Source organism: Rhodanobacter sp. PCA2 (assembly GCF_013620825.1).
Taxonomy (GTDB): domain Bacteria; phylum Pseudomonadota; class Gammaproteobacteria; order Xanthomonadales; family Rhodanobacteraceae; genus Rhodanobacter_A.
Genome location: NZ_NJIC01000009.1, coordinates 56,308 through 111,656, shown reverse-complemented (window position 1 = coordinate 111,656; position 55,349 = coordinate 56,308). Strand labels below are relative to the sequence as shown.

Below are 55,349 nucleotides of genomic sequence, written 5' to 3'. Positions count from 1 at the left end.
CCAATGCGTTCACCGGCACCGACACGGTCCCGTCGCCGGTCGCGGCAGCGCCGCCGGCAAACGCCAGCTTCACCGCCATGCCCGGATACAGGCCGGCGACGCCGGCAGGCAGCTCAAGCCGCACCGCCACGGTGTGGGTGGCCGGGTCCGCCACCGGGAACACGGTGAGCCGCGAGGCCGCGATGCGCTTGCCGTCGTCCGCCAGCACCTCGGCGCGGCCCGCGCGGCGCAGCGCCTCGGCCACCGCCTGCGGCAAGCGGGCCTCCACGCGCAACTGCGCCAGCGAGGCGATCGCGATGAGCTGCTGCGGGAACGGCGGTCCGGCCACCGCCTCGCCCACCTGCACGTAGCGCTTCGTCACCACGCCGTCGAACGGCGCGCGCACCACGGTGTAATCCTGCTGCGCGCCCGCGCTGCGCCACTGCTGCTGCGCCGCGTCCAGCTGCGCCTTCGCGGAATTGCGCTGGGCCAGCGCCTGCTCGTACGCCGCCCGCGAGACGTAGCCCTGCGGATAGATGGCCGCGTAACGCTTGTAGTTCGCCTCGGCCTCCACCCAGGCGGCCTTGGCCGCCGCGATCTGCGCCTGCGCCGCGCGCGCGGCGGACTGCTGTTCCACGTCGCTGAAGCGCACCAGCACCTCGCCCCGCTTCACCGTGTCGCCCACGTCGTGCGGCAGCGCCAGCACCCGGGCGTTCGTCTGCGCGGCAAGCACCGCGGCATCGACCGCCTCCACGATGCCGTCCCAGTGCTGCTGGCCGGAGCCGGCGCCGGCGGCGACAGTCAGCGTGGCCAGCGACGGCGCGCCATGGCTGGCCGCGGGCACGGCCGGCTTGCCGCCGCAGGCGACCAGCGCGACGGCGAGCGCAGCGGAAAAGACGGGCGGCAGGAACGGTTTCACGAGGCGGCTCCGGGCACGGGCGGTCAGGAACGGCGCTGGAACGCGCAGCCCGGCTGCAGGCCGAACCGGGCGAGGATGCGCGCCAGCGGGCAGAAGCCGGTGAAGGACGACTGCAGCAGGTTGGCGCCCACGAACACGGTCAGCCACAGCCAGTTCGGGGAGACGAAATGCGCCAGCGCCACGCTGGCGAGGATCACGGTGCCGGCGAAAGCCAGGACGATGCGGTCGATGTTCACGTTATTGCTCCGGGTAGACGAAATCGGGGGATGCGGCGATCTGCCGCTACTGCTTCAGCGAGCCGATACGCAGCAGCTTCAGCATGGCGCGCTCGTAGATCGGGTGGGTGTTGCCGGTGCGCACCTTGCGCAGGTGATAGCGTTCGAACGCCAGCTTGGCCACGTGCACCCATTTGCCGATGCGCGCCCAGGTCACGTTGCGCGGCGGGATCTGCGGCAGCGCCACGAACGCGGCGCCGGTGTCGCCCATGTCGGCCAGGCACACGGCGTTCCAGGTGGCGCGGGCCTGGGCCGGCTTGCCGGCCAGCTCGTCGCGCAGGTTGCTGGCAATCGCGCCGACCATGGATTCGATCATGAAGCCGGTCTTCGGCGCGCCGGTGGGCACCGGGGTGACTTCGACCGGCGGGATCGCCACGCAGACGCCCGCCGAGAAGATGTTGCGGTAGGCGGGGTTGCGCTGGTGCTCGTCGATCAGGATGAAGCCGCGCGGGTTGGTGAGCCCCTCGATGCCGCGCACCGCGGCGATCCCGGCGAACGCCGGCAGCAGCATCGCGAACGCGTGCGGCAGTTCGCGCGACTGCACCAGCGCGCCCCGCTCGTCCAACTCGTCCAGCTTCACGTTGCCGGCCTCGACCGCCGTGACGCGGGCGTTGGTGACCCAGCGGATGTCGCGCTCGCGCAGCGCCGATTCCATCAATCCCCTGGAATCGCCCACCCCGCCCAGGCCCATGTGGCCCACGTAGGGCTCGGGCGTGACGTAGGTGATCGGCACGCGGTCGCGCAGCTTGCGGCGGCGCAGGTCGGCGTCGACGATCATCGCGAACTCGTAGGCCGGGCCGAAGCAGCTCGCGCCGGGCGCGGCGCCGATCAGCACCGGACCCGGCCGCTCCAGCAGCGCCTGGTAGGCCTGCCAGGTTTTCTCGGCATGCGCGCCGGTGCAGATCGAATGCGTGTGGCCGCCTTCCGGCCCCAGGCCCGGCACGTCGTCGAAGGCCAGCCGCGGACCGGTGGTGATCACCAGGTAGTCGTAGTCCAGCACCTGGCCGTCGGCGAGGTGCAGGCGGTTCTCCGCCGGCAGCACGCGCTGCGCCGGGACCGGAATGAAGCGGATGCCGTGGCGGCGCATCGGCGCCTCCACCTCCACCCGGATCGCCTCCGGCTTGCGCCAGCCCACCGCGACCCAGGGATTGGAAGGCGTGAACTGGAAATACGGGCCGTCGCCGACCAGCGTCACCGTATGCGCCGCCCCCAGCGCCGCCTTGATCTCGTACGCGGCCGCCGTACCGCCCAGCCCGGCCCCCAGAATGACGATGTTTGCCATGATGCTTCCCCCCATTTGCCGATTGCGGGATCGATGGCCGCGCCTGCGGGACGCTCCGATGCAGGCCGGTCGCCAGTACTCAACATATATCTAAATTAGATTTAGCTTAATTAGATGGTTGTGCTAAAGTCAAGCGCGCAAACAGCCGCACCGTTTCCCCCGGAGTTCCCATGCCGACATCCGCCACACACGACTTCACCGCGATGCGCGAACGCGCCGAGGAAGCGTCGCGGCTGCTGAAGGCGCTCGGCAATCCGCAGCGCCTGCGCGTGCTGTGCCTGCTGGTGGGCCAGGAAATGTCGGTGGGCCAGATCAACGACCAGTTGCCGGACCTCAGCCAGTCGGCGCTGTCGCAGCACCTCGCCAAGCTGCGCGACGAAGGCCTGGTGCGCACCCGGCGCGAATCGCAGACGATCTGGTACGCGCTGGAACACGGCCCGACCGAGCAGATCATCGCCACCCTCTACGGCATCTACTGCGCCCCGGACCAGGCGTCGCTGTGCACGCCCGCGCCGCGCAAGCGCGGCGGCAAACGCAAATAGCGCACACGGCGGACATGCGTCGTGCCGGAAGACTTGACGTTTATATAAGCATTTACTAATTTAAAGACCGGATCGACCGCGGTACCTCGCCATGAATGCCTACCTGCCCCACCAGTGCTGCCCGGAAAACCGCCTGTTCTGCGGCGGACAGCCCGACGAGGCCCAGCTCGCGGACTTCGCCGCGGCCCATCCGGGCGGCTGCGTGATCAACCTGCGACCCGCCTCGGAAACCGGCGACTGGGACGAGGCGGCCGTGGCGAAGCGCCTGGGCCTCGCCTATGCGAGCGTCCCGGTGGCCGGCCCGCAGGACCTGACGCAGGCGAACGCCGCAGCGTTCGCCCGCGCGCTCGAAGCCCACCGCGGCAGTCCGATGCTGATCCACTGCGCGACCGGCCAGCGCGTGGGCGCGCTGCTGGCGCTGAAAGCCGCCTGGGTCGACGGCTGCGGCACCGCGGACGCGCTGGTCGCCGGCAGATCGGGCGGCCTGACCGCGCTGGAGCCGCAGGTGCTGGACCTGTTGTCGCGGCGCTGAGCGCCGCCGGGCCCGCACCGGACGCTTCGGCTAGAATGCGGGTTTCGGCGGCCGCTCGCGACCGCCACCTGCCCGTCATCGAACCGGAGGAAGTGTATCCATGGCCATCAAGGTCGGCATCAACGGCTTCGGCCGCATCGGTCGCAACGTGCTGCGCGCAGCGGTGCAGAACTTCGGCAAGGACATCCAGATCGTGGCGATCAACGATCTGCTGGAACCGGATTACCTCGCCTACATGCTGCGCTACGACTCGGTGCACGGTCGTTTCAAGGGCGAGGTGTCGGTCGAGAACGGGCATCTGGTGGTCAATGGCCACACGATCCGCCTGACCCAGGAGCGCGACCCCGCCAACCTGAAGTGGAACGAAGTCGACGCCGACGTGGTGATCGAGTCCACCGGCCTGTTCCTCACCAAGGAAACGGCGCAGAAGCACATCGACGCCGGCGCGAAGAAGGTGATCATGTCGGCCCCGTCCAAGGACGACACGCCGATGTTCGTCTACGGCGTCAACGACAAGAGCTACAAGGGCGAGGCGATCATCTCCAACGCCAGCTGCACCACCAACTGCCTGGCGCCGGTCGCGAAGGTGCTGAACGACAAGTGGGGCATCAAGCGCGGCCTGATGACCACCGTGCACGCCGCCACCGCCACCCAGAAGACCGTGGACGGCCCCAGCAACAAGGACTGGCGCGGCGGCCGCGGCATCCTCGAGAACATCATCCCCTCCTCCACCGGCGCGGCGAAGGCCGTGGGCGTGGTGATCCCCGAGCTCAACAAGAAGCTCACCGGCATGAGCTTCCGCGTGCCGACCTCGGACGTATCCGTGGTCGACCTCACCTGCGAGCTGGAGAAGCCCGCCAGCTACGCCGAGATCTGCGCGGAGATGAAGGCGCAGAGCCAGGGCGCGCTGAAGGGCGTGCTGGGCTACACCGAGGACAAGGTCGTCGCCACCGACTTCCGCGGCGAAACCTGCACCTCGGTGTTCGACGCCGAAGCCGGCATCGCGCTGGACAGCACCTTCGTGAAGCTGGTGAGCTGGTACGACAACGAGTGGGGCTACAGCAACAAGTGCCTGGAAATGGTGCGCGTGGTGGCGAAGTAAGGCCTGAGACTTCCGCGGTCGTCCCGGCCGCGGGGAAGATGAAAACAAGAACCCGCGCCGGTCGCCCGGCGCGGGTTTTTCGTTTCATGCGGATGGCGCTTCAGGCCGCGCGGCCAGCGGCATCCGCGCGCATGCCCAGCCAGGCCTTGACCGCCGCGATCGCCAGCGGGACCGAGCCGAAGACGATGAACACCAGATCGCCCGGCAAGCGCAGCCATTCGATCAGGCGCGAACGCGGCATGGCCATGTAGTCCATGCTGCGCGCGTGCCAGTAGCCGTGCTCGAGCACGTCCTGGATCTGCAGCAGGCCACTGGGGAACAGGCTCATCGCGATCATCAGCACCAGTCCTCCGTTGGTGCCCCAGAACGCGATCCGGATGTATTTCTCGATCCCGGGCCAGCGCTGTTCGCTGGCGGTCTGGCGCAGCACGAACACCATCAGCGCGATCGCCAGCATGCCGAACACGCCCATCATCGCGGCATGGCCGTGATTCGGCGTGAGCTGGGTGCCGACCTCGAAGTAGCTGACGATGGGCAGGTTGATGAGGAAGCCGAACATGCCGGCGCCGACGAAGTTCCAGAAGCCCACCGCCATCAGGAAGTAGAACGTCCACTTGTGCGGTACCCGGCGCGTCATGCCGTCCTGCGCCACCTCGCCGCGCGTGGTGCGCACGAAGTCCCACGCGTCCAGCGTGAGCAGCGTGAGCGGCACCACTTCCAGCGCCGAGAACAGCGCCGACATCGCCATGTTGAACTGCACGTGGCCGACGAAGTACCAGTGGTGGCCGGTGCCGATCAGGCCGCCGAGGAAGTACAGGATCGCATCGAGATAGATCACCCGCATCGCGGTGTTGTGGTGGGTCAGGCCGACCTGCACGAAGGTCAGCGCCACCACCGTGGTCGCGAAGAACTCGAAGAAGCCCTCCACCCACAGATGGATGATCCAGAACCGCCAGGTTTCCACCACGGTGAGGTTGGTGTGGCCGTCGAAGAACAGCGCCGGGACATAGAACACGGGGATCGCCAGCGCGGCCAGCAGGAACATCCGGCCGATCGGCTTCACGTCCTGGTTGGCGATCGTGGCCGGCCGCGCGACCCAGTACAGCACGGCAAACCACACCAGCAGGCCCACGATCAGCAGGTACTGCCAGATTCGACCCAGTTCCAGGTATTCCCAGCCCTGGTTGCCCAGCCAGAACCACCAGTCACCGAGCAGGTTCGACATGCCGGCCCACTCGCCGAGCAGGCTTCCGGCGATCACCGCGATGAACGCGGCGAACAGCAGATGCGCCCACACCGCCATGCCGCGCGGTTCGTCACTGCGCAGCGAGCGGCCGAGGAACAGCGCAGCGGCCACGTAAGCGGTGGCGATCCACATGATGGCGCTCTGCAGGTGCCAGGTGCGCATCAGGTTGCTGGGGAAAATGTCCTCCAGTGCGAAGCCGTAGAAGCTACCCGGATCAGCGCGGTAGTGCGCCGTGGCCCCGCCCACCAGGGTCTGGAACAGGAACAGCAGCGCAACCACCACGAAGAACTTCACCAGCGCGCGCTGCCCCGGACTCGCCTGGCCCGGCACGATGGCCGGCGTGAGGCGATGGCCGCGCGATATCCAGCCCATATACTCGAACTTGCCGAACACCAACAGCACCGCCGCGATGCCACCCAGCAGTGCCAGCAGGCTCAGCGCGCTCCACAGGAAGGCGCCCGGAATCGGCACGTTGCCGACCAGCGGGTCGTACGGAAAGTTGTTGGTGTAGGAGTAGTCGAAGCCGGGCCGGTTCGCCACCGACGCCCACGCTGCCCACCCGACGAAAGCCGTGAATTGGCGCAACTCGCCCGGATCGGTGATGAGGTTGGGCTTGAGTCCGCCATTGCCGGCCGGATGCCTGAAGTAGTCGGTCCAGTGCGCGATCTGCGCCTGCCAGGCCGCCGCCTCGGCGGCAGTGAGCGTCAGCGTGTTGTTCTTCGCATCGAAGCGATTCGTCTTCAGCGACACCGCGGTCTCGGCCTGCACCGCGGCCAACTGGCCGGCGTCCAGTGCGGCCAGCGGCTTGCCATGGCGGTCCCGGGCGAGTGCCTCGGACACGTCCACGCCGAGCCGATGAAGCGCCTCGGCCGCATAGTCCGGTCCGAGATAGGCGCCATGGCCCCAGACCGAACCGTTGTCCATCAGCCCGTACTTGAGGAAGACCGCCTGGCCACCGCGAATGTCGTCGCCGGTAAAAAGGCCCTGGCCTTGCGCATCGACCACGCGATCCGGAATCGGTGGCGCCTTGGCGTAGCCGAGCACGGTGATGGCGATCAGTACAGCCATGCCGAACAGCATCACGATCAGGATCGAGCGGACCCACCACGGCGACAACGCCGCATGCTCATCGGTGGACGGAAGTGCAGCGTCGTTCATCGGCGTTCTCCCCTGGGTGGACGGCACGCGGCCGACCTGCGGAAAACGAGCCTGCGGACAGTCACCCGCAAGCCCGGGCTTCTGGCACGAACAACTGGCGGCGTCCCCTCGCCGGGCCGCATGGCGGCAACCATAGCGGCTTCGCGGTGGCGGCGAAACCCATTCGGCGCTCACGAAAAATGGTTCTCGCACGGCACTTCACCAGTGCATCGAGACTTCACTGATGCATGCATTGCAGGCGGCTTTGCGCTGCCGCAGATCAGGCCGTCGATCGACTTGCGCGGGCCGCCCCGAAACCCACCACCCCGCGCCTCGTCAACGCTTGAGCAATGGCAGTTTGTCGGGCACGCCGTTCCATTCCGCCGCGTCTTCCATTGCGGGAATCTTGTTCGCCAGCACCGGCCATTCGCGCGCCAGTTCGGCGTTGAGCGCGAGGAAGCCCTCCTGCCCGGCGGGCACGTCCAGCTCGGGGAAGATCGCGTCCACCGGACACTCGTCCACGCACAGCGTGCAGTCGATGCATTCGTCGGGATCGATCACCAGGAAATTGGGCCCTGCGTGGAAACAATCTACCGGGCACACCTCGACGCAATCCGTGTGCTTGCAATTGATGCAGTTCTCGGTAACAACATGCGTCATGGGGATACGGTTCCGCCGGACGTTGAGCGCTGCCCGCCATCGTCGTGCGCTCGCGCCGCCACGGCCATGACCTGGATCAGGGGGCCGTAACCAGGGGCATATTGCCGCATCCACCTGATCTGGATCATCGCGGACGCACGCGCGCCCGCGAAAATGCACCCTCCAAAACCGGGGACGCCCATGCCCAACACCGAGTTCTACAACGACAAGGTCGTCCGCCAGTTCCTGCTTGCCGCCGCCGTCTGGGGCATCATCGGCATGTCCGTGGGCGTGTACATCGCGGCCGAACTGATGTGGCCCGCGCTGAATTTCGACCTGCCCTGGATCACCTTCAGCCGGCTGCGTCCCGACCACACCTTTGGCGTGATCTTTGCGTTCGGCGGCTCGGCGCTGATGGGCACCTGCTACTACGTGGTGCAGCGTACCGGCCACGCGCGGCTGGCGTTCGGCAAGCTGGCCGGCTTCACGTTCTGGGGCTGGCAGATCATCTGCGTGCTGGCGATGGTGTCGATGCCGCTGGGCCTCACCACGAGCAAGGAATACGCCGAGCCGGAATGGTGGGTCGCGCTGTTCACCGCGGTGGTGTGGGTGTGCTTCGGCGTGGTGTTCTTCGGCTCGGTGGCGCGCCGGCGCATCAAGCACATCTACGTGGCGAACTGGTACTACGGCGCGTTCATCATCGCGGTGGGCCTGCTGCACGTGGTCAACCACCTGTCGCTGCCGGTGTCCTGGACCAAGTCCTACCCGATCTACTCCGGCACGGTCGACGCGATGGTGCAGTGGTGGTACGGCCACAACGCGGTGGCGTTCTTCCTCACCGCCGGCTTCCTCGGGATGATGTACTACTTCGTGCCGCGCCAGGCGCAGCAGCCGCTGTGGAGCTACCGCTTTTCCATCGTCAATTTCTGGGCGCTGATCTCGGTCTACATGTGGGCCGGCTCGCACCACCTGATGTACACCGCGCTGCCCGACTGGGTGCAGTCGGTGGGCATGGCGTTCTCGCTGGTGCTGCTGATGCCGAGCTGGGGTTCGGCAGCGAACGGCCTGCTCACCTTCAACGGCTCCTGGCACAAGCTGAAGACCGACCCGGCGGTGAAGTTCATGGTGATGTCGCTGGTGTTCTACGCCGCCGCCACGTTCGAAGGCTCGATGATGGCGGTGAAGACGGTGAATTCGCTGTCGCACTACACCGACTGGACGATCGCCCACGTGCATTCCGGCTCGCTGGGCTGGGTCGCGATGATCACCATCGGTTCGCTGTACGCGATGGCGCCGCGCGCGCTGGGCCGCCCGGCGATGCATTCGGTGCGCGGCATGAACCTGCATTTCTGGCTGCACATGCTGGGCACGCTGTTCTACGTGGGCGCGATGTGGACCGCCGGCGTCACCGAGGGCGAGATGTGGCGCGCCACGCTGCCCGACGGCTCGCTGAAGTACGGCTTCCTCGACAGCCTGATCGCGATCAAGCCCATGTACCTGATCCGCTGGCTGGGCGGCGTGCTGATCCTCACCGGCATGTGGGTGATGGCGTGGAACCTGTGGCACACCGCCGCCGACGCCCGCGCCCGCATCATCAAGCCCATCCCGGTGCCGATCCCGGATCCGGAACAGCACCAGATCCCGGCGCCGTTGGCCGCGCACTGATGCGCTCGTCCGTGATCGCCGCTACGACCGGGCTCCCGCCAAGGGAAGGTCGTTCGCTCCAGCCAGTCCAACCGCGGCCATCCATGGCCGCACTCCTCAGGTAGAGCTCACACCATGGCCTATAGACATTTCGAAGCCATCGAGAAGCACGCCGGCCTGCTCGGCATCGGCATCGCGATCATGGTCTCGCTGGGCGGACTCGCCGAGATCACCCCGCTGTTCGTGGAAGCGCATTCGCTCAAGGCGCCGGCGAACGTGCACCCGTACGACCCGCTGCGACTGGCTGGCAAGGACATCTACGTGCGCGAGGGCTGCTACCTCTGCCACTCGCAGATGATCCGCGCGCTGCGCTTCGAGACCCAGCGCTACGGCCACTACTCCACCGCGGAGGAGTCGGTCTACGACCGGCCGTTCCAGTGGGGCTCCAAGCGCACCGGCCCGGACCTCGCCCGCGTGGGCGGCAAGTATTCCGACGACTGGCAGCGCATGCACCTGATGAACCCGCGCAGCGTGGTGCCGCAATCCAACATGCCCGGCTATCCGTGGCTGGCGAAGGCCGGCATCGACGGCGCCGACATCCAGGCGCGCATGCGCGTGCTGCGCAAGCTGGGCGACCCCTACAGCGACGCCGAGATCGCCGCCGCGCCCGAGGCCGTCAAGGGCAAGACCGAGCTGGACGCGCTGATCGCCTACCTGCAGGGCCTGGGCATCGACAACGAGCCCGACAACAAGCCGGTCGCCGCGCCGGCCAGCGACGGGGGTGCGCCATGAGTCCGTTCTGGGGCCACCTCGCCGGCGTGATGATCGTGCTGATGATGCTGAGCTTCATCGGCATCTGGTTCTGGGCCTGGCGCAGATACCACAAGCCGACGTTCGACCGGATGGCGCAATTGCCGATGCAGGACGAGGATCTCCCCGTCGACGCCGCTGTGCAGGAGAAAGTGCGATGAGCAACGGCTGGTCGTTGTGGGTGATGTTCCTGGTGGTGCTGAACCTCGGCATCACGTTCTTCCTGTTCCTCTGGGGGCCTCTGGCGAAGATCCCCACGCAGCCCGACGGCACCAGCGGCCACGTATGGGCGCACGGCGTGCTGCGCGAAGGCGTGCGGCGGCTGCCGCTGTGGTGGATCCTGTTTTCCGGCGCCATGTTCGTGTCCGCCTTCGTCTACCTCGTGCTGTACCCCGGCTTCGGCAACCACAAGGGCACGCTGGGCTGGACCTCGCACGGCCAGCTCGCGCAGCAGCAGGCCGACAACGACGCGAAACTGGAGCCGCTGATGCAGCGCTTCGAGCTGTACACGCCCGAGCAGCTGGCCAGCGACCCGGCCGCGCAGCAGGTCGGCAAGGTGCTGTTCGAGGACGACTGCGCGGCCTGCCACCAGCGCAGCGGCAAGGGCAACGTGCAGCTGGGCGCGCCCAACCTCACCGACCAGGACTGGCTGTACGGCGGCAGCGGCAAGGACATCGCCACCTCGATCCACGACGGCCGCAACGGCGTGATGCCGCCGTGGAGCAGCCTGGGCGAACAGAACGTGAAGAACCTCGCCCAGTACGTGCTGAGCCTGTCCGGCTCGCCGCACGACGCGAAGATGGCGGCGGCGGCCGAGCCCATGTTCAAGACCACCTGCGCGGCCTGCCACGGCCCCGACGGCAAGGGCAACCCGGCGCTGGGCGCACCCAACCTCACCGACCATATCTGGCTGCACGGCGGCACGCTGGCCGACATCGAGACCTCGATCCGCGATGGCCGGCAAGGCCACATGCCGAACTGGGACAAGCGCCTCAGCGAGCAGCAGATCCACGTGCTGGCGGCCTATGTCTACCACCTGTCGCATCCCGATGCCGTCGCCGCGGACTGAACCGCCGCACAGCGAAGCCGGCGGACACTGGTACCAGCAACCCATCCTGTGGCTGGGCGTCGTGGTGTTCGTCGCCTCGATGGCCGGCTGCGCGTGGATCATCGTGGCCGGCGCGCGCAGCGCCGACATCCCGCTGGAAACCTCGCACACCGTGTTCGGCGTACCCGCCACCGCGCGCAGCAGCCACGCCCCCGCCCGGCCGCGATGAACGCACACGCCGCCTGGGGCCATCCGCTGCTGCTCGCCCAGGTGCTGCGGCCGCGCCGCGACGGCCGCAGCGAGGTGGCGCTGCGCGTGGACGCGCTGGGCGAACCGCGCCGCGCGCTCGCGCTGGAACAGGCGATACGCGCGCTGCCCGGCGTGCAACGCGTCGCCATTCTTCCCGCCGCCCGCCGCCTGCGCGTGGTGTGGGATCCGCAGCGGCTCACGCTGGACGCGCTGGTGGAGCGCTGCGCCGCGCTGCGCTGCCCGGCCCAGCCGCTGCCCCACGACGATGCCGACGGCGCCCGCGCCGCCGAACTGCACGATGCTCTGAAGCGCCTGCTGGTCGCCGGCATGTGCATGATGCAGGTGATGGCGTACGCCCTGGTGATCTACATCGGCGCGGTCGACTTCGTGGACTTCACCACCCGCGGCCTGTTCCGCTGGCTGGGCTTCCTCACCACCATCCCGCTGGTCGCCTATTCCGCGCGGCCGTTCTTCACCGGCGCCGCGCAGGAACTGCGCGAACGCCGGCTGGGCATCCACCTGCCGGTGGCGCTGGCGGTGGCGCTGGTGTTCCTCGCCAGCGCGTACAACACGCTGCGCGGCAGCGGCGAGGTCTATTTCGATTCGGTGAGCATGTTCGTGTTCCTGCTGCTGGTCGCGCGCTACGTGGAACTGCGCGCGCGCCACCGCGGCAACGCGCAGGGCGACGCCGCGATCGACGCCGCGCCGCTGCTGGCCCAGCGCCGCGGCGCCGACGGCATGCTGGAAACCGTGCCCGCGCTGGCCTTGCGCAGCGGCGATCGCGTGCACGTCGCCGAGGGCGACACGGTGCCCGCGGACGGCGTGCTGGAATCGGCCTCGGCGCGCCTGGACGAAGCCTTGCTCACCGGCGAGTCGCGCCCGGTGCTGCGCCGCTGCGGCGATGCGCTGGTGGCGGGCAGCGTGCTGCTGGACGGCCCCATCGCACTGCGCGTGGAACGCAGCGGCACGGACACCACGCTGGCGCGCATCGGCGCGCTGGCCGCACGCGCGCGTGCGGCGCGCAACTTCGCCACGGCCAGCGACCGCGACATCGCCCGCTTCGTGGCCCGCGTGCTGCTGCTCACCGCGCTCACCACGGCCGGCTGGCTGCTGGTCGATCCCGCGCGCGCGTTCGACGCCGCGCTCGCGGTGCTGGTGGTGGCCTGCCCGTGCGCGTTCGCGCTCACCGCACCGGCCGCGTTCACCCGCGCGCTGACCACGCTGGCGCGCCACGGCGTGCTGGTCACCGACGGCGCCGCGCTGGACCGGCTTGCGCGCGTCGACACCGCGTTGTTCGACAAGACCGGCACCCTGGGCGTGCCGCGGCTGGAGCCCGCCGGCGTCGAACCGCTGCGCGGCGCATCCCGCGAGGAAGCGCTGGCGCTGGCCGCCGCGCTGGCCCGCGAAAGCTCGCATCCGCTGGCACGGGCGCTGGCCGACGCCGCCAGCCGATCCGGCCCGTTGCCGCACGCCGATCACGTGGAAGCCGTGGCCGGCGCCGGCCTGCGCGGCACGCTGGCCGGGCGCGAGCTGCGCCTGGGTCGCGCCGACTTCGCGCTGGGCCATGCGCTGGCCCCCGATCGCCAGCGCGATGCCTTGCTGCTGGCCGACGCGGAGGGCGCCATCGCCGCCTTCCGCGTGACCGAGCGGCCGCGCCACGACGCACAGGCCACGCTGGACGCGCTGCGCACCGAAGGCGTTGCCCCGTGCATCGCCAGCGGCGATGCGCCCGAGCGCGTGGCCGCGCTGGCGAACATGCTGGGCATCAGCGACTGGCGCGCCAGGCAGAGCCCGGACGACAAGCTGGCCCGGCTGCACGAGCTGCACGCCCTGGGCCATCGCGTGCTGGCGGTGGGCGACGGCAGCAACGACGCACCCGTCCTCGCCGCGGCCGACGTCTCCGCCGCGCTGGGCGGCGGCACCGGCCTCGCCCAGGCGCAGGCGGACCTGCTGTTGCTGGACGACCGGCTCGGCGGCCTCGCCCGCGCCCGCAGCGTGGCGAACGAGGTGCGGCAGATCGTGGCGCAGGGCCGGCGCTGGTCGCTGGTCTACAATCTGTGTGCGGTGCCGTTCGCCGCGTTCGGTTTCGTGCCGCCGTGGCTGGCCGGCATCGGCATGTCGCTCAGTTCGCTGGCGGTGGTGCTGAACGCGCTGCGCGCCGGCCGCGACGATCACGGCGCGCCGCGCCAGGAGCTGCACGCATGAACATCCTGCTGGTGCTGATCCCCGTCACCGCGCTGGTGGTGATCGTGGGCGTGGCGCTGTTCTTCTGGGCCGTGAACCACCAGCAGTTCGACGACCTCGACACGCCCCGCATCCTGCCATTGCTGGACGAACCATCGCCCGGGACGGCAGCCGCCCCACCCGAACACCGCACAGACACGCCATGAGCACGCTGGACGAAACCCGCATCGCCACCCTGGTCGACCGCTTCTACGACAAGGTGCAGGCCGACCCCGCGATCGGTCCCATCTTCAACGCGGCCGTGCACGACTGGCCCGAACACAAGCGCCTGCTCACCTCGTTCTGGTGCTCGGTGGCGCTGCGCGCGGCCAGCTACCGCGGCAACCCGATGGCCGTGCACCGTGGCCAGCCCGCGATCCGCGCCGAGCATTTCGTGCGCTGGCTGCAGCTGTGGCGCGAGACCACGCTGGAAATGCTGGACGCGGACGACGCCGCCACCATGCTGGACTACGCCGAACGCATCGGCCGCAGCCTGCGCATGGGCATGGGCCTGCCCGACCGGCTGGACGTCCGCCCGTTCGGCATCCCGGTGGTGGGCGTGGGCAAGGCCTGAAGCCACGCAGCCGGCCCCGCCCGCTGGCGGCCATCGAAGCAGGCCTCACGCGGCAGGCGGCGATTCCGCGACGGCGGCCGGAGCGCGCAGCAGCGGCGCGAGCAGCAGCGCGGCAACGGTTCCGGCCAGCTGCGCCAGCATGAATCCCGGCACGTCGCCCGGCCGGATGCCGGCGAACGTGCGGGTCAGCGCGCGGGCCAGCGTGACCGCCGGATTCGCGAACGCGGTGCTGGCGGTGAACCAGTACGCGGCGAAGATGTAGCTGGCGACCAGCGCGGGCATCGCCGCGGGCCGGGTGCGCGCGCCAAGCAGTATCGTGAGCAGCAGGCCTGCGGTAGCCACGCCTTCGCTCAGCCATTGCGCGGCGCCCGTGCGCGCGTGCGCACCCGGTTGCAGCAGCGGTTGGCCGAACATCGCATGCGCCAACACCACCCCGGCCATCGCGCCGGCGCATTGCGCAATGACGTAGCCGATGGCTTCACGCGTGCCCAACGCGCCATGCACGCGCAGCGCCAGCGTCACCGCGGGATTGAAGTGCGCACCGGAGACCGGGCCGAGCACCGCAATCAGCACGTACAGGATGCCGGCGGTCGCCGCCGCATTCGCCAGCAAGGCGATGCCTGCGTTGCCGCCCGACATCGCCATGCCCATGATGCCGGAACCCACCACGGCGGCGAGCAACACGCCCGTGCCGAGGAATTCGGCGGCGAGTCTCCGCAGTAGCGTCATCCCAGTTCCGCCAGCAGGCGCTGCACGCGCATGGAGATCTCGTCGCGCACCGCGCGATAACCCGCGTCGTCCAGATGCTTCGGATCGGGCAGGTTCCAGTCCTCGCGTCGCATCGCCGGCACCCAGGGGCAGCTGTCGCCGCAACCCATGGTGACGACGGCATCGAACTCGCCCCGGATCTCGTCCAGCGATTTCGACGCATGCGTGCCCAGGTCGTAGCCCAGCTCGGCCATGAAGCGCATGGCCCTGGGATTGATCCGGCCCGCCGGCGCCGAGCCGGCGCTCAGCGCCTCGACCGTCGCGCCGCCATGCATGCGCGCGAACGCCTCGGCCATCTGGCTGCGGTTCGCGTTTTCCACGCAGACGAACAGGATGCGCTTCATCGGACACGACTCTCGGCATCAGGCACGCCGGCTGGAACCCGCCGCCGGACCACACGAAAGCCGGTGTTGCCGACGGAACCGGCCACATCCGCGTGTGCGTGTGCGTGGGATCGGCTCATCGCCTGGCTACGGTCTTGCGCGGCTTGCAAGCCGGCACCGGGCCGCAATCGGCGTCGCCGGCGCAGCAGTTTTCGGTGAGGTAGGCCAGCAGTGCGTTCATCTGCATGTAGTTGGCGCGAACGCGAATCGTCCGGCCCTCGCGCTGGTCCTCGACCAGTTCGGCAGCACGCAGCACATTGAGATGCGCGCTCAGCGTGGCGGGCGCGAGATCGAGGTATTCGCGCAATTCGCCGACCGACAAGCCCTCGCCCCCTGCCTGCACCAGCCGGCGAAAAGCGGCGAGGCGGGAATCGTGGCTGAGCGCGGCGAGCGCGGAGAGAGCAGCAGGCGTATCCACAATTCCATATTTCCGGAAATATGGAATTGTGTCAAGCCCAATAGCCGGAATGCAGGTGCCGGATCAGCCCAGCGCCTTCAGCGCCGCGTCGTAATCCGGCTCGTGCGTGATCTCGTCCACCAGCTCGGCGTGGATCACCTTGTCGTGCGTATCCAGCACCACCACCGCGCGGGCCGCCACGCCGGCCAGCGGGCCGTCGGCGATCGCCACGCCGTAGTCACGCAGGAACTCGCGTCCGCGCATCAGCGACAGCATCTGCACGTTCGTGATGCCTTCGGCGCCGCAGAAACGGCCCTGCGCGAACGGCAGGTCGGCCGAGATGCACAGCACCACGGTGTTGTCGAGCTTCGCCGCCAGTTCGTTGAAGCGGCGCACCGAGGCGGCGCACACGCCGGTGTCCACGCTGGGGAAGATGTTCAGCACCTTGCGCTTGCCGGAGTGGTCGGCCAGCGCGACCTCGGACAAGTCGCCACCGACCAGGCGGAACGCCGGCGCCAGCGCACCGACCGCCGGGAAGGCGCCGTCGACGCGTACCGGCTGGCCCTTGAAATGGACTGTGGACATGACGCACCTCGTGTGGGGGACAGGGCCTACAAGTAGAACATGGTCTTGGCCAGAAAAACGATGGCCGCCATCAGCGCCAGCACGATGCGGTGCGTGTAACGGAAGCGGCAGGCATTCATGCGCCCGTGCGCGCCTGTCCACACGGCGTTGACGAATACGCCCAGCACGCCGAACGCCAGCACCACCTTGGCCAGCAGGAACCAGCCGAAGCGCGTCTCGCCGATGCAGCGGATGCCCTCGCAGCGCAGGTCGAACAGCAGGCCGCCGCTGACGAACAGCAGCAGCACCACGAACGGCATGTAGCGGCGCACCCGCGCCATCACCGCGGTCTCGATCTGCTGCATCGTCGTGACGTCGAAGCGCTTGTGCAGCGCCTCCAGCACGAACACCTCGAACGCGGCTGCGCCCACGAACACGATCGCGCAGGCCAGGTGCACCAGCACGATCCACGGATAATACGGCGCGATCAGGTCCCGCACGACATCCTCCTCAACCCGGCCGCCCGTCCGTGCGCGGCGTCAGGTAGATCCACGCCGAACGCAGCACCCACGGCAGGAACGCGAGCAGCCAGCCCGCGCCGGCGATCACCAGCCACAGGTAGCGGTCGCCGCCCAGTTCGGCGCGGATGCGCACGAACGCCACCAGCTGCAGCAGCGCGAAACACAGCCACGGCACCGGATGCATCTGCAGCGGGCGGCCGGAATGGCCATGGGTGACGCGCGTCACCATCGCCACCAGCATCGAGCCGAAGAAGCCGATCGCCAGCGCGTGCAGCGGCGCCAGTCCCAGCACGTGCTCGCCGCGCAGGGCGAACGCGAGGTCCTGCACCGAGTACAGCACGAACGCCAGCGGCAGCCACGCGAACGCGATGTGCAGCACCGCCAGCAGGCCCGGGCGCAGGCAGCGCCACGGCTTCCACATCAGCCAGTGCAGCGCGAACACCGCGGCCAGCGGCAGGTCGCACGCCCACAGCCACTGCGGCAGCGCGGCCCAGTCCAGCAGGACGTGCGCCAGCAGCAGCGCCCACACCACCGGCAGGCTCCACACCGGCCGCCACATCACATAACCGGCCACCATGTTCTTGCTGAAGAACGGCAGCATGCGATGGCACACGGTGAAGTACACCGGCAACAGGAACCCGAACGTGCCCAGCTTCACCGACAGCCAGCCCAGCGCCGCCGGCAGCGCGGGATCGAACAGCCACACCACGAAGGCGGCCAGCCCCAGCGTGCCCACGCCGAACGCCGCCAGGCACGACCAGCCGTGCTTGTTGCGGTCCGTCGCCTTCGCCATCACCTGGGCCAGCGTGCCCACGCCCGCCAGATAGCCCGCCAGCATCAGCACCAGCCCCAGCTTGAGCAGCGTGGGCTGGCCGAGCAACCCCAGCGTGCCCAGCACGTAACCGCCCAGCACGCCCCCGGCCACCGGCAGGTAGCGCACGGGCGGCACCGACGGCCCGTCCATCCAGCGCGGGAACGTGGTCATCAGGAAGCCGAACATGAACAGCGGGAACAGGCCGTACTGGATCAGCACCGCATGCCCCCATACCGGCGGCACCGTGGGCTGCGGCCAGCGCGCCCAGCCGAAGCGCAGCGAGGCCAGCTCCAGCGTCCACCAGGTCATGGTCAGCAATACCGCCACGGTGCCGGCAAGGAACAGCGGCCGGTGCGGCGCCGCGGCCAGCAGCGCGGCGGGGTCGCTGGCGACGGCGGGAGAAGTGGAGGTGTCCATGGGCGGCCAAGAGTTGATCGCGCCCATGGTGTCAGCTCGCCGCCGGGGCGGCCCTGACATAGATCAGGCCTGCGTCGCGGTCAATCCGGCAGCAGGCTGGCGCCCATGTCGCGCAATTCGGATTCCCGCAGCAGCACCAGTTCGCGGCCTTCCAGCGCGATCAGCCCCTGGCTGCGGAAGCGCCCCAGCACCCGGCTCACCGTCTCCGCGGCCAGCCGCAGGTAGTTCGCGATGTCGCCGCGCGACATGCTGAGGTGGAAGCGCGTGGCCGGCAGGCCGCGTGCCGCGTAGCGGTTGGACAGGTCGATCAGGAACGCCGCCATGCGCTCGTCCGCGCTGTGGTCGCCGGCCAGCAGCGACACCGCGCCCAGCTCCTTGCTGATCATCCGGAACAGGTGCTGCTGCACCGCCGGCTGGCGCGCCGCCAGCGCGCTCATCGCGGGGAACGAGAAGCGGCAGAACTGGGTGTCTTCCAGCGCCACCGCATCGCAGGGGAAGTGCTCGGGATAGATCGCGTTGAGCCCGACCACCTCGCCCGGCAGGTAGAAGCCCAGCACCTGCTCGTTGCCGTCGCGGTCGAACAGCCGCGTCTTCACCGAGCCCGCGCGCACCGCGTAGATCGCACGGAACGGGTCGCCGGTGCGGAACACGTGTTCGCCTGCGCGGAACGGTCCCACGTGCTCGACCAGGCAATGCAGCTCGAGCAACTCCGGCTTGCCGTAGCCCACCGCGCAGCAGGCATCGGAAAAGGCGCAACTGGAACAGAACCGGCTGGCATCGCCGTCGTCGGTGATCGGCCGGGGGAGCACACGCAAACGGGCTGCCGAATGGCTGGGGGTCATGACGTCTCACGCCGTTGGAGGGACGTACCGAAGGTATGCATGATACGCAGGCTGACAGATATCCGCGAGTTCCTGCGACGACGCGCCGCCACGGTCGCCTACTTGTCCACGAACGCCCGCTCGATTACGTAATCACCCTGTTCACGGGTGCGCGGCGAAGCCTGGAAACCGCGACCGTCCAGCAGTGCGCAAAGGTCGTCCAGCATCGCCGGGCTGCCGCACAGCATCACCCGGTCGGTGGCCGGATTCAACGGCGGCAGGCCGGTGGCCGCGCTCATCGCGCCGTTGGCGATCGCGTCGGGGATGCGGCCGTGGTTGCGGAACGGTTCGCGTGTCACCGTGGGGTAATAAATCAGCTTCTCGCGCACGAACTCACCCAGGTACTCGTGCTGCGGCAGCTCGTGTTGCAGGTAGTCCGCATAGGCCAGGTCGGCGATATTGCGCACGCCGTGCGCCAGCACGACCTTGTCGAAGCGCTCGTAGGTGTCCGGGTCGCGCACGATGCTCATGAACGGCGCCAGGCCCGTGCCGGTGCCAAGCAGATAGAGGTGCTTGCCGGGCTTGAGGTCGGTGAGCACCAGGGTGCCGGTGGGCTTGCTCGTCACCAGCAGCGGATCGCCGGGCTTGAGGTACTGCAGGCGCGAGGTGAGCGGACCGTTCTGCACCTTGATCGACAGGAACTCCAGGTGCTCCTCCCAGCTCGCGCTGGCGATCGAGTAGGCGCGCATCAGCGGGCGGCCGTCCACCTCCATGCCGATCATCACGAACTGCCCGCTGTCGAAGCGGAAGCCTGGATCGCGCGTGGTGCGGAAGGAAAACAGGCTGTCGTTCCAGTGCCGCACGTCGATCACGTGCTCGGTCGCCATCGCTACCATCTGTCGTCTCTGAGGCCGTTCGGGGGAGGGGCGCCGCCTACGCGGCGTAGGACTCGCATGGGCCGGCGGTGGCCGGAGAACCTGGCGAGTAACCACGCGCGGGGCCGCGTGCATAACAGTCATTTTACGCGATCCGGGCACCCCTGCCCGCCCTGCGACATCTTTGCCGCTACGACCGGACGGCGGTCGCAAACTGCTCCGTGCATGGCTTCGTGCGGGTCGCGGCGCTCGCCGCTCAAGCATCCTCGCGGGGATCGCCGGCAGGCATTCCGGGAGGGAACGCCAGGGCGGCGGGCGACCGAATGGATGCAAGCAAGGTTCACGCCCAAAAGCCCGGGTTTGCCGCACATCGCGGCCACGGACTACATCAACCACAGCGGCAGACGACAGACGGATACAGCCTTGGACTGCATCCCGGAAAGCACGCATACTCCAAGGTGTCCCACGAGCCGTTTCAAACGCGGCTCGGGACGTGACGACCAGGAGAAGGACCTCTTGCGCGTCGATGGCAGGCCCCGTCCGGGTCCTGCCAATTACCCTGGGGACGCATGATGTCGATCATGCTCGGCCAATCGAGGGCGATCCAGTCCGCACGGGCGCTGTTGCGGCGCTATGCGGGCTGCGACGTGCAGGTGCTGATCGAGGGCGAGACCGGCACCGGCAAGGAGCTGGCGGCCAGGGAAATCCACTACACCAGCGCGCGCCGCGACCGCCCATTCGTGCCGGTCAACTGCGGCGCGATCCCCGACAGCCTGATCGAGAACGAGTTGTTCGGCCACGACCGCGGCGCGTTCACCGATGCCAAGGCCGCCCAGCCCGGACTGGTCGACCACGCGCAGGGCGGCACGCTGTTCCTCGACGAGGTCGATTCGCTCTCGGACAAGGGCCAGGTGACGCTGCTGCGCTTCCTGCAGGACAACCAGTACCGGCCGGTGGGCGGCGGCGCGCCGCGGATTTCCGACGCGCGCATCATCGCCGCCACCAATGCAGGCCTGGAGCGGCAGGTGGCGGCCGGCCGCTTCCGTCGCGACCTGCACTACCGGCTCAATGCGCTGTACGTGCGCCTGCCGCCGCTGCGCGAGCGCGACGACGACGTGCTGCTGCTGGCCCGGCATTTCCTCGAAGCCGCGGCCGCGCGCGTGGGCGGCCCGGCCCGGCAGTGGGGCGACGATGCGCTGTCCGCGCTGCGCGCGTACGCGTGGCCGGGCAACGTGCGCGAGCTGGAGAACATCGTGCTGCGCGCCTACGTGGGCGGCGACGGCCCGCGGATCGGCGTGGCCGAGCTGCAGGCGGCGGAGCCCGCGTTCGCCGGCACCGAATCCGCGCCGCGCCGGCGCGCGAACGAGCCTGACCTGCGCTTCAGCGCGGCCAAGCTGCACGCGATCCGCACCTTCGAGCGCGACTACCTCACCCGCCTGATGGAGCAGGCCAGCGGCAACATCAGCGCCGCCGCGCGCCTGTCCGGCACCGAGCGCCGCCAGCTCGGCAAGCTGCTGCTGAAGCACGGCATCGAGACCAAGCAGTTCCGGCCGCGCTGAGCGGCCGCGACGCCGCGCACGGCGGGTGCGCTTTTCCCCGCTGCGCCCGCCAGGCGGGTCAACGCCGACCCGGCGACCACCACGCCCACCCGCGCAAATCCAGCTGGCGCGCCGAATCCCGCATCCATGCCGGTGGCACGCATGTTGCCTCCGGTTCCCTTGCACGTGTACGGAGGTCGTCATGGCGACGCATCAGGGGACGGACACGACGGGCAGGAGCGAGAGTGAGATCGAGCGCTCGGTGCTCGCGTATCTGGAATGTCACCCGCAGGCAGCCGACACGCTGCGGGGCATCGCCAACTGGTGGCTGCCGCGGCAGCGGGGCGCGCCCGGCTGCCGTCGCATCGGCCACGTGCTTGACCGGCTCGTCGCCGAGGGGGTCTTGCATCGCGACGAGCTGCCCGACGGCGAGGTGCTGTACGCGTTGAACCAGCCCGCGAAGCCGCCGCACTGACGGCAACCCGGCCTACACGACGGAGGAACGATCCCATGCCATCTGCGCTCACTTACCCGGGCGTCTACATCGAGGAAATCCCCAGTGGCGTACGCACCATCACCGGGGTGGCCACCTCGATCACCGCCTTCGTCGGTCGCGCCGCGCGCGGGCCGGTCGATGCCGACGCGGAAAGCCCGCTGATCATCAACAGCTACGGCGACTTCGAGCGCAACTTCGGCAGCCTCGATCCTGCCTATCCGATGGGCTACGCCGTGCGCGACTTCTACCTCAACGGCGGCGCGCAGGCGGCGATCGTGCGCCTGTACAAGACCAACGCGGGCAAGCCGGCCAAGGCCGCGATCAAGATCGCCAACCTGCCGCTGGAAGCGGCGTCGGCGGGCGGCTGGGGCAACCAGTTGCGTGCGCGCATCGACGGCAACGTCTCCGCCGAGGTCGCCGCCAGCTGCGGCCTCGCCGCCGCCGACCTGTTCAACCTCACCGTGCGCGACATGGTCGCCGGCACGCAGGAGAGCTTCCTCAACCTCAGCGTGAAGGAGAGCCCGCGCCGCGTCGACCGCGTGCTGAAGGCCAGCTCGTCGCTGGTGCGCGTGGCCGCCTCGCTGACCCTGCCGGCGACTGCGGTGCCGGCGGCGCACCTGGACCCGGACGCCGGCAAGACGGTGTGGGACCAGGACAAGTCCTCCACCGGCGTCGCCGCCGCCGACCAGGCCGCCGACAGCGCGGCGCTGGACGACACCGCCTACCTCGGCGACCCCGATGCCAAGACCGGCATCTACGCGCTGAAGAAGACCGACCTGTTCAACCTGCTGTGCATCCCGCCCGACCTGCGCGGCGGCAACACCTCGGCCACCGTGTACCAGAACGCGATGGCGCTGTGCGTCGACCGGCGCGCCCTGCTGCTGGTGGACGCGCCGGCCGAATGGAGCAGCGCCGGCGCGATCACCCAGTCGAACAACGCGGCGCTGACCGCGCTGGGATTGAACGGCACCGCGGCGCGCAACGCCGCGCTGTATTTCCCGCGGGTGATCGAGGCCGATCCCATGCGCCAGGGCCAGGCCGATACCTTCGTGCCCTGCGGCATCGTCGCCGGCGTGATGGCTCGCACCGACACCCAGCGCGGCGTGTGGAAGGCGCCGGCCGGCATCGACGCGGCGCTGTCCGGCGTGCAGGGACTGGCCGTGCCGCTCAACGACGCCGAGAACGGCATGCTCAATCCGCTGGGCGTGAACTGCCTGCGCAGCTTCCCGCTGGTCGGCCCGGTGGTATGGGGCTCGCGCACGCTGCGCGGCGCCGACCTGCTCGCCGACGAGTACAAGTACGTGCCGGTGCGCCGGCTCGCGCTGTACATCGAGGAGAGCCTGTTCCGCGGCACCCAGTGGGTGGTGTTCGAGCCGAACGACGAACCGCTGTGGGCGCAGATCCGCCTCAACGTGGGCGCATTCATGCAGGGCCTGTTCCGCCAGGGCGCGTTCCAGGGGCAGACGCCGCAGGACGCGTACTTCGTGAAGTGCGACAAGGAAACCACCACGCAGGACGACATCAACCACGGCATCGTGAACATCGTGGTCGGCTTCGCGCCGCTGAAGCCCGCCGAGTTCGTGGTCATCCAACTGCAGCAGATGGCCGGCCAGATCCAGGCCTGACCACGAGGACACCGCCATGGCCCAGTTCAGCGTCAACGCGCAGCGTTTCGATCCGTACAAGAACTTCAAGTTCCGGGTGAAGTGGGACGGCCGCTACGTGGCCGGCATCAGCAAGGTCTCCGGACTGAAGCGCACCACCGAGGTGGTGAAGCACCGCGAGGGCGGCGACCCCAGCAGCACGCGCAAGTCGCCCGGCCGCACCGAGTACGACGCGATCACCATCGAGCGCGGCGTCACCCACGACACCGAGTTCGAGAAGTGGGCGAACAAGGTGTGGAACTTCGGCGCCGGGCTGGGCGCCGAGGTCTCGCTGAAGGACTTCCGCAAGGACCTGATCCTGGAGGTCTACAACGAAGCCGGCCAGCTCGCGCTGGCGTACAAGATCTATCGCTGCTGGGTCTCGGAATACCAGGCCATGCCCGACCTGGACGCGAACGCGAACGCGGTCGCCATCCAGCACCTGAAGCTGGAAAACGAGGGCTGGGAACGCGACGCCGGCGTGCCGGAACCGGCCGAGCCCAGCTACACCGTGCCGGCGGGCTGAGCCCCGTGCGCACGCCCTCGCCCGCGCAACTGCTGCAGGTCTGGGAACGCGGCGGCGACGCGTCCGCGGCGACCCACGGCCTGCTGCTGCTGGGCAGTTGCGACGAGCGTTCCGCCGCGGCGCTGGCGGCGCTGCCGCTGGGCCGGCGCGATGCGCTGCTGCTGGAGCTGCGCGAGCGCCTGTTCGGCGAGGCAATCGACGTGGTGGTGGCCTGCCCGCAGTGCGCGGCCGCGGTGGAGGCGACGTTCCGCTGCGACGATCTGCGGCTCGCGCCATCACAGCCGGACGACCCTGCCCCCTGGCTGGAACATGCCGCGCACGGCCTGCGCGTGCGCTTCCGCCTGCCCGACAGCAGCGACCTGCTCGCGCTGGAAGGCTGCGCCGACGCCGACGCCGCGCGCGGCCTGGTGCTGGAGCGTTGCGTGATCGAGACCCGCCCGGACGACGGCACCGAAGTTCCAACCGAACTTCCGCCGGCGTTCCAGGCGACGCTGGCGCAGGCGATGGCCACGGCCGATCCGCAGGCCGACCTGCAGCTCGCGTTCCGCTGCCCGGACTGCGGCCACGCCTGGCAGCCGCTGTTCGACATCGCGCGCTTCCTCTGGCAGGAACTGCACGCCTGGGCGCTGCACATGCTGCGCGACGTGGACACGCTGGCGCAGGCCTACCACTGGACCGAGGCCGACATCCTCGCGTTGAGCCCGCGCCGCCGCCAGGCCTACCTGGAGCTGTGCGCGCCATGAGCGACTTCCTCGACCGGGTGGCGGCACGGGCAGGCGACGGCGCGACGGCGCTGGCGCCGCGGCTGCCGTCGCTGTTCGAGCCCTTGCAGCGCGCGCCGCTGATGGCGGTGGCCGAGACCACGGAAGCGGCGCCGGAACCGCGGCGCGCGAACGCGCATTCCGAAACCACGGAGCAGCGCGCCGCGCCGCCTGCACCACGCCCACGAGCTGCGGCCACGGCCGAGCCTTCGCAGGCATCGCCGTCGCTGCGCGCAGCCGACCCATCGCCGGCCGTTTCATCGACGAAGCAGCCGCAGGCAAAGCCTGCGTTCGAGAAGGCGGTCGTCGCGACACGTCAGTCCGAGCCGGCATCGGCTGCCGCACTCCGGCCGTCGCCGCGCGTGATGCCGGCGCCTCCGCCGCCGCCGTCCATTGCACCCCGTGAACTGCGCCGCGCGCCGGAGCCTTCGTTCACGGCAGCGGCAATGCCAACGACCGGCAGCCTGCTGCCGCCAGCCTCGCCGGTGTTCGCCACCCCGCCCATGGTCGCGTCCGCACGCACCGCGGCAGGCGCGGCGCGTCGTGCATCGGCAACCGCAACGTCACCTGCCGCCGCCGCGCCCGAACCCGTGGTGCACGTGAGCATAGGCCGCATCGAGGTGCGCGCCGCGCCGACGCCGACGGCGCCCGCGCGCCGTCGCGACGGCCCGCAACCGGCCAGCCTCGACGACTACCTGCGCCAGCGCGGCAAGGTCTCGCCATGAGCAACGTGCTGGCCATCGCCGCGACCACGCGCACGCTGCGCAACCTGCTGCTGGCGCGGATCCCGCTGCTGGACTCCGACCTCGGCGACCTGCAGGTGACGCTGCAGCCGCCGGACACCGCGCGCAAGGGCATCAGCACGTCGCAGCTCAACCTGTTCCTGTACCAGGTGGTCGCGAACGCCGCGTGGCGCAACCGCGACCTGCCCGGCCAGGTGCACCCGGGCGAGACCGCGCCGCCGGCGCTGGCGCTGAACCTGCACTACGTGCTCACCGCCTGGGGCCGCGGCGACAACGACATCGACGCCACCAACCACCGCGTGCTGGCGGCCGCGATGAGCACGCTGCACGACGGCGCCGTGCTGGACCGCAACGACATCCGCAGCGCGCTGGCCGGCAACGACCTGGGCGAGCAGATCGAACTCGTGCGCATCACGCGGCTGGCGCAGAGTGTGGACGAGCTGTCCAGGCTGTGGACCGCGTTGCAGACGAACTACCGCGTCTCCTCGGTGTACGAGGCGGCAGTGGTGCTGATCGACAGCCAGGCGGCGGCGCGCGCGCCGCTGCCGGTGCTGCGGCGCGGGTCGCAGGATCGCGGCGTGATCGCCACCGCCTCGGCCGCCGCCGTGCTGGACGCGCTGAGCTTCCCGCGCGGGCAGTCCGCCGTGCGGCTGGGCGAGGACCTCGTGCTCGACGGTCGCCAGCTCGGCGCCGCGGACACCACGGCGCTGTTCAGCGGCACGCAGCTGCCCGCGCCGGTGGAGCTGCCGCCGCTGCCCGGCGATGCGCCCGGCACGCTGCGCGTGCACCTGCCGGACGCCAGCGAGGACCCGGACGCCGCGTCGCGCTGGGCGCCGGGCATCTGCACCGTTGCGCTGCGCGTGCAGCCGTCCGGACTGCCGCCGCTGCTCAGCAACGAACTGCCGCTGGCGCTGGCGCCCACCATCACGCTGGGCGCGCTCGCCGCGGCGGCCGGCGACTTCACCCTGCAACTGGGCTGCATGCCGCGCATCCGCCCAGGCCAGCGCGTGCTGCTGCTGTTCGGCGACCGCGTGCTGGCGCCGGCCAGCCTCGTCAATCCGGCCGATCCCAAGCAGCCCACGGCGCTGGGCTTCCAGCTCACCGGCGTGACAGCGGGCAGCTACGTCGTGCGCCTGCGCGTGGACGGCGCGGACAGCATTCCGGTGGACTTCAGCGGCAGCGCGCCCGCGTTCGCCGCGGACCAGCAAGTGGTGGTGTCATGAACGATCAGGCAACCTGGCTGGCGGCGAACGACAGCTTCCTCGCGACGGCACTGGCCGATCTGCGCGCCCGTCTGCAACGCGCGGCGCAGCAGCACGACGCGCCCGCCGCCCCGCCGCCGCCCGTACCCACCGCGGCGGTGGCTGCGGTGGAAGCGCCGGCCGTATCGAAGTCCTCGTGGTTCGGGCGTGTGTTCGGCGGCACGCATCCCCGCGCGGCACTGACCGCGGCGGAGCTGGACGCGATCCGGCCGCCGGCGCCGCGCGCGATCGACGCCGCGCCGCCGGACGCCGCCGCCACTCCCGCCGGCACGCCGGCAGCGGACGCGAACAGCCATGCGCCCGCACTGGAGATACTCGCCGAACGCCTGGGCCTGTCGCCGTTCGAACGCGACCTGTTGCTGCTGTGCGTGGGCATGGAACTCGACACCCGCTTCCCCGCGCTGTGCGCGCAGGCCCAGCACGATCCGGCGCGGCCTTATCCCACGTTCGCGCTCGCGTTCGCCGTGCTCGACGCGCCCAACTGGGACGCGCTGTCGCCCGGGCGCCCGCTGCGCTACTGGCGCCTGCTGGAGATCCACCAGCCGGGCGCGCAGCCGCTGGTCGGCGCGGCGCTGGCCGCGGACGAGCGCGTGGTCAACTTCATCAAGGGGCTGAACTATCTCGACGACCGCCTCGTGCCGCTGCTCACCGCGCTGCCCGCGGCGGCGCTGCCCGCCTCGCAGCAGGCGCTGGCCGAACAGGTGATCGACAGCCTGCGCCATGCGCCGCCCGGCGAGGCCGTGCCGGTGACGCAACTGCTGGGCAGCGACAGCGTGAGCAAGCAGGCGATCGCGCAGACCGTCGCCGCCGCGTTCGGCGTGCAGGCCTACCGGCTGCCGGCGGAACTGCTGCCCGGCGCGGCGGGCGAACAGGAAACCCTGCTGCGGCTGTGGCAGCGCGAAAGCCGGCTGCTGCCGCTGGCGCTGTACCTCGACGCATCCGGAGTGGAGCGCACCGACGCGGCCGCGATGCTGGTCAGGCGCTTCATCGCGAACGCCGACGGCCTGCGCTTCGTGGACGCGCGCGAACCCTGGGCCGACCCGGCGATTCCCGCGCTGGGCATCGACGTGGCCAAACCCACCGCGATCGAACAGCGCACGCTGTGGCAGCGCCTGCTCGGCGACGCCGCCGGCACGCAGCCGCAACACCTGGCCGGGCATTTCGACTTCAACCTCGGCCGCATCGAGCAGATCGCGCGCGGCGCGCTGGCGGCGACGGCGCACGAACCCGCCGCACTGGCGCAGACGCTGTGGCAGAACGCGCTGGCGCACACGCGGCCGGCGCTTGACCAGCTCGCCCAGCGCATCGAGCCCAAGGCCGGCTGGGACGACCTCAAGCTGCCCGACAGCGAGAAGCAGCTGCTGCACCGGATCGCCGACCAGGTCGCCCGCCGCGGCACGGTCTACGACGACTGGGGCTTCCGCGCGCGCATGAACCGCGGCCTGTCGATCAGCGCGCTGTTCGCCGGCGAGAGCGGCACCGGCAAGACCATGGCGGCCGAGGTGCTGGCCGGCGAACTGGGCCTGTCGCTGTACCGCATCGACCTGTCGGCGGTGGTCAGCAAATACATAGGCGAGACCGAGAAGAACCTGCGCAAGCTGTTCGACGCCGCGGAGGACGGCGGCGCGATCCTGTTCTTCGACGAGGCCGACGCGCTGTTCGGCAAGCGCAGCGAGGTAAAGGACAGCCACGACCGCTACGCGAACATCGAGGTGAACTACCTGCTGCAGCGGCTGGAGTCGTTCCGCGGCCTGGCGATACTCGCCACCAACATGAAGGGCGCGCTGGACGGCGCCTTCCTGCGCCGCCTGCGCTTCGTGGTGAACTTCCCGTTCCCCGGCCCGGCCGAGCGGCGCGCGATCTGGGCCTCGGTGTTCCCGCCGCAGGCCACGGTGGGCGCGCTGGACCTCGCCCGGCTGGCGCGCTTCGCGCTCACCGGCGGCAGCATCCAGGGCATCGCGCTCAACGCCGCCTTCATGGCCGCGCAGGCCGGCGTGGAGATCGGCATGCCGGTGGTGCTGGAAGCCGTGCGCGGCGAATACCTCAAGCTGGACCGGCCGGTCAACGAAGCGGACTTCAGTCCGCCGGAAAGCGCGGGAGGCCGGTCGTGAGCATGGAACTGCATATCGAGCGGCTGGTGCTGGACGCTTCGCTGCTGCAAGGCGAACGCCCCGGCGACGTGCGCGCCGCCGTGCAGGACGAGCTGGCGCAATGGCTGCGCGCGCCCGGCGCGACGGCGGCACTGCGCCAGCTCGGGCATGTCGCGACGCTTCGGCCCACGGCGTCCGCCACGGCGCACAACGACGCCGGGCCGCTGGCCACGCGCATCGCCGCCGCGGTGGGGCGCGGTCTCGGCATGCCAGCCGCTGCAAACGTCGAGAACGCGGACACGCGCGGAGGTCGCCATGTCTGAGCGCAGCATCTCCGCCACCCGCGCCCCCGCCGCCGCGGGCAGCCATCCCGGGGGAATCCTGCAGCGCAAGTGCGCCTGCGGCAGGCACGCGCCGGGCGGCGGCGAATGCGCGCAGTGCGCGCAGGAACGCAAACGCGTGCAGCGGCTGGCGACCGGCGGCCCGGAAGCCGGCACCGCACCGGCGAGCGTGCATGGCGTGCTGGCCTCGCCCGGCCGCCCGCTCGACGCCGCCGCGCGGTCGTTCATGGAGCCGCGCTTCGCGCACGGCTCCGGCGCGGCCAGCCACGTGGGCGCGGCGCCGGTCGCCGGCGGTCCGCTGCAGGTGGGCGCGGCGAACGATCCGCTGGAACGCCAGGCGGACGACATGGCCCGGCGCGTCATGACCATGGCCGCGCCCGCGGCCGCACCGGGCCACGACTTCTCGCGCGTGCGCGTGCATACCGACGACGCGGCCGCCGCTTCCGCCCAGGAGCTTGGCGCACGCGCCTACACCGTGGGCGAGCACATCGCATTCGCGCGCGGCGAATACGCACCGGGAACCGCGGCCGGCAGGCAACTGCTGGCGCACGAGCTGACGCACACGCTGCAGCAGGCGCAGGGCGGCGTCGCCCTGCAGCGTTTCGTCCCCTGCACGCGCGCGCGCATGTCGCTGGAAGACTGCCCGCAGCGCGAGCCGGACGAGGATCGCACCACCCGCGCGCAGCCGATGATCCTGGAGTACGTGACCGCGCCCGAGGCGGGCTTCCTGGTCGCGAACTTCGACATCGGCAAGGACGTGGTGAAGGGCGGACTGACCCGCCATCCGCTGTGGCCCACCCTGGTCGGCACGGTGTCCGCGGCGAAGAGCCAGTGGGAAATCATCGGACTGTCCGACTGCCAGGGCGAGGCGCCGCTGAACACCGCGCTGCGCAAGGAACGCGCCGACGCCGTGCGCGCGGTGCTGCCGGCCGCCGCGGCGGTGAACGTGACGGGCACCTCCGGCGCGTCGCTCAACGACTGCATGACCACGAACGACAACGCCGTCGCGCGGCAATGGAACCGCGCCGCGCTGATACGGGCGGTCAGCCGCGAGTACACCTTCGAGGACGAGAAGATCGAGGGCAAGCGGCCGGTGCCGAAACCGGTCGCGCAGGACACCGCCGACTGCAACACGGACCAGAAGAAGGCCATCGCGCAAGCGCAGCCGATCGCCGTCGACATGGTGCGCGAGGCGCTGTACCGCCTGCGCGACCACACCAACGCGGACACCAAGCTGCTGCTGCGCACCTACTTCGGCGACGACGGCGAAAAGACCTTCGAGCATGTCCACGACGGCCTGCTCACCATCCTGCAGGGGCTCAAGAACATCACCGTGGAATGCGAGGCCAAGGGCACCCTGTTCTACGACCACTTCTGCGGAGGCGGTCCGGGCACCGTGACGCGCGGGTACTCGCGCAGCAAGTGGATCGGACTGCACGTGCACCTGTGCGAGGGCGGCTTCGACCAGGACGACGTGGGGCTTGCCAAGACCCTGGTGCACGAATGCAGCCACCTCTACGACGGCACGGACGACAAGGGCTATTGCTGGGAGGACGGCGGCACCAGGTGCAGCACGATGGGCGCCTCCGCCGCCTACGACAACGCGGACTCGTACGCGTATTTCGCGCACGCGGCGTGGCTCAACCAATGAAGGCCGGCACGCCCCGGGCAACGGCATTTGCAGGCGGCGCGCCCGGCCACCACAACGGCGAGGCAGAAATGTCATGAGCATCTTCGACGGCCTGTACGGCTATGAAAAACTGATGCTGGTCTGCGGCTTCGTGCTGTTCCTGTTCGCGCTGGCGGCGATCACGGTGATGATCGTGCAGCGGCGCGACTTCAAGGCGGTGATCGTGCTGTTCGTGGTCGCGATCGTGCTGATGGGGTTCCCCGGCATCCAGTCGATCAAGTTCAGCAACAACCTGGTCGAGATCGACCGGCTGCGGGCGCAACCCACCGAGCAGATCGACCCGCAGCAGCAGCAACAGTACGCACAGACGCTGGCCCAGGTGGAACAGCGCGCCACGGGCAATCCGCTGCTGCAGGCCAAGGTGGCCGACGGCTACCGCGCGATCGGCGACCTGAACAAGGGCTACCAGCTGGCGCAGGCGGTGCTGCAGAAGCAGCCGTCGCCCCAGGTGCGCGCCACGCTGGTGCCGGTGCTCACCGCGAAGTTGAACCAGGTGCAGGCCGCCACGCCGCCAACCCCGGCGCCGCCAGCCGGCTCCACCGCGCCGCATGCGGCTCCGGCCGGCGGCAGCGTGGCCGGCAGCGCCGCCCCGGCCGCCGTGAATCCCGACCGGCAGCGCCAGCTCGCCACCATCGCCGCGCAACTGCAGGCCACCGGCGTCGCGCTGCCGGCGGCATCGCATGCGGCGCTGGCGAGGGCGTACGTGACGCTGGGCCAGCCCAGGCAGGCGCAGATCAACGCCGAGCAGGCGCGCCGCATCGGTATCGGCGCAGGCAGTCACCCATGAGCGCATTCCCCGGCTCCCCGCGCATCCTCAAGGGCGGCATCGTGTTGATCGACGCGGCCAGCTCGGCGGTGCGGCGCGTGATCGCGCTGCAGTACAACCCCGACTCGCTCACCCGCTCGCTGCAGGTGCAGGCGATCAGCGCGGACGGCGGCGACCGCTCCGAGGTGCTGCGCCTGAAGGGGCCACCGGTGGAGACGCTGAAGCTGGAGGCGGAAATCGACGCCACCGACCAGCTGGAATTCCCGGAGCAGAACGGCGGCGTGGTCGCCTCGGGCATCTTCGCCCAGCTGGCGGCGCTGGAAACCATGGTCTATCCGACCAGCGGACAGTTGCGCGCGAACGACCTGCTGGCGCAGATCGGCACGCTGGAGATCGTGCCGATGGAGACGCCGCTGGCGCTGTTCGTGTGGAGCAAGTCGCGCATCCTGCCGGTGCGCGTCACCGAGTTCAGCATCACCGAGGAGGCGTTCGACACGGCGCTGAACCCCATCCGCGCCAAGGTCAGCCTGGGCTTGCGCGTGCTGTCGGTGAACGACGTGCCGGGCGGCCACAAGGCCGCCAGCCTGTTCATGAGCTACCTGCAACAGAAGGAACGCCTGGCCGGCGGCGCCGGCGGCCAGTTGTCGGCGCTGGGCCTGGCCGGCGTGCCCTGATCCGGGCGCCGGACAGCCCGCAGTCCCGTCGGCGGAACGCCGGCCATCGCGAAGGAATCGGAGACCACCATGCGTATCGAGGAAATGATCGCCGCCGTGCAGGGGGTTCTCGGCGTGACCGTGGACGGCAAGGCGGGGCCGCAGACCTGGGGCGCGATCTACGGGCGGCTGGTCGCCCGCAAGATCGACGGGGCGCAGCCGTCCGCGGCGATCTCGCCGGTGGACGAACGCAGCGAAAAGCTGATCGCCACGCTGCTGCCGGAACTGCGGCCGATGGCGCGCGCGCTGGTGCAGAAGGCGGCGGGCGCCGGCATCACCATCCGCGTGATCAGCGGGCTGCGCAGCTACGAGGAGCAGGCCGCGCTCTACGCCCAGGGGCGCACGGCGCCCGGAACGATCGTGACCAACGCCCGCGCCGGCTACTCGAACCACAACTTCGGCATCGCGTTCGACGTCGGCGTGTTCGAGGGCAACCGCTACCTGCCCGAATCGCCGAAATACAAGGCGGTCGGCGTGCTGGGCCAGGACCTGGGCCTGGAGTGGGGCGGCAACTGGAAAACCATCGTCGACCAGCCGCACTTCCAGCTGCGGCCCACATGGGCGCTGGACCTGAGCGAGTCGCAGATGCTGGCCGAGCTGCGCTCCAGAAAAGACCTGCGCAAGGCGGTGTACGCCTGACGAATCCGCAGTGACCGACCCGCGATGGAGATGTCCCGATGAGCTCGAATTTCCCGCCCACCAGCCGCTACGCGCTGACGCCCACCGCCAGCCTCGTGCGCGCCGACGGCAGCACGGTCGCCTACCTGCGCCGCCGCTTCGTGCCGGCGCCCGAAAGCTTCGCGCTGCTGCAGTGGCACCTGGTGCAGCAGGGCGAGCGGCTGGACAACATCGCCGCCCAGTACCTGGGCGACCCCGAGCAGTTCTGGCGGCTGGCCGACGCCAACCGCGCGCTGCGCCCGGACGAGCTGACCGAGACGATGGGGCGCGCGCTCGCCATCACGCTGCCGCAAGGTATCCCGGGAGTTCCCCATGCTTGAAGGCGTACACCTGACGTTGCTGGTCGGCCCGGTGGTGCCGGTGCCGGTGCCGCAGCTGGTGCTGGACGCGCTCACCAGGGTCGAGGTGAACGCGCCGGACGAAAGCGCGGGCGCGTTCACGCTGCAGTTCACGCTGAGCGTGAATTCACCGCTGCACACGCTGTTCCTGCTGTCCGGCGGCGGCGTGGTGCCGCTGCTGCGGGTGATCGTGGTGGCCACGGTGAACGGCATGCCGGAGGTGCTGATCGACGGCGTGGTGACGAACACGGAAGTGCTGCCGGGCGCGGACCAGCGCCACAGCACGCTGCAGGTCACCGGCGACGACCTCACCACGGCGATGCAGAAACTGGAGTTCTCCGGCCTGCCCGGGCAGCCCTACCCCGCGATGCCGGCCGAGGCGATCGTGGCCTTGCTGCTGGCGAAGTACGCGTTCCTCGGCATCGTGCCGCTGGTGATCCCCGGCATCGCGATCGACGTGCCCATTCCCACCAACCGCGTGCCCACCCAGCAGGGCAGCGACCTCGACTACATCCGCCTGCTGGCCAGCCGGGTCGGCTACGTGTTCTATCTCGAACCCGGCCCGCTGCCGGGGATGAGCACCGCGTACTGGGGACCGAAGATCAAGGTGGGCGTGCCGCAGCCGGCGCTGAACGCCGACATGGATGGAGCCAGCAACGTCGACGAACTCAGCTTCAGCTACAACGGCAACGCGCGGCAACTGCCGGTGGTCTACGTGCAGAACGAGCAGACCAAGGTGCCGCTGCCGCTGCCCATCCCCGACATCACTCCGCTGAACCCGCCGCTGGGCCTGCTCGATCCGCCGCCGCAGCAGTTCCGTCCGCTGCCCGAGACCGCGAAGTACACGCCGCAGCGCGCGCTGCTGCTGGGCATGGCCGAGGCGGCGAAGTCCGCCGACACCGTCACCGGCCGCGGCAGCCTGGACGTGGTGCGCTACGGCCGCGTGCTGAAGCCGCGCCAGCTGGTGGGCGTGCGCGGCGTGGGGCCGGCGTTCGACGGCCTGCACTACGTGAGCCAGGTCCGGCACACGATCAGGCGCGGCGAGTACAAGCAGAGCTTCCAGCTGTCGCGCAAGGGCCTGCTCTCCACCGTGCCGCTGGTGCCGCCATGAGCGCCGTCATGAACCGCTTCTACGGCAAGTACCGCGGCACGGTGATCCAGAACGTGGACCCGGAACAGCGCGGCCGCATCCAGGCGATGGTGCCGGACGTGTCCGGCCTGCTGCCGTCGAGCTGGGCGATGCCGTGCGTGCCGTTCGCCGGCAAGCAGAGCGGCGTCTACGTGGTGCCGCAGATCGGCGCCGGCGTGTGGATCGAGTTCGAGCAGGGCGATCCCGACTATCCGGTCTGGACCGGCGGCTACTGGGGCAGCGCGGCGGAGGTGCCGGCGCTCGCGCTGGCCGGCAACCCGGCCAGCCCCAGCGTGGTGCTGCAGACGGGGTTGCAGAACCTCATCTCCATCAGCGACGTGCCGGGCCCAGCCGGCGGCATCCTGCTGAAGAGCGCCAGCGGCGCGATGGTGATGATCAACGACACCGGCATCACGATCTCCAACGGCAAGGGCGCCACCATCGTGCTCGCGGGCCCGACGGTGACGATCAACAACGGCGCACTGGCGGTCACCTGAGGAGGATGCGATGCCGGGTTTCCTGATCCATGTCGGCGCCAGCGTGCTCTGCTCGCACGGCGGCCAGGCGCAGGCCAGCATGCCGAACCCGCGCGTCACCGTGGGCGGCCAGCCCACGGTCACGCAGCCGGCGCCGTGGCTGGTCGCCGGCTGCGGACTGCCGCCGCCGCCCGCGGCGAACGGACCGTGCATCAGCGCCCAGTTCGTCACCGCCGCGACCCGGGTGAGTTCCGGCGGCCAGCCGCTGCTGCTCATCGACAGCCAGGCGATCTGCGCGCCCACCGGCACGCCGCTGCTGATCGTCGCCAGCCAGACGCGCGCCACCGCGATGTGAGGTCGCCATGAGCACCGTGATGAACATCCCCAAAGGAAATATGGATTTCCCGTTCCACTTCGACCCGCGCGGCCGCGTCGCGGAAACCGGCTACGACGGGCACGTGCGCGACATGATCGAGCAGTTGCTGTTCACCAACCCCGGCGAGCGGGTGAACCGGCCCGACTTCGGCAGCGGCCTGCTGCAACTGGTGTTCGCGCCGAACAGCCCGGAGCTGGCCGCCGCGCTGCAGTTCACGCTGCAGGCGGCGCTGCAGCGCTGGCTGGGCGACGTGATCGAGGTGGGCGCGCTGGCGGTGACCAGCGAGGATTCCAGCTTGCGCGTGGACCTCGGCTACGTGGTGCGCGCCACCGGCACGGCGCATAGCGACAGCTTCGAGCGGAGCCTGCCATGAGCGCCGCGCAGACCACCGCCGGCTCCGCGATCGTCGGCTGCTCGCTGCTGCCGGCGTGCAGCGTGCCGGCGCGGCGCGAGCAGCTGCGCCTGCAAGGCGCGCTCAACGGCATCGACTACGTCGAGGTGGGCGACGACGGGACCAGCCTGTGCGTGCACCTGTTCGGCGCGATCCCGCCGGAGCTGGGCGTGGCGAACGTGCGCGTCAGCGGCGGCGACCGCATCACCGGCCTGCGTGTGCTCGCCGTGCAGGCCGAGCTGGAACCGGAAATGCACGACGACGCCTGCCTGCGCGTGCAACTGGACCGCGAAGGCGACCACACCGCGTACTGCCTGTGCCTGGTGGATGCGGCCTCGGGCAACGACCCGGCAAGCTGGCGGGCGTATCCCGGCTTCGACCCGCGCTACGCCTGCGCCACGCTGCGCTTCCGGCTGGACTGCGCGCGCACGCTGGACTGCGCGGACGAAACGCCGTGCGTGCAGGCGCCGCCGCCCGCGCCGGAGATCGACTACCTGGCGAAGGACTACGCCAGCTTCCGCCAGCTGTTCCTCGACCGCCTCGCGCTGGACATGCCGGCGTGGCAGGAACGCCACGTGCCGGACCTGGGCATCGCGCTGGTGGAGACGCTGGCGTACACCGCCGACTACCTCAGCTACTACCAGGACGCCGTCGCCACCGAGGCCTACCTCGGCACCGCGCGCCGGCGCATCTCGGTGCGCCGGCATGCGCGGCTGGTGGACTACCGCATGCACGAGGGCTGCAACGCCCGCGCGCTGGTCGCGCTGGCGTCGAGCAGCGACGTCGACCTCGCGCTGGACAACCTGCTGTTGCTGGTGCCGCCGTCGGTGCCGGGCAACCCGCCGCCCGGCATCATCGATGCGGCCCAGCTGGAAACGGCCCGCGCCCAGGGCGCGCTGGTCTTCGAACCGATGGCGCTGGACGGCGCCACCAGCTTCGCCGTGGTCGCCGCGCACAGCGCGATCCGCCTGTACCGCTGGGGCGACGAGCTATGCTGCCTGCCCCGCGGCAGCACGCGCGCCACCCTGGTCGATGCGGCGCCGCCGGCACCTGCTCCTGCGCCTGCTCCCGCGCCTGCACCCGCGCCGGCTCCTTCGCCGGCGCCCGCACCCGCGCCCGTCCCCGCGCTGGCAGCCGCACCCGTCGCCGCTCCGGCGGCCGCGAACGCCGCGGCGGTCGCCGCGCCGGCGCGTGTGCTGAAGCTGGCGATCGGCGACCTGCTGATCTTCGAGGAGGTGCTGGGGCCGCAGACCGGCAACCCCGCCGATGCCGATCCCGCGCACCGGCATGCCGTGCGCCTCACCGCGGTGCAGCCCGCGGTCGATCCGCTGGACGGCACGCCGCTGCTGGACGTGGCCTGGGACCCCTGCGATGCGCTGCCGTTCGACCTGTGCCTGTCGGTGCGCCTGCCGGCGCCGGACTGCGGCTGGCTGCACGACGTGAGCCTGGCGCGCGGCAACGTGCTGCTGGTCGACCACGGCGAGCACGTGCGCGGGCAATGCACGGCCGCGCCGATCTGCACGCCGGACGGCGGCGACGGCGACTATCCCGGCCTCGCCGTCGCCCTGGCCGCGATACCCGACGCCTGCGCCCGCTGCGGCGCGCTGGCCGAGGACTGCTGGCTGGTGCCCGGTGCGTTGGCATACGGTTGCTGCCATTGCGAGGGCGCCGTGGTCGACGTGCGCCGGCCGCCGGCCGACACCGGCCACGTGCTGCCCGGCACGCCGCTCACCTGGGCCGAACCGTTGCCGTCGCAGGCGCCGGTGTGCCAGTTGCTGGCGCGCGACCCGCGGCTGGCGCTGCCCCAGCTCGACGTCCACGGCGGCGCGCTCGCCGACGTGCTGGTGGCCGGCACGCCGGACCCGCACTGGCAGTGGCAGTCGCGCTACGACCTGCTGGAAAGCGGCCCGAACGACCGCCACTTCGTGGTCGAGATGGACGACGACGGCGCCGCCCACCTGCGCTTCGGCGACGGCGTGCTGGGCATGCAGCCGCAGGCCGGCGACTTCTTCCGCGCCGCCGTGCGCCTCGGCAACGGCCCGGCCGGCAACGTGGGGCGCGACAGCATCACGTGGCTGGCGTTGAAGTCCGGCGTGCTGGCAACCGACCTGGTGCCGCGCAACCCCTTGCCGGCCAGCGGCGGCACCGCGCCGGAAAGCACCGCCGAGGTGAAGCGCTACGCGCCCGGCGCGTTCCGCGCGAATCCGCTGCGCGCGATCATCGCCGCCGACTACGCCATGTTCGCCGCCCGCGCGCCCGAGCTTCAGGGCGCGGCCGCGGCGCTGGAATGGAGCGGCAGCTGGTACGTGGCCGACGTGGCGGTGGACCCGCTGGGCCGCGAATCGCTGCCGGCGGGACTGGCTCGGCGCATCCGCGCGCAACTGGAGCGCTACCGCCGCATCGGCCACGACGTCGAGGTGCGCGCCGCACGCTACGTGCCGCTGCGCATCGCGCTGTCCGTGTGCGTGCTGCCGGACTTCCTGGTCGCCCACGTCAAGGCCGAACTGCTGGACCGCTTCAGCGCCGGCCTGCGCCGCGACGGCACGCCGGGCTTCTTCCATCCGGACCGGCTGACGCTGGGCGCGCCGGTGTACGCCAGCGCGCTGCTGGCCGAGGCGCAGTCCATCGCCGGCGTGGCCCACGTCGACGTCGCCACCCTGGTCCGCGCCGACGGCGACGACGACCAGGGCGTGCCCGCCGACGCCGTGCTGCACCTGGGCGCGCGCGAGATCGCCCAGGTCGACAACGACCCGGACCATCCCGACCACGGCAGCATCTGCTTCGACATGGGAGGTGGCCGATGAGCTGCTGCAGCGCTTGCGGCAAGCATGCCTGCGCCTGCGGATGCGGCACGACCGCACGCACGCCGTTGCTGCTGTACAACCGGCCGGGGCTGACCGCCCTGCGCTACCGCGTCGGCAGTTGGGCCGACTTCCACGCCACCATGCAGCGCGACCTCAGCGACGCCAGCCTGCCCGCACTGGCGGGCCTGCGCACGCGCGAGGCGGACGACCCTGCGATGGCGCTGCTCGACGCCTGGGCGGTGGGCGCCGACGTGCTGACGTTCTACCAGGAACGCATCGCCAACGAAGGCTGGCTGCGCACCGCCGCCGAGCGCCGCTCGGTGCTGGAACTCGCGCGGCTGGTCGACTACCGCCCGCGCCCCGGCGTGGCCGCCAGCGTCTACCTGGCCTACACGGTGGAAAAGGATTCGCCGCCGGTGACGATCGCGGCCGGCGCCCGCGCGCAATCCGTGCCCGCGCCCGGCGAGCAGATGCAGACCTTCGAAACCGCCGAGCCGCTGGAGGCGCGCACGGAGTGGAACGCGCTGACGCCGCGGCTGACCCGGCCGCAGCTCATCACCCGCGACTCGCTGGCCACGGTGTCCGGGCTGACCTTCGCGGGGACCGCGTCCAACCTCAAGACCAACGACTGGCTGGTGTTCGAGTTCGACGACGGCAGCGCGCCGGCGGTGCGCCAGATCCAGCAGGTCGACGTGGACCTGCAGCAGCAGCGCACCCGCGTGAGCCTGCTGGCCGATGCGGGCGCGAGTGCCGCGAGCGCCGCCGCGGCCGCCGCACCGCCCGCCGCCATGCTCGCCCGCACCGCGATCGCGAAATCCCCGGGCGGCTTCGTGGGGCTGGTCGATGCGCTGCGCCAGCCGCCGACCCTGCAACCGGCGAACACCACGCGCCTGTCGCGCAGCGCCGCGGTCGCGCTGGGCACGGCCAGCGACGTGCGCCCGCAGTTGCTGCTGAATTTCGAGCGGCGCATCGCCGACACGTTCTACGCCGCCTGGAGCGGCACCCGTTCGCCGGCCGGCTCGGCCCAGGTCAGGAACATCTACGTGCAGCGCCTCGCGGCGGCGCGCTTCGGCTACAACGCGCCGTGGCCCAGCAAGCTGGTGAAGGACGCCAGCGGCGACTACCAGTCGCAGCCCGACGCCGACTGGGCCAGCATCGAGCCGGACGACCGGCTGTATCTCGACAACGCCTACGACGGCATCCGCCCCGGCAGCTACGTGATCGTGCAGACCCCGGCCACGGCCACCGCGGCGGCCACCATCGACGTGTACACGGTGGCCGCGGCGTCCGTCCATCCGCGCACGGCGTACGGGATCAGCGGCAAGACCACCGAACTGCAGCTGCAGGACGTCGCCGCCGCGCCGGCGGCCGGAGGGCCGGTCGCGATGATCAACCTGGTCCGGCGCATCACCCCCACCGTGCGGGTGCAGCAGGTGTTCGCCCAGAGCGAGCTGCTGGTGCCGGCCGAGCAGGCGATCGACGACGACGTCGGCGCGACGGACGCGACGACGACGTCCGGCGCCGGCGACGGCGCCACCCGGCTCACGCTGGACACCGCGGTCGACGGCCTCAAGTCCGGCCGCTGGGTTGTCGTGCAAGGCCAGCGCACCGACGTGCCCGGCACCAATGCGGTGAACGCCGCGGAGCTGGTGATGCTCGAAGCGGTGGAGCAAGGCGTGGATGCCGCGCTGCCGGGCGACCGCGTGCACAGCACCCTGGTGTTCGCGAACAAGGGCCTGGCCTACGCCTACCGCCGCGACAGCGTGAGCATCTGCGCGAACGTGGTGCGCGCCACCCACGGCGAAACCCGCAACGAGGTGCTGGGCAGCGGCAGCGGCGCCACCGCGATGCAGGCGTTCGCGCTGAAGCAGAAGCCGCTGACCTGGATATCCGCGCCCACCGTGGACGGCGTGGCGAGCACGCTGGTGGTGCGCGTCAACGGCATGCAGTGGCACGAGATCCGCAATCTCGCGTTCGCCGGCGCGAACGACCGCAGCTTCGCGACCTCCACCGACGACGGCGGCACCACCACCGTGCTCTTCGGCGACGGCGCGCACGGCGCGCGCCTGCCCACCGGCGTGGAGAACGTGGTGGCGGCCTACCGCAACGGCATCGGCACGCCGGGCAACGTGCAGGCGCAGCAGATCAGCCTGCTGGCGACCAAGCCGCTGGGCGTCAAGGCGGTGGTCAATCCGCTGCGCGCCTCCGGCGGCGCCGACGCGGAGACCCGCGACCAGGCGCGCGGCAACGTGCCGCTGGCGGTGCTGGCGCTGGACCGGCTGGTCTCGGTGCCCGATTACGCGGACTTCTCGCGCGGCTTCGGCGGCGTCGGCAAGGCGCTGGCGACCCGGTTGGGCAGCCTGGTCCAGGTGACCATCGCGGGCGCCGCGGACGCGCCCATCGATCCCACCTCCGACCTCTACCGCAACCTGCTGCAGTCGCTGCAGGCCTATGGCGATCCGTCGCTGCCGGTGCGGCTGGACGTGCGCGAGCTGCTGACGCTCACCGTGAGCGCGAAGGTGGGGCTGCAGCCGGACTACGCCTGGGAATCGGTGGAGCCGGCCGTGCGCGCGGCGCTGCTGGACGCGTTCGGCTTCGAGCGGCGCGCGCTGGCGCAGGGCGCGTACCTCAGCGAGCTGGTCGCCTGCGTGCAGGCCGTGCGCGGCGTGGCCTGGGTCGACGTCGACGCGTTCGGCCGCCTGGACGAGGCCACCGTGCTGGCCGGCTTCGGCGGCAACGGCAAGGGCAACGGCGGCAGCTCGTCCGGCATCGCGCTGGCGGCAGGCACTGGCGCAGCCGCCACGACGATACCGTCCAGCGTGCCGGCGCTGCCCGCCCGCTACGACGACCAGGGCGTCTTGCGTCCGGCGCAACTGGCCTGCCTGGCGCCGGACATCCCAGACACCTTGCTGCTGCAGGAGGCCACGCCATGAACCCGCGCCCGGATCGGCTGTACGACCTGCTGCCGGTGGTCTACCGCATGCGCGACGCGGACCAGGGTCATGCGCTGCGCGACTTCCTGCGCGTGCTGGCGCGCCAGGCCGACGTGCTGGAACAGGACATCGCGCGCCTGTACGACAACTGGTTCATCGAAACCTGCGACGACTGGGTGGTGCCGTACATCGGCGACCTGCTGGGCTACACGCTGCTGCCCGAGGCGGCCACGCTGGGCGAGGACGGCGGCTGCGACGCACGCCTGGGCCGCGTGCTGGCGCCGCGTGCCGACGTGGCCAACACCATCGACGCGCGCCGCCGCAAGGGCACGCTGTCGCTGCTGGAAGACCTCGCCCGCGACGCCGCCGGCTGGCCCGCGCGCGCGGCTGAGTTCTACCGCGAACTGGGCTGGATGCAGCACCTGGACCACGTGCATCCGCGTCGCGGCGGCAGCGCCGACCTGCGCGATCCGGGCAGGCTGCAACTGCTGGGCTGGGCCAACGGCGCGTTCGACCCGTTCGCGCACAGCGTCGATGTGCGGCGCATGGGCAGCCACCATCGCCGCGGCCGCCACAACATTCCCGCGGTGGGCGTGTTCACCTGCCGCCTGCGCAGCTATCCGGTCACCTGCACGCCGGCCTACTGCATCGAGGAACGCGGCCCGCAGTGCTTCAGCTTCAGCGTGCTGGGCAACGACACGCCGCTGTTCCAGCTGCCGGTGGAGGAAACCGAACCCACCCACATCGCCGACGAACGCAACCTGCCGCTGCCGCTGCGCCGCTGGCGTTTCGCCGGCGGGCCGCCGGTGGACGGCCAGGCCAGCGTGCCGGACGAACTCTACGGCGACGGCCGCAGCGTGCAGATCTGGGCGCCGGACTGGCCAGCCAAGGGCCAGGGCCTGCCGGTGCCGCGCGAGGCGCTGCTGCCGGCCGAGCTGTCGGGCTGGCGCGGACAGGTGCCGCGCGGGCGCGTGGCGGTCGATCCCGAACGCGGCCGCCTGATGTTCCCCGCGAACCAGCGGCCGAAACGCGGCGTGTGGGTGTCGTACCAGTACGGCTTCGCCGCCGACCTCGGCGGCGGCGAGTACCTGCGCGTCACGCCCGAGCTGGCCGGCGCCACGCGTTACGTGGTGCACGCCGCGCTGCCCGCCGGCAGCGCCGGCGGCTGGCCGCCCGGCCACTTCGACAGCATCGCCGCCGCGCTCGCCGCCTGGGTGCAGGCCAAAGCGGCAACGCCGGCGCTGCGCGCGCTGGTGATCGAACTGGCCGAGAGCGGCGTGTACGAAGGCAGCGTGGACCTGCAGTTGGACACCGGCGAGGCGATCCAGCTGCGCGCCGCCGAAGGCACGCGGCCGGTGCTGCGCCTGCTCGACGTGCGCGCCAGCCAGCCGGACGCGCTGGGCATCCGCGGCGGCGCCGGCAGCCGCGTGCTGCTGGACGGCCTGCTGGTGGTGGGCCGCGGCATCGATGTGCAGGGCGCGCCGGAGGAAGCCGCGCCGGACGACGACCTGTGCGAACTGGTGATCCGCCACTGCACCCTGGTGCCGGGCTGGGCGCTGCAATGCGACTGCGACCCGAAGCGCCCCAGCGAGCCCAGCATCACGCTGGACGGCACCCGCGCCGCGCTGCGCATCGACCACAGCATCGTCGGCGCGATCTCGGTGATCAGCCCCGCGCGGCGCGGCGATCCGCCCACGCTGGAACTGTGCGACAGCATCCTCGACGCCACCGGCCTCGAACGCGTGGCGCTGGGCGCTCCGGACGAAGCGGTGGCCTACGTGGACGCCAGCTTCCGCCGCTGCACGGTGATCGGCGCGGTGCAGGCGCACGGCGTGCTGCTGGCCGAGGATTCGATCTTCGCCGCGCCGCTGCGCGTGCTGCGCCGGCAGCAGGGCTGCGTGCGCTTCTGCTACGTGGCCGACGGTTCGCGCACGCCGCTGCGCTTCCACTGCCAGCCCGACCTGGCGCTGGCCGCGGTCGCGCCCGCGCAACGCGCCGCCGAGCGGCTGCGCGTGGTGCCGCAGTTCCGCCGCCTGCGCTACGGCGCGCCGCACTACCTGCGCCTGGCGGACGACTGCTGCGCGGAGATCCGCAGCGGCGCGTCCGACCGTTCGGCGATGGGCGTCTACCACGACCTGTACGAACCGCAGCGCGAGGCGAACCTCGCGGCGCGGCTGCAGGAATACGTTCCGGCGGGCACGGACGCCGGCATCCTCCACGCGAGTTGAGCGAGTCAGGAGATCGACCATGAAAGGCGACTTCGCACGTGTCACCTTCGACCCGAAGCAGCACTACAGCCAGGTGTTCCAGCAGCAGGGCCGCGTGCTGCTGGAAGCGGACTGGAACGAACAGACGCAGATCCAGCTGCACCTGCTGCACACCCTGGTGCGCGACCTGGTCGGCCCGTGCTGGGCGGCCGGCGGCGGCTTCGCCCTCGCCAGCGCCACCACCGACCCGAACGGCAACAGCAAGCCGCTGCCGCTCACCGACTGGCAGCTCGCGCCCGGGCACTTCTACGTGGACGGCATCCTGTGCGCCAACGAGGCCGCCTGCACGCTTGCGCAGCAGCCGAACGCACCCACCCCCGACTACGGCGTGGGCGACGGCAAGAGCGGCTTCGAGAATCCGCCGGCCAGCTTCGCGCTGTGGCTGGACGTGTGGGAGCGCCACCTGTCGTGGATCGAGGCGCCGTCCAGCCTGGACAGCGCGCTGGACGGCATCGACACCTGCTCGCGCGGACAAGTCGTGTGGCAGCTGCGCATGCTGGACCAGCCGCATGCGCAGCAGCGGCTGGCCGACGTCGCCACCGCGCTGAACACGCGCCGGCAGGCCGCCACCAGCACCACCGACACCGCCGCGATCGACCAGCAGCTCGCTGCGGTGAACCAGCTCGGGCAGGCGCTGAAAGGCGGCAACCAGGCCGGCAACACCGACCCGTGCACCCTGCTCCGCCAGCTGCTGGACACCCGGCGCGCCTACGCGCTGCCCGGTCTGCGCGCGGAGCTGGGGCCCACGGTGGCGGACAACGATCCCTGCGTGATCGCCGCCGATGCGCGCTACCGCGGCATGGAGAACCAGTTGTACCGGGTCGAGATCCACCAGCCCGGCCTCGCCGGCACCGCCACTTTCAAGTGGTCGCGCGAGAACGGCTCGGTGGTGTTCCCCGTCGCGGGCCCCGCCGTGCTGGGCGCGGCGGCCGACGACGGCAGCCGCACGCTCACCGTGCCGCTGCAGCGCTTCGGCCGCGACGCGCGGCTGGGGCTGGCGGCGAACGACTGGGTGGAACTGGTCGACGACGGCTACACGCTGGGCCAGCGCGCCTGGCCGCTGCTGCAGGTGCTGGCGGCCAGCGCGGCCGACGGCAGCGTCACGCTGGCCGTGCCGCAAGGCGTCACGCCGTGGACGCTGGACACCAATCCCGCCAGCCATCCGCTGCTGCGCCGCTGGGACCAGCGCGACGGAGCGAACGCGCAAGGCGTGCTGCCGGTGAGCGAGGGCGCGGCGATCGCGCTGGAGGACGGCGTGCAGGTCACGTTCGCGCCGGGCGGCCTGTACGCCACCGGCGACTACTGGCTGGTCCCCGCCCGCGTGGCCGGCAACGGCCAGCTCGACTGGCCCGCACCAGGCGGCACCGCCGCCACGCTTCCGCCGCGCGGCCTGCACCACTACGCCGCGCTGGGCCTCACCGGCGACAACGGCGGCTACCAGGAATGCTGCTGCCGCTTCGACTCCCTCTGCCAGCTGCTGCGGTCACGGGTCGCCAACGCGCCAGGGCTGGCACCGGCGACGTCCGCAGCTCCCACGCCCGCACCCGCGACTCCCGCCACCCCGGCGAAGAACACCCTCACGCCCCGGAAAACCCCGGTGAGAAAGAAACCACCGCCCAGCCCGCAAGGCTGATCCGCCACGGGCGAATCCCGGAGCCGAACGCGGGGCGGCGTGGCATTGACCCCGCAAGTCTTCCCGGAGGTTTCCTCGGCTGGGACGATTCCGGCACGCCCATCGGGAACGGCCCCACGACGGAGCGCCGGCACGTAATGCTGCGTCCGCCGGCAACGCCAGTCCTCCTCAAACAACGGCAACGTCGCCGCCAGCGACCGGGTGCGGCTGACCCTCAACCTGAACCAACAAGCCACGAAATCCAAAATTAACTTGCGTTTCCGGCCGGGAACTGTAATTTAATTTGGTATGGCGAAACGGATTCCCCCGACCCATCCCCGCGTACAGCGCCAGATCGAGGCGTTGAGCCAGCGCCTGCGCGCCGCCCGGATGCGTCGCTCGATGACCCAGGAGGTGATGGCGGAGCGCGTGGGGGTCAGCGTCCCGACCATCGCCAAGCTTGAGAACGGCGACCCATCGACCAGTATGGCAACCGTGCTGCGGGTGCTGACCGTGCTCGGCCTGGCCGGCGACATCGACCTGCTTGCCGCGCAGGACACCCTCGGTCGCGAGCTGCAGGACAACGCACTCCGGCGCACGAATGCCCCGCTCCGCATGCGGACCGCCCCCACGCCGCAGCCGCCGCCTGCGCCTGCCTCGCTCTCCACTTCGTCAGTGCCGCCGGTACGACCACGGACTCGGAAACCCAAGCCGTGAATCATCTGGAAGTCTGGATCGACGACGAATCCCTGGGCGGTTCGGCCTTTGTCGGTCACCTGTCGAAGACGGCGAGCAGGACCGGGGACACGATCAGCTTCGAGTACGCCACCGACTGGCTGGCCAGCGCCGGGCCGGTAGCGGGATTCCCGCTGGATCACGAGCTCTACCTTGGAGCCGGCCAGCAGTATGCGAGGGCTGGCGCCAACGAACTGTCGGGTGCCTTTCTGGACTGCTCCCCCGATCGCTGGGGCAAGCGCCTGATGGACCGCCGCGAGGCGATCGAGGCGCGCGAAGCGGGGCGCAAAGCGCGCAACCTGCGTGCGTGGGATTACCTGGCAGGCGTCAATGACGAATCCCGCATGGGAGCGCTGCGCCTGGTGGACCCGGAGTCCGGGCGCCATGTGGACGACCGCATGCTCAGCGCCCCGCCGATCACCGAACTGCGCCAGCTCGAAGGTATCGCCGCGCACGTGGAGAGCGGCGATACCGACCTGTCCGACGAGATGGTCCGCTGGATCAAGCAGATCGTGGCGCCAGGCGCTTCGCTCGGCGGCGCCCGGCCGAAAGCCAGCTTCCGCGATCAGGCTGGACAGCTGTGGCTGGCCAAATTCCCGTCCAACGATGACCGCGTCGACGTTGGGTTGTGGGAGTTCCTGGCCTGCCAGCTCTCGCTCGACGCAGGCATAGCCATGCCCGAGGCACGGCTGATGCAGTTCTCGGATCGTGGTCACACCTACACAGTGCAGCGCTTCGATCGCACCCCGAACTCGCGCCGCATGTTCTCGTCGGCCATGGCCCAGCTGGACGCCACCGGGAGCGAGGGCCACAGCTACCTGGACCTCGTGCAGGTCATCGAGACCAGCGGCACTTCCACGCAGATTGCGCGCGACCTTGAACAGCTGTTCCGACGCGTCCTCTTCAACATCCTGATCGGCAACCGCGACGATCACTTGCGCAATCACGGCTTCCTGCGGGCGGGCGACGGCTGGCAGCTGTCGCCGGCATTCGATGTGAACCCGAATCCCGACAAGGACCATCACGTGCTCGCGATCGACGACCGCGATCCGTCGCCCGATTCGCGCCTGCTGCTGGCCACGGCCGACTACTATCGCCTCTCCGCGAAGGCCGCCGACGCGATCGCCGGCCAGGTACGCGCGGCAGTGCGTGACTGGCAGCAACGCGCGCGCGCGCTGGGTGCTTCCCTGGGCGGGATTGCGCTGATGCAGGCCGTCATCGATCCGGACCGGTAAGCCGCGCGTACTTTCCGAAGGTCCGTGCCTCGGCATGCACCACGGCGCCATCGCGCCTGGGCCTGATTTGCGCGGTGTACCCTATTGGGCCGTCGCTCCCGCAGCGCTCCGCGATGGCATCCCATCGCTGCGCCATGTGGCTGGCCGTGCGGCATTTGCCGTAGCACGGCAACACCCAACCCCCGAAAATTGCCGGAAATGCCCGAAAACCCGACCGCCTTGAATGTCCACCAGCCGCCTGGCCAGAAACCGCTGGACCCGGGCGACTGGCGCATCAGCGTCGCCCCGATGATGGACTGGACGGACCGGCACTGCCGGTTCTTCCATCGCCTGCTCTCGCCCCACGCGCGGCTGTACACCGAGATGGTGACCAGCGCGGCGCTGGTGCGCGGGCGGCAGTTGCGCCTGCTGGAGCACAGCCACGAGGAACACCCGGTGGCCCTGCAGCTGGGCGGCAGCGAGGCGGCCGAGCTGGCGGAGGCGGCCCGACTGGGCGCGGCCGCCGGCTACGACGAGATCAACCTCAACGTGGGCTGCCCTTCCGACCGCGTGCAGTCCGGCCGCTTCGGCGCCTGCCTGATGTACGAGCCGGCGCTGGTGGCCGAGTGCGTGAAGGCGATGCGCGACGCGGTGAGCGTGCCGGTCACCGTGAAATGCCGTATCGGCGTGGACGAGCAGGACGACTACGCCGACCTCCAGCACTTCACCGAAACCATGCTGGAAGCCGGCGTCGAGGTGCTGGTGGTGCACGCGCGCAAGGCCTGGCTCAAGGGCCTGTCGCCGAAGGAGAACCGCGAGATACCGCCGCTGGACTATCCGCGCGTGCACCGGCTCAAGCGCGAATTCCCGCAGCTGGTGGTGGCGATCAACGGCGGCATCGCCACGGTGGAACAGGTCCAGGCCCAACTGGCCGAGCTGGACGGCGTGATGCTGGGCCGTGCCGCCTACCACGACCCCTACGTGCTGGCGCGCGTCGAACACGCGCTGTACGGCACGCCGCTGCCAGCCCGCGCGGACGTGCTGCTGCGCCTGCGCCCCTACGTGGAGGCCGAGCTGGCGCGCGGCACCGCGCTCAAGCACATCACCCGGCACCTGCTCGGCCTGTACCAGGGCGAACCGGGCGCCCGCGGTTTCCGCCGCGCGCTCAGCGAGGGCGCGCACCTGCCCGGCGCGGGCTGGGCGCTGATCGAGCGGGCGCTGGCGCCGCTGGAATGCTCCCATTAGCCGCGGCGTGACAGCGGCCGCCCGTCCGGTCACTATTCAGCCCTGTTTGCCCAAACTGAACGGCCAGAGACAGACCGTGGTCGAAGCATCCCGATGAAGGCCTACCGAATCCTCCCGTTGCTCGTACCCCTGGCGCTGATGCTGGGCGCCAGCCCCGCGGCGCTGGCGCAGGCCAGGTCCGGCGACCTCAGCCTGGGCGAGGCGGTGACCCGGGCGCAGCAGGAAACCAACGGCCAGGTGCTGTCGGCCGAATCGGTGCGCCGGGACCGCCGCACCGAGTACCGCATCAAGGTGCTCACGCCCGAGGGGCACGTGCGACTGATGTCCATACCCGCCACCGGCGAGGACGTGCGACCCTCTTCCCCGTCACCCAGAAACCCGCCCGGCCGCCGCGCCGGCGGCAAGGAGAAACACTGATGCGCATCCTCTTGGTGGAAGACGAGGCCCCGCTGCGCGAGACGCTGGCGGCGCGACTGAAACGCGACGGCTTCGCCGTCGATGCGGCGCAGGACGGCGAGGAAGCGCTCTACCTCGGCCGCGAGGTCCCGTTCGACCTCGCCATCATCGACCTGGGCCTGCCCAAGATGTCGGGCATGGAGCTGATCAAGGCGCTGCGCGAGCACGGCCAGCGCTATCCGGTGCTGATCCTCACCGCGCGCGGCGGCTGGCAGGACAAGGTGGAAGGCCTCAAGCAGGGCGCCGACGACTACCTGGTCAAGCCGTTCCACGTCGAGGAACTGCTGGCCCGCATCAACGCACTGGTGCGCCGCGCCAGCGGCTGGTCCAAGCCGGTGCTGGCCTGCGGCCCGATCAAGCTGGACACCACCGCGCAGACGGTGACGGTGGAGGAAAAGATCGTCGACCTCACCAGCTACGAGTACAAGGTGCTGGAATACCTGATGCTGCACGCGGGCGAGCTGGTCTCCAAGGCCGACCTCACCGAGCACATCTACCAGCAGGACTTCGACCGCGACTCCAACGTGCTGGAAGTCTTCATCGGCCGCCTCCGCCGCAAGCTCGACCCGGAAGGCGCCCTCAAGCCCATCGAGACCGTGCGTGGACGCGGATACCGCTTTGCCATCCCCCGCACCGACGGCGACGACGAGTGAGCCCCAGCCGCGCCGCCCGCTGTCGCTGGCGGCGCGCTCGGCCATCACTACCGGCTTCGTGCTGGCCGCCTTCCTTGGCCTGGTCGGCGTGGTCATGTCCGTCGCCAAGAAGCAGAGCGCGCTGAACAGCCTGCAGGGCCGGCTGCACGACGCCGCCATCACCGACATCATCACCCACACCGACGCCAACCGCGATGGCCGCCTGCTGCCGCCCGACTCGCCGCCGCAGAAGTTCTCCCAGCCCGGCTCCGGCCTGTACGCGGTGATCCTGGGGCCGGACGGCTACCACTGGGAGTCGACCTCGGCGATCGGCCACGACTTCCGCTTCCTCAAGCCGCTGCCCGTGGGCGTGCGCCAGTTCGCCGGACCGGTCGACACCCGCATGGGCCGGCTCTACTACTACGCGATCGGCGTGACCTTCGACTACCCGGGCCGCAAGTCCACACCCGCCACCGTGATGGTGGCGCAGACCGAACTGCAGCTCGAAGGCGAGAATGCGGTGTACCGGCGCACGCTGGCGCTGTGGCTGTCGGTGCTGGGCGTGATGCTGATCGTGCTGCAGCTGCTGCTGCTGCGCTGGAGCCTCACCCCGCTGCGCAAGGTGGCCAGCGACATGAGTCGGGTCGAGCACGGCGACAGCGACCACCTGGACAGCCAGTACCCGCTGGAACTGACCGGCCTCACCGAGCGCATCAACGCCTTCATCGAGAGCGAGCGCGAGCAGCGCACGCGCTACCGCCACACCCTCGCCGACCTCGCGCACAGCCTGAAGACGCCGCTGGCGGTGATCCGCTCGCAGCTGGAATCGGCCAGCGACGAACCCACGCGGCGCGGCGTGCTGGACCAGGTGCGCCGCATGGACGAACTGGTCGCCTACCAGCTCGCCCGCGCGGCTACCTCGGGCCGCCAGACCTTCGCCGCCGCCGTCCCCATCGCCAGCCACGCCGAGGACCTTGTGCAGAGCCTGGAGAAGGTCTACGCCGCCAAGAACGTGCTGTGCGAATTCGACATCGCGGACGGCGCCTCCTTCCACGGCGAACTGAACGACCTGCTGGAACTGATGGGCAACCTGCTGGAGAACGCGTTCAAGTGGACGCGCCACCAGGTGCTGCTGGTGGTGAAGAAGCAGCCCCAGCCCGGCCGCGGCCGGCCCGGCCTGCTGATCAGCGTGGAGGACGACGGCCCCGGCATCGCCCAGGACAAGATCGAGAAGGTGCTGCAGCGCGGCGTGCGCGGCGACGAGCGCGTGCAAGGCCACGGCATCGGCCTGTCCATCGTGCAGGACATCGTGCGCGCCTATCGCGGCGAGCTGGTGGTGGACCGTTCGCCGGACCTGGGCGGCGCGCGCTTCAGCGTGAAGCTGCCGCCGGAGTGAAGCCGCCGTGCCGGGCACGGGCGCGGATGTCCCATGCAAGGCCGGCGCGCGTAAGGGCCGCACGCGGACATCCACGCATGGGCGCGATCAGGCAGGCGGGGATGGGGCAGCGGCCGAACAGCGGCGGAGAGGGCGACTCTCCGGAAGCGGCTTACTGGATGGAACCGGGCAACAGCGACTGCCAGCCCAAGGTGGCCGGGCGTGCCGTGGCGGGGGCGGAGATGCGGCCAGGATGCTCGTTGCCGCCGCCCGTGCCTTCGCTGCGGTTGTCGGCGTCGTTGCCGGCCGTGTCGCCGTTGCGCCGCGGGGCGGGCGTGTCGCGGCTCAGCCCCACCGCGTCGCCGCCGCCGGTGCCGGCGTCGCGCGCACTGCTGTCGACCGCACCGCGACCACCGGTGGTGGTGGCGTCGCAGGCATCCATGTCCGCTGCCATGGCGCTGCCCACGCCGGCCAGGCCGATCAGGCAACCGAACATCCAGTGTCTGGCACTCATGGCATGCAACCCGTTGATCCACAAGCGAGGCCGTCGATCCTCGCAGAAACCTCCGGCGGACGCCAGTGCCGCAGACAGGCGCCGCCCGGCTAGAATCCGCCGGATGTCCGCACCCAGTTACCCCATCTTCCGTCGACGCGCCGCGATGACGCCCCGGCGGCGCTCCATCGCGATGGCCCGCATCCGGGCGGTACGCTGATGCAGGCTGCCGACTTGCTGGCCGAACTGGCCGCGGGCGCCCCCCGTTCCGGCGTCGAACTGGCCGCCCGCGCCGGCGTGACCCGCGCCGCGGTGTGGAAGCAGATCGAGGCGCTGCGCACGCGCGGCGTGCCGATCGAGGCCGGCGGCGCGCGCGGCTACCGGCTGCCGTGGCCGCTGCAGTTGCTGGACGCGGCACGCATCCGCGCCGCCCTGCCGCCGGCCGTCGCGAATCGGCTGGGCGCGCTGGAAGTGCACTGGGAACTCGATTCCACCTCCAGCGAGCTGCAGCGCCGGGGTGCCGCGGCGCCCGACCTCGCGATGCTGTTGGCCGAGACGCAGAGCGCCGGCCGGGGCCGGCGCGGGCGGCACTGGCTGTCGCCGCCGGGGCTGAACCTGTATCTCTCGTGCGTGAAGCGCTTCGACACCGGCTTCGCCGCGCTGTCCGGGCTGTCGCTGGCAATCGGCGTGATCGTGCTGCGTGCGCTGACCGCGCTGGACGTCGCCGGGGCGGGCCTGAAATGGCCGAACGACGTGCTGGCCGCCGCACCCGGCCAGGCGCCGGGCAAGCTGGCCGGCATCCTGGTCGAGCTCAGCGGCGAATACCAGGGACCGTGCGCCGCGGTGATCGGCATCGGCCTCAACCTGCGGCTCACCGACGCGCTGCGCGCGCAGGCCGGCCAGCCGGCCTGCGACCTCGCCACCCTGGCCGGCGGCACGCCGCCGGACCGCAACCGTACCGCCACGGCGCTGATCGCCGCGCTGGCCGAGGGCCTGGGCCAGTTCGAACGCGAGGGCTTTGCCGCGTTCGCGGACGAGTACGCCCGCCACGATCTGCTGCGCGACCGCGCGCTGCGGCTCAGCGGCGCCGACGGCGAGCGCGACGGCATCGGCGCCGGCGTGGACGGCCGCGGCGCCCTGCTGCTGCGCCTGCCCGGCGGCGAAGTGCAGCGCGTGGACAGCGCCGACGTCACGGTGCGCCGCACATGAGGCTGCTGCTCGATCTCGGCAACACCCGCCTGAAATGGGCGCTGCACGACGGCGACGACCTGCGCTGCCGCGGCGCGGTGGCCTGGGACGACAGCGTGGCCGATGCGCTACCCAAATCGTGGTCGGCGCTGCCACGGCCGGCGGCGGTGTTCGGCGCCTCGGTGGTCGACGCCGCCCGCGAACAACTGGTGGCCCGCAGCGTCGCCACGGCATACCGGCGCGACGTGGCCTGGCTGCGCACGCCCGCCGCGGCCTGCGGCGTGCGCAACGCCTACGCCGAGCCGCAACGACTGGGTGTGGACCGCTTCCTCGCCATGGTCGCCGCCCGCGCCGACGGCGGCGCACCCTGCGTGCTGGCCGGCGTGGGCACCGCGCTCACGCTGGACGCGCTCGACGCGGACGGCCGCCACCTCGGCGGCCTGATCGCTCCCGGGCCGCGGCTGATGCAGCAGTCCCTGCTGGGCGCCACCGTGCAGGTACGCCCCACGCACGAGGGCGCGATCGTCGAGGCGGCCGACAACACCACCGACGCGGTGGCCTCCGGCTGCTGGCTGGCGGCGGCGGCGCTGATCGAGCGTTTCGCCACGCGCATGGCGCCCGCCTTGGGCGGCGCACCGGCGCTGCGCCTGGGCGGCGGCGACGCGGACGCGCTGCTGCCCCTGCTCTCCCTCCCCGCGCAGCTTGCACACGACAGCGTGCTGCACGGACTGGCGGTGTGGGCCGCGGCACAATGAGCGTCACCGTGGTACGGCATGATGCCGGCCGCGGGCGTGGATGACGGGGGGATCGATGTTCCTGCGATTGCTGTTCGTGCTGTTGATCATGCTCAACATCGTGGCTGGTGCCTGGCTGCTGCTGGGCCAGCCGTATGCGCACGTGCCGCCGGCCACCGATCCCGGCGTGCCCGAGCTGCGCCTGCTCTCCGAGCTGCCCGCCCAGGCCGCCACCGCGGCACCCGCAGCCGGCGCCTCCGCGCCGGCGGATCCGGCGCCCGCGACGACCGGCAGGAGCGCCACGATCGCGGCCAAGCCGACTCCCGCAGCCGAGCTGCGCTGCCTCACGCTGGGCCCGTTCGCCACACCGCACGACCTGCTGCAGGCCCGCAGCGCGCTCACGCCGGTCACCCGGCGCATGCGCTCGCGCCAGGAACAGGTCGCCCAGTCGCGCAGCTGGTGGGTCTACCTGCCCGCCCCCGCCAGTCGTCCGCAGGCGATCGCGCTGACCCGCCAGCTCGCCGCACGCGGTATCCAGGACTACTTCGTGGTCAGCGGCGGCGACCAGCCGAACACCATCTCGCTCGGCCTGTTCAAGGACCAGGACAACGCCCGCAAGCGCCGCGCCGACGTCGCCGCCGCCGGCTTCGCCGCCCGCATCACCGAGCGCAGCGAAAACACTCCCCAGTACTGGCTGGACCTGGTCGCGGAGCGCAACGGCTTCGACTGGCGCAGCCGCGTCCGCACCGACGGCGTGGGCTCGCACAGCACCAGCTGTTTCTGACGGCCTGCTAGAATCCCGCCTCGCGCCGGCATAGCTCAGTTGGTAGAGCAACTGATTTGTAATCAGTAGGTCGCGGGTTCGATTCCTGCTGCCGGCACCAGAAAAATCGAGGGCTCGCGGAAACGCGAGCCCTTTTCCTTTGTTCGACAGGTAATGCCGGACTGCTGCCGGTTTCGCGGACATCGGGTTCAAGTGTGGCGAGAAAACCCGCCGCCGGACGACGCTTCCCGACAGCCTGCTGATCGCCTTGCTTCGGCGCCATCGTCCAAGCGTGGCCGGATCGGCCCGCTACGACGCTGCGATCAGTCGGGTGGTTATCGGAGCGCCTTGCTTGATCGTCAGGGTGACTGGCGTGCGTTCGCACACTTCGGCAATCTTGGACAGTTGCTCGGGACTGAGTTGCGCGGTGAATCCGACCCGGCGCTCGATCCGGTCCGCACGGTTCTCGTCCTTGAAGAGCGTGAGGTCCACGCCGATCTCGCCGAGCTCCCATCCCTTCTTTCGGCAAGCATCCGCAGCGTGATCGCGGTACAGGCGCCGAGGCCCGCAAGCAGGAAGTCGTAAGGGCCGGGCCCCGTATCTTCACCACCTGCGGAAACCGGTTCGTCGGCCCGGAGATGGTGGCCGCGCACGGTGATGTCCTGGGCGTACTTCACCTTGCCGGAAACTTTGACATGGGAAATTTTCTGTTCGGTCATGGACGTGTTCCCGCGTTGGATGCCTTCGGTCGGACAGGAAGGCGAGTGGACTGATGGAGTGGCGCCTCGCTCTTACGGCGCTGCGTCCTGGTGCGATGCGAATGCCTCATCGAACTGCCTGGCCACTTCGTCGAAGTGGGCCTCGCCCACGTCGAACACCCATCGGCGCAACGGGAGCTCCGGGGCGAGTTCCAGCGACGAAACGTGAACGTGCGCATCGATGGCGTCCATCACGGCAATCATCATGCCGCAGGCTGCGCACTCCGTGCTTTTCGATGTCAGGCCGGCATCGAGCAGGCTTGGCGCGAAAGCGGCGCTGGCCGCGCATCTCTGGACAGCGGTACGAACCGCGGCAGCGGCTGTTCTCGCGCTGACGGCAGTCGTCCAGACCAGCGGCTCCCCCATCCCGATCACCATGACGGCCCTAGCTGCAATCGCGGCGGGCGGCCGGTCGACCAGGA

The 55,349-nt window shown here is 70.7% G+C and carries 58 protein-coding genes, 1 tRNA gene and 1 pseudogene (2 of these 60 only partly in view); 43 read left to right on the top strand and 17 right to left on the bottom strand.

The genetic code is table 11. The annotated features are described in order from the left end of the window. The 3 genes in view from PCA_RS02655 to PCA_RS02645 are tightly spaced (at most 46 nt apart) and all read right to left on the bottom strand, a layout consistent with a single transcriptional unit that may run on beyond the window. Positions 1-898, bottom strand: the 5' portion of a protein-coding gene (locus tag PCA_RS02655; protein ID WP_343204392.1) for an efflux RND transporter periplasmic adaptor subunit. The gene continues 194 nt to the left of window position 1, outside the view; only the first 898 of its 1,092 coding nucleotides appear in the window; its start codon is at positions 896-898; the stop codon falls past the left edge of the window. A 23-nt stretch (positions 899-921) separates the two neighbouring features. Beyond that, positions 922-1,134 carry a DUF2892 domain-containing protein gene (locus PCA_RS02650; RefSeq protein WP_181300690.1) on the bottom strand — a complete coding sequence of 71 codons (213 nt, stop codon included), beginning with the start codon at positions 1,132-1,134 and terminating at the stop codon, positions 922-924. A gap of 46 nt (positions 1,135-1,180) precedes the next feature. After that, positions 1,181-2,455 (bottom strand): FAD-dependent oxidoreductase, encoded by a 1,275-nt coding sequence (locus tag PCA_RS02645; protein ID WP_181300688.1) that lies wholly within the window; start codon positions 2,453-2,455, stop codon positions 1,181-1,183. Positions 2,456-2,625: 170 nt separating this feature from the next. Here PCA_RS02645 and PCA_RS02640 point away from each other — a divergent pair, with 170 nt between their 5' ends. The 3 genes from PCA_RS02640 (at position 2,626) to gap (ending at position 4,631) form a co-directional block, all read left to right on the top strand. Then, entirely contained in the window at positions 2,626-2,997 is a 372-nt protein-coding gene (locus PCA_RS02640; RefSeq protein ID WP_255436611.1) for a metalloregulator ArsR/SmtB family transcription factor, read from the top strand. Positions 2,998-3,088: 91 nt separating this feature from the next. Then, positions 3,089-3,529, top strand: coding sequence for a sulfur transferase domain-containing protein (locus tag PCA_RS02635; RefSeq protein WP_181300687.1), 441 nt, complete (start codon positions 3,089-3,091; stop codon positions 3,527-3,529). A gap of 100 nt (positions 3,530-3,629) precedes the next feature. Then, positions 3,630-4,631 carry a type I glyceraldehyde-3-phosphate dehydrogenase gene (gap, locus tag PCA_RS02630; RefSeq protein ID WP_181300685.1) on the top strand — a complete coding sequence of 334 codons (1,002 nt, stop codon included), beginning with the start codon at positions 3,630-3,632 and terminating at the stop codon, positions 4,629-4,631. Between the two features lie 100 nt (positions 4,632-4,731). On the opposite strand, the gene PCA_RS02625 is transcribed toward gap, so the two are convergent. Both PCA_RS02625 and fdxA read right to left on the bottom strand, forming a co-directional pair. Beyond that, on the bottom strand, positions 4,732-7,035 hold the full coding sequence (locus PCA_RS02625) for a cbb3-type cytochrome c oxidase subunit I (protein ID WP_181300683.1): 2,304 nt from the start codon (positions 7,033-7,035) through the stop codon (positions 4,732-4,734). 315 nt (positions 7,036-7,350) lie between these two features. Then, positions 7,351-7,674 carry a ferredoxin FdxA gene (gene fdxA / locus PCA_RS02620; protein WP_181300681.1) on the bottom strand — a complete coding sequence of 108 codons (324 nt, stop codon included), beginning with the start codon at positions 7,672-7,674 and terminating at the stop codon, positions 7,351-7,353. A 180-nt stretch (positions 7,675-7,854) separates the two neighbouring features. Here fdxA and ccoN point away from each other — a divergent pair, with 180 nt between their 5' ends. From ccoN to PCA_RS02580, 8 genes are all read left to right on the top strand, one after another. After that, positions 7,855-9,318, top strand: a complete 1,464-nt coding sequence (gene ccoN, locus PCA_RS02615) for a cytochrome-c oxidase, cbb3-type subunit I (protein ID WP_181300679.1) — start codon at positions 7,855-7,857, stop codon at positions 9,316-9,318. A 114-nt stretch (positions 9,319-9,432) separates the two neighbouring features. After that, positions 9,433-10,089 carry a cytochrome-c oxidase, cbb3-type subunit II gene (gene ccoO / locus PCA_RS02610; RefSeq protein ID WP_181300678.1) on the top strand — a complete coding sequence of 219 codons (657 nt, stop codon included), beginning with the start codon at positions 9,433-9,435 and terminating at the stop codon, positions 10,087-10,089. After that, positions 10,086-10,268, top strand: a complete 183-nt coding sequence (locus PCA_RS02605) for a cbb3-type cytochrome c oxidase subunit 3 (protein WP_181300675.1) — start codon at positions 10,086-10,088, stop codon at positions 10,266-10,268. Before ccoO ends, PCA_RS02605 begins: the two co-directional genes overlap by 4 nt. Further along, positions 10,265-11,176, top strand: a complete 912-nt coding sequence (ccoP, locus tag PCA_RS02600; RefSeq protein ID WP_181300673.1) for a cytochrome-c oxidase, cbb3-type subunit III — start codon at positions 10,265-10,267, stop codon at positions 11,174-11,176. Before PCA_RS02605 ends, ccoP begins: the two co-directional genes overlap by 4 nt. Then, complete coding sequence (locus tag PCA_RS02595) at positions 11,157-11,384, top strand: hypothetical protein (RefSeq protein ID WP_181300671.1); 228 nt, start codon at positions 11,157-11,159, stop codon at positions 11,382-11,384. Before ccoP ends, PCA_RS02595 begins: the two co-directional genes overlap by 20 nt. Then, complete coding sequence (locus PCA_RS02590) at positions 11,381-13,609, top strand: cation-translocating P-type ATPase (RefSeq protein WP_181300669.1); 2,229 nt, start codon at positions 11,381-11,383, stop codon at positions 13,607-13,609. The genes PCA_RS02595 and PCA_RS02590 overlap by 4 nt, the downstream gene beginning before the upstream one ends. After that, positions 13,606-13,794 (top strand): cbb3-type cytochrome oxidase assembly protein CcoS, encoded by a 189-nt coding sequence (ccoS, locus tag PCA_RS02585; RefSeq protein ID WP_181300667.1) that lies wholly within the window; start codon positions 13,606-13,608, stop codon positions 13,792-13,794. Before PCA_RS02590 ends, ccoS begins: the two co-directional genes overlap by 4 nt. Further along, entirely contained in the window at positions 13,791-14,201 is a 411-nt protein-coding gene (locus PCA_RS02580) for a group III truncated hemoglobin (RefSeq protein ID WP_181300665.1), read from the top strand. The genes ccoS and PCA_RS02580 overlap by 4 nt, the downstream gene beginning before the upstream one ends. 45 nt (positions 14,202-14,246) lie before the next feature. Here the strand turns inward: PCA_RS02580 and PCA_RS02575 are convergent, their stop codons facing one another. From PCA_RS02575 to PCA_RS02540, 8 genes are all read right to left on the bottom strand, one after another. Further along, positions 14,247-14,930, bottom strand: coding sequence for an MIP/aquaporin family protein (locus PCA_RS02575; RefSeq protein WP_181300663.1), 684 nt, complete (start codon positions 14,928-14,930; stop codon positions 14,247-14,249). Then, positions 14,927-15,313, bottom strand: a complete 387-nt coding sequence (locus PCA_RS02570; protein WP_181300662.1) for an arsenate reductase ArsC — start codon at positions 15,311-15,313, stop codon at positions 14,927-14,929. Before PCA_RS02570 ends, PCA_RS02575 begins: the two co-directional genes overlap by 4 nt. Before the next feature lie 115 nt (positions 15,314-15,428). Continuing rightward, the gene (locus PCA_RS02565; protein ID WP_181300660.1) at positions 15,429-15,770 is read right to left on the bottom strand and encodes a metalloregulator ArsR/SmtB family transcription factor; all 342 of its coding nucleotides are present in this window, start codon (positions 15,768-15,770) and stop codon (positions 15,429-15,431) included. A 63-nt stretch (positions 15,771-15,833) separates the two neighbouring features. Continuing rightward, the gene (tpx, locus tag PCA_RS02560; protein WP_181300658.1) at positions 15,834-16,334 is read right to left on the bottom strand and encodes a thiol peroxidase; all 501 of its coding nucleotides are present in this window, start codon (positions 16,332-16,334) and stop codon (positions 15,834-15,836) included. Between the two features lie 26 nt (positions 16,335-16,360). Then, positions 16,361-16,813, bottom strand: a complete 453-nt coding sequence (locus PCA_RS02555; RefSeq protein WP_343204391.1) for a hypothetical protein — start codon at positions 16,811-16,813, stop codon at positions 16,361-16,363. 10 nt (positions 16,814-16,823) lie between these two features. Then, complete coding sequence (locus tag PCA_RS02550) at positions 16,824-18,065, bottom strand: NnrS family protein (RefSeq protein ID WP_181301119.1); 1,242 nt, start codon at positions 18,063-18,065, stop codon at positions 16,824-16,826. An 80-nt stretch (positions 18,066-18,145) separates the two neighbouring features. Further along, the gene (locus tag PCA_RS02545) at positions 18,146-18,907 is read right to left on the bottom strand and encodes a cyclic nucleotide-binding domain-containing protein (RefSeq protein WP_181300656.1); all 762 of its coding nucleotides are present in this window, start codon (positions 18,905-18,907) and stop codon (positions 18,146-18,148) included. A gap of 98 nt (positions 18,908-19,005) precedes the next feature. Further along, positions 19,006-19,782, bottom strand: a complete 777-nt coding sequence (locus PCA_RS02540) for a ferredoxin--NADP reductase (protein ID WP_181300654.1) — start codon at positions 19,780-19,782, stop codon at positions 19,006-19,008. Between the two features lie 560 nt (positions 19,783-20,342). Between PCA_RS02540 and PCA_RS02535 the strand changes: the two genes are divergently transcribed. From PCA_RS02535 to PCA_RS02400, 28 genes are all read left to right on the top strand, one after another. Next, on the top strand, positions 20,343-21,320 hold the full coding sequence (locus tag PCA_RS02535; RefSeq protein WP_255436610.1) for a sigma-54 dependent transcriptional regulator: 978 nt from the start codon (positions 20,343-20,345) through the stop codon (positions 21,318-21,320). A 181-nt stretch (positions 21,321-21,501) separates the two neighbouring features. Further along, positions 21,502-21,774, top strand: a complete 273-nt coding sequence (locus PCA_RS02530) for a hypothetical protein (protein ID WP_181300650.1) — start codon at positions 21,502-21,504, stop codon at positions 21,772-21,774. 35 nt (positions 21,775-21,809) lie between these two features. Next, entirely contained in the window at positions 21,810-23,420 is a 1,611-nt protein-coding gene (locus tag PCA_RS02525; RefSeq protein WP_181300649.1) for a phage tail sheath C-terminal domain-containing protein, read from the top strand. Positions 23,421-23,436: 16 nt separating this feature from the next. Continuing rightward, complete coding sequence (locus tag PCA_RS02520; protein ID WP_181300647.1) at positions 23,437-23,964, top strand: phage tail protein; 528 nt, start codon at positions 23,437-23,439, stop codon at positions 23,962-23,964. Positions 23,965-23,969: 5 nt separating this feature from the next. Continuing rightward, the gene (locus tag PCA_RS02515; RefSeq protein ID WP_181300645.1) at positions 23,970-24,707 is read left to right on the top strand and encodes a hypothetical protein; all 738 of its coding nucleotides are present in this window, start codon (positions 23,970-23,972) and stop codon (positions 24,705-24,707) included. Next, positions 24,704-25,450: a hypothetical protein gene (locus tag PCA_RS02510; protein WP_181300643.1), complete on the top strand. Its 747-nt coding sequence runs from the start codon at positions 24,704-24,706 to the stop codon at positions 25,448-25,450. The genes PCA_RS02515 and PCA_RS02510 overlap by 4 nt, the downstream gene beginning before the upstream one ends. Next, positions 25,447-26,691: a DUF4255 domain-containing protein gene (locus tag PCA_RS02505; protein ID WP_181300642.1), complete on the top strand. Its 1,245-nt coding sequence runs from the start codon at positions 25,447-25,449 to the stop codon at positions 26,689-26,691. Before PCA_RS02510 ends, PCA_RS02505 begins: the two co-directional genes overlap by 4 nt. Next, a complete protein-coding gene (locus PCA_RS02500) occupies positions 26,688-28,841 on the top strand; it encodes an ATP-binding protein (protein WP_181300640.1) in 2,154 nt (717 codons plus the stop codon). Before PCA_RS02505 ends, PCA_RS02500 begins: the two co-directional genes overlap by 4 nt. Before the next feature lie 2 nt (positions 28,842-28,843). Beyond that, complete coding sequence (locus tag PCA_RS02495; protein ID WP_219918498.1) at positions 28,844-29,143, top strand: hypothetical protein; 300 nt, start codon at positions 28,844-28,846, stop codon at positions 29,141-29,143. Next, positions 29,136-30,812: a DUF4157 domain-containing protein gene (locus tag PCA_RS02490; RefSeq protein ID WP_181300636.1), complete on the top strand. Its 1,677-nt coding sequence runs from the start codon at positions 29,136-29,138 to the stop codon at positions 30,810-30,812. The genes PCA_RS02495 and PCA_RS02490 overlap by 8 nt, the downstream gene beginning before the upstream one ends. A 73-nt stretch (positions 30,813-30,885) precedes the next feature. Continuing rightward, entirely contained in the window at positions 30,886-31,638 is a 753-nt protein-coding gene (locus tag PCA_RS02485; RefSeq protein ID WP_181300635.1) for a hypothetical protein, read from the top strand. Next, positions 31,635-32,291, top strand: a complete 657-nt coding sequence (locus PCA_RS02480) for a hypothetical protein (protein ID WP_181300633.1) — start codon at positions 31,635-31,637, stop codon at positions 32,289-32,291. The genes PCA_RS02485 and PCA_RS02480 overlap by 4 nt, the downstream gene beginning before the upstream one ends. A 69-nt stretch (positions 32,292-32,360) precedes the next feature. After that, positions 32,361-32,969, top strand: a complete 609-nt coding sequence (locus tag PCA_RS02475) for a M15 family metallopeptidase (protein WP_181300631.1) — start codon at positions 32,361-32,363, stop codon at positions 32,967-32,969. A gap of 38 nt (positions 32,970-33,007) precedes the next feature. After that, positions 33,008-33,328: a LysM peptidoglycan-binding domain-containing protein gene (locus PCA_RS02470; RefSeq protein ID WP_181300629.1), complete on the top strand. Its 321-nt coding sequence runs from the start codon at positions 33,008-33,010 to the stop codon at positions 33,326-33,328. Continuing rightward, on the top strand, positions 33,321-34,457 hold the full coding sequence (locus tag PCA_RS02465) for a hypothetical protein (RefSeq protein WP_181300627.1): 1,137 nt from the start codon (positions 33,321-33,323) through the stop codon (positions 34,455-34,457). The genes PCA_RS02470 and PCA_RS02465 overlap by 8 nt, the downstream gene beginning before the upstream one ends. Continuing rightward, positions 34,454-34,972 (top strand): phage baseplate assembly protein V, encoded by a 519-nt coding sequence (locus PCA_RS02460; RefSeq protein WP_255436609.1) that lies wholly within the window; start codon positions 34,454-34,456, stop codon positions 34,970-34,972. The genes PCA_RS02465 and PCA_RS02460 overlap by 4 nt, the downstream gene beginning before the upstream one ends. 10 nt (positions 34,973-34,982) lie before the next feature. Beyond that, positions 34,983-35,306, top strand: a complete 324-nt coding sequence (locus tag PCA_RS02455) for a hypothetical protein (protein WP_181300625.1) — start codon at positions 34,983-34,985, stop codon at positions 35,304-35,306. 19 nt (positions 35,307-35,325) lie between these two features. Further along, positions 35,326-35,700 (top strand): GPW/gp25 family protein, encoded by a 375-nt coding sequence (locus PCA_RS02450; RefSeq protein ID WP_219918481.1) that lies wholly within the window; start codon positions 35,326-35,328, stop codon positions 35,698-35,700. Further along, the gene (locus tag PCA_RS02445; RefSeq protein WP_181300622.1) at positions 35,697-38,522 is read left to right on the top strand and encodes a putative baseplate assembly protein; all 2,826 of its coding nucleotides are present in this window, start codon (positions 35,697-35,699) and stop codon (positions 38,520-38,522) included. The genes PCA_RS02450 and PCA_RS02445 overlap by 4 nt, the downstream gene beginning before the upstream one ends. Next, positions 38,519-41,455: a putative baseplate assembly protein gene (locus PCA_RS02440; RefSeq protein WP_181300620.1), complete on the top strand. Its 2,937-nt coding sequence runs from the start codon at positions 38,519-38,521 to the stop codon at positions 41,453-41,455. The genes PCA_RS02445 and PCA_RS02440 overlap by 4 nt, the downstream gene beginning before the upstream one ends. Next, the gene (locus PCA_RS02435) at positions 41,452-43,683 is read left to right on the top strand and encodes a hypothetical protein (RefSeq protein ID WP_181300618.1); all 2,232 of its coding nucleotides are present in this window, start codon (positions 41,452-41,454) and stop codon (positions 43,681-43,683) included. Before PCA_RS02440 ends, PCA_RS02435 begins: the two co-directional genes overlap by 4 nt. A 19-nt stretch (positions 43,684-43,702) precedes the next feature. Further along, positions 43,703-45,355 (top strand): DUF6519 domain-containing protein, encoded by a 1,653-nt coding sequence (locus PCA_RS02430; RefSeq protein ID WP_219918480.1) that lies wholly within the window; start codon positions 43,703-43,705, stop codon positions 45,353-45,355. A 342-nt stretch (positions 45,356-45,697) separates the two neighbouring features. Next, a complete protein-coding gene (locus tag PCA_RS02425) occupies positions 45,698-46,051 on the top strand; it encodes a helix-turn-helix transcriptional regulator (protein ID WP_255436608.1) in 354 nt (117 codons plus the stop codon). Further along, positions 46,048-47,304 carry a HipA domain-containing protein gene (locus PCA_RS02420; RefSeq protein ID WP_181300614.1) on the top strand — a complete coding sequence of 419 codons (1,257 nt, stop codon included), beginning with the start codon at positions 46,048-46,050 and terminating at the stop codon, positions 47,302-47,304. Before PCA_RS02425 ends, PCA_RS02420 begins: the two co-directional genes overlap by 4 nt. 198 nt (positions 47,305-47,502) lie before the next feature. Beyond that, positions 47,503-48,528: a tRNA dihydrouridine(20/20a) synthase DusA gene (dusA, locus tag PCA_RS02415; RefSeq protein ID WP_181300612.1), complete on the top strand. Its 1,026-nt coding sequence runs from the start codon at positions 47,503-47,505 to the stop codon at positions 48,526-48,528. Between the two features lie 93 nt (positions 48,529-48,621). Beyond that, on the top strand, positions 48,622-48,945 hold the full coding sequence (locus tag PCA_RS02410) for a PepSY domain-containing protein (protein ID WP_181300611.1): 324 nt from the start codon (positions 48,622-48,624) through the stop codon (positions 48,943-48,945). Then, positions 48,945-49,637: a response regulator transcription factor gene (locus PCA_RS02405; RefSeq protein ID WP_181300609.1), complete on the top strand. Its 693-nt coding sequence runs from the start codon at positions 48,945-48,947 to the stop codon at positions 49,635-49,637. The genes PCA_RS02410 and PCA_RS02405 overlap by 1 nt, the downstream gene beginning before the upstream one ends. Further along, positions 49,603-51,012: an ATP-binding protein gene (locus PCA_RS02400; protein WP_181300607.1), complete on the top strand. Its 1,410-nt coding sequence runs from the start codon at positions 49,603-49,605 to the stop codon at positions 51,010-51,012. The genes PCA_RS02405 and PCA_RS02400 overlap by 35 nt, the downstream gene beginning before the upstream one ends. Positions 51,013-51,163: 151 nt before the next feature. On the opposite strand, the gene PCA_RS02395 is transcribed toward PCA_RS02400, so the two are convergent. Then, positions 51,164-51,505 carry a hypothetical protein gene (locus PCA_RS02395; RefSeq protein WP_181300605.1) on the bottom strand — a complete coding sequence of 114 codons (342 nt, stop codon included), beginning with the start codon at positions 51,503-51,505 and terminating at the stop codon, positions 51,164-51,166. Positions 51,506-51,703: 198 nt separating this feature from the next. On the opposite strand from PCA_RS02395, the gene PCA_RS02390 reads away from it, so the two are divergent. The 4 genes from PCA_RS02390 to PCA_RS02375 all read left to right on the top strand — a co-directional run bounded on the left by PCA_RS02390 (position 51,704) and on the right by PCA_RS02375 (position 54,290). Further along, on the top strand, positions 51,704-52,693 hold the full coding sequence (locus PCA_RS02390; protein WP_181300603.1) for a biotin--[acetyl-CoA-carboxylase] ligase: 990 nt from the start codon (positions 51,704-51,706) through the stop codon (positions 52,691-52,693). After that, positions 52,690-53,427, top strand: coding sequence for a type III pantothenate kinase (locus tag PCA_RS02385; protein WP_181300601.1), 738 nt, complete (start codon positions 52,690-52,692; stop codon positions 53,425-53,427). The genes PCA_RS02390 and PCA_RS02385 overlap by 4 nt, the downstream gene beginning before the upstream one ends. A 55-nt stretch (positions 53,428-53,482) precedes the next feature. Next, positions 53,483-54,190: an SPOR domain-containing protein gene (locus tag PCA_RS02380; RefSeq protein ID WP_181300599.1), complete on the top strand. Its 708-nt coding sequence runs from the start codon at positions 53,483-53,485 to the stop codon at positions 54,188-54,190. Between the two features lie 24 nt (positions 54,191-54,214). Beyond that, positions 54,215-54,290 (top strand) — tRNA-Thr (locus PCA_RS02375). Between the two features lie 188 nt (positions 54,291-54,478). Here PCA_RS02375 and PCA_RS17760 read toward each other — a convergent pair. From PCA_RS17760 to PCA_RS02365, 3 genes and pseudogenes are all read right to left on the bottom strand, one after another. Next, complete coding sequence (locus PCA_RS17760) at positions 54,479-54,661, bottom strand: hypothetical protein (protein WP_343204402.1); 183 nt, start codon at positions 54,659-54,661, stop codon at positions 54,479-54,481. 35 nt (positions 54,662-54,696) lie between these two features. Then, positions 54,697-54,888, bottom strand: a pseudogene (locus tag PCA_RS17755) (hypothetical protein); the annotation flags it as partial. A 72-nt stretch (positions 54,889-54,960) separates the two neighbouring features. Continuing rightward, positions 54,961-55,349, bottom strand: the 3' portion of a protein-coding gene (locus tag PCA_RS02365; RefSeq protein ID WP_181300596.1) for a M17 family peptidase N-terminal domain-containing protein. 223 nt of this gene lie beyond the right edge of the window; the window shows 389 of its 612 coding nt (coding positions 224-612); its start codon lies beyond the right edge, outside the window; the stop codon is at positions 54,961-54,963.

Excerpts from the sequence above, each read along its gene's own strand:
- PCA_RS02645 (WP_181300688.1), bottom strand. The coding sequence starts at position 2,455 with ATGGCAAACATCGTCATTCTGGGGGCCGGGCTGGGCGGTACGGCGGCC.
- PCA_RS02640 (WP_255436611.1), top strand. The coding sequence starts at position 2,626 with ATGCCGACATCCGCCACACACGACTTCACCGCGATGCGCGAACGCGCC.
- PCA_RS02635 (WP_181300687.1), top strand. The coding sequence starts at position 3,089 with ATGAATGCCTACCTGCCCCACCAGTGCTGCCCGGAAAACCGCCTGTTC.
- gap (WP_181300685.1), top strand. The coding sequence starts at position 3,630 with ATGGCCATCAAGGTCGGCATCAACGGCTTCGGCCGCATCGGTCGCAAC.
- PCA_RS02625 (WP_181300683.1), bottom strand. The coding sequence starts at position 7,035 with ATGAACGACGCTGCACTTCCGTCCACCGATGAGCATGCGGCGTTGTCG.
- fdxA (WP_181300681.1), bottom strand. The coding sequence starts at position 7,674 with ATGACGCATGTTGTTACCGAGAACTGCATCAATTGCAAGCACACGGAT.
- ccoN (WP_181300679.1), top strand. The coding sequence starts at position 7,855 with ATGCCCAACACCGAGTTCTACAACGACAAGGTCGTCCGCCAGTTCCTG.
- ccoO (WP_181300678.1), top strand. The coding sequence starts at position 9,433 with ATGGCCTATAGACATTTCGAAGCCATCGAGAAGCACGCCGGCCTGCTC.
- PCA_RS02605 (WP_181300675.1), top strand. The coding sequence starts at position 10,086 with ATGAGTCCGTTCTGGGGCCACCTCGCCGGCGTGATGATCGTGCTGATG.
- ccoP (WP_181300673.1), top strand. The coding sequence starts at position 10,265 with ATGAGCAACGGCTGGTCGTTGTGGGTGATGTTCCTGGTGGTGCTGAAC.
- PCA_RS02595 (WP_181300671.1), top strand. The coding sequence starts at position 11,157 with ATGCCGTCGCCGCGGACTGAACCGCCGCACAGCGAAGCCGGCGGACAC.
- PCA_RS02590 (WP_181300669.1), top strand. The coding sequence starts at position 11,381 with ATGAACGCACACGCCGCCTGGGGCCATCCGCTGCTGCTCGCCCAGGTG.
- ccoS (WP_181300667.1), top strand. The coding sequence starts at position 13,606 with ATGAACATCCTGCTGGTGCTGATCCCCGTCACCGCGCTGGTGGTGATC.
- PCA_RS02580 (WP_181300665.1), top strand. The coding sequence starts at position 13,791 with ATGAGCACGCTGGACGAAACCCGCATCGCCACCCTGGTCGACCGCTTC.
- PCA_RS02575 (WP_181300663.1), bottom strand. The coding sequence starts at position 14,930 with ATGACGCTACTGCGGAGACTCGCCGCCGAATTCCTCGGCACGGGCGTG.
- PCA_RS02570 (WP_181300662.1), bottom strand. The coding sequence starts at position 15,313 with ATGAAGCGCATCCTGTTCGTCTGCGTGGAAAACGCGAACCGCAGCCAG.
- tpx (WP_181300658.1), bottom strand. The coding sequence starts at position 16,334 with ATGTCCACAGTCCATTTCAAGGGCCAGCCGGTACGCGTCGACGGCGCC.
- PCA_RS02550 (WP_181301119.1), bottom strand. The coding sequence starts at position 18,065 with ATGGACACCTCCACTTCTCCCGCCGTCGCCAGCGACCCCGCCGCGCTG.
- PCA_RS02545 (WP_181300656.1), bottom strand. The coding sequence starts at position 18,907 with ATGACCCCCAGCCATTCGGCAGCCCGTTTGCGTGTGCTCCCCCGGCCG.
- PCA_RS02540 (WP_181300654.1), bottom strand. The coding sequence starts at position 19,782 with ATGGTAGCGATGGCGACCGAGCACGTGATCGACGTGCGGCACTGGAAC.
- PCA_RS02535 (WP_255436610.1), top strand. The coding sequence starts at position 20,343 with ATGCTCGGCCAATCGAGGGCGATCCAGTCCGCACGGGCGCTGTTGCGG.
- PCA_RS02530 (WP_181300650.1), top strand. The coding sequence starts at position 21,502 with ATGGCGACGCATCAGGGGACGGACACGACGGGCAGGAGCGAGAGTGAG.
- PCA_RS02525 (WP_181300649.1), top strand. The coding sequence starts at position 21,810 with ATGCCATCTGCGCTCACTTACCCGGGCGTCTACATCGAGGAAATCCCC.
- PCA_RS02520 (WP_181300647.1), top strand. The coding sequence starts at position 23,437 with ATGGCCCAGTTCAGCGTCAACGCGCAGCGTTTCGATCCGTACAAGAAC.
- PCA_RS02510 (WP_181300643.1), top strand. The coding sequence starts at position 24,704 with ATGAGCGACTTCCTCGACCGGGTGGCGGCACGGGCAGGCGACGGCGCG.
- PCA_RS02505 (WP_181300642.1), top strand. The coding sequence starts at position 25,447 with ATGAGCAACGTGCTGGCCATCGCCGCGACCACGCGCACGCTGCGCAAC.
- PCA_RS02500 (WP_181300640.1), top strand. The coding sequence starts at position 26,688 with ATGAACGATCAGGCAACCTGGCTGGCGGCGAACGACAGCTTCCTCGCG.
- PCA_RS02495 (WP_219918498.1), top strand. The coding sequence starts at position 28,844 with ATGGAACTGCATATCGAGCGGCTGGTGCTGGACGCTTCGCTGCTGCAA.
- PCA_RS02490 (WP_181300636.1), top strand. The coding sequence starts at position 29,136 with ATGTCTGAGCGCAGCATCTCCGCCACCCGCGCCCCCGCCGCCGCGGGC.
- PCA_RS02485 (WP_181300635.1), top strand. The coding sequence starts at position 30,886 with ATGAGCATCTTCGACGGCCTGTACGGCTATGAAAAACTGATGCTGGTC.
- PCA_RS02480 (WP_181300633.1), top strand. The coding sequence starts at position 31,635 with ATGAGCGCATTCCCCGGCTCCCCGCGCATCCTCAAGGGCGGCATCGTG.
- PCA_RS02475 (WP_181300631.1), top strand. The coding sequence starts at position 32,361 with ATGCGTATCGAGGAAATGATCGCCGCCGTGCAGGGGGTTCTCGGCGTG.
- PCA_RS02470 (WP_181300629.1), top strand. The coding sequence starts at position 33,008 with ATGAGCTCGAATTTCCCGCCCACCAGCCGCTACGCGCTGACGCCCACC.
- PCA_RS02465 (WP_181300627.1), top strand. The coding sequence starts at position 33,321 with ATGCTTGAAGGCGTACACCTGACGTTGCTGGTCGGCCCGGTGGTGCCG.
- PCA_RS02460 (WP_255436609.1), top strand. The coding sequence starts at position 34,454 with ATGAGCGCCGTCATGAACCGCTTCTACGGCAAGTACCGCGGCACGGTG.
- PCA_RS02455 (WP_181300625.1), top strand. The coding sequence starts at position 34,983 with ATGCCGGGTTTCCTGATCCATGTCGGCGCCAGCGTGCTCTGCTCGCAC.
- PCA_RS02450 (WP_219918481.1), top strand. The coding sequence starts at position 35,326 with ATGAACATCCCCAAAGGAAATATGGATTTCCCGTTCCACTTCGACCCG.
- PCA_RS02445 (WP_181300622.1), top strand. The coding sequence starts at position 35,697 with ATGAGCGCCGCGCAGACCACCGCCGGCTCCGCGATCGTCGGCTGCTCG.
- PCA_RS02440 (WP_181300620.1), top strand. The coding sequence starts at position 38,519 with ATGAGCTGCTGCAGCGCTTGCGGCAAGCATGCCTGCGCCTGCGGATGC.
- PCA_RS02435 (WP_181300618.1), top strand. The coding sequence starts at position 41,452 with ATGAACCCGCGCCCGGATCGGCTGTACGACCTGCTGCCGGTGGTCTAC.
- PCA_RS02430 (WP_219918480.1), top strand. The coding sequence starts at position 43,703 with ATGAAAGGCGACTTCGCACGTGTCACCTTCGACCCGAAGCAGCACTAC.
- dusA (WP_181300612.1), top strand. The coding sequence starts at position 47,503 with ATGCCCGAAAACCCGACCGCCTTGAATGTCCACCAGCCGCCTGGCCAG.
- PCA_RS02410 (WP_181300611.1), top strand. The coding sequence starts at position 48,622 with ATGAAGGCCTACCGAATCCTCCCGTTGCTCGTACCCCTGGCGCTGATG.
- PCA_RS02405 (WP_181300609.1), top strand. The coding sequence starts at position 48,945 with ATGCGCATCCTCTTGGTGGAAGACGAGGCCCCGCTGCGCGAGACGCTG.
- PCA_RS02395 (WP_181300605.1), bottom strand. The coding sequence starts at position 51,505 with ATGAGTGCCAGACACTGGATGTTCGGTTGCCTGATCGGCCTGGCCGGC.
- PCA_RS02390 (WP_181300603.1), top strand. The coding sequence starts at position 51,704 with ATGCAGGCTGCCGACTTGCTGGCCGAACTGGCCGCGGGCGCCCCCCGT.
- PCA_RS02385 (WP_181300601.1), top strand. The coding sequence starts at position 52,690 with ATGAGGCTGCTGCTCGATCTCGGCAACACCCGCCTGAAATGGGCGCTG.
- PCA_RS02380 (WP_181300599.1), top strand. The coding sequence starts at position 53,483 with ATGTTCCTGCGATTGCTGTTCGTGCTGTTGATCATGCTCAACATCGTG.